The organism is Candidatus Synchoanobacter obligatus (genome assembly GCF_024259865.1).
Lineage (GTDB): Bacteria > Pseudomonadota > Gammaproteobacteria > Comchoanobacterales > Comchoanobacteraceae > Synchoanobacter > Synchoanobacter obligatus.
On the sequence record NZ_JAKUDN010000002.1, the window covers coordinates 25,001 to 82,671 of the forward strand.

General features: G+C 40.8%; 56 protein-coding genes, 1 tRNA gene and 1 other RNA gene (2 of these 58 running past the window's edge). 22 read left to right on the top strand and 36 right to left on the bottom strand.

Going from position 1 to position 57,671, the window contains the following annotated elements; all coding sequences use genetic code 11:
- The 3 genes from MKS91_RS01860 to MKS91_RS01870 all read right to left on the bottom strand — a co-directional run.
- Positions 1-1,053: the 5' portion of a CPBP family glutamic-type intramembrane protease gene (locus MKS91_RS01860; protein WP_258569144.1), read on the bottom strand. Its footprint begins 102 nt before the window's first position; only the first 1,053 of its 1,155 coding nucleotides appear in the window; its start codon is at positions 1,051-1,053; its stop codon lies beyond the left edge, outside the window.
- Between the two features lie 219 nt (positions 1,054-1,272).
- Positions 1,273-1,452 carry a hypothetical protein gene (locus tag MKS91_RS01865; RefSeq protein ID WP_258569791.1) on the bottom strand — a complete coding sequence of 60 codons (180 nt, stop codon included), beginning with the start codon at positions 1,450-1,452 and terminating at the stop codon, positions 1,273-1,275.
- Between the two features lie 290 nt (positions 1,453-1,742).
- The gene (locus tag MKS91_RS01870) at positions 1,743-2,201 is read right to left on the bottom strand and encodes a hypothetical protein (RefSeq protein WP_258569145.1); all 459 of its coding nucleotides are present in this window, start codon (positions 2,199-2,201) and stop codon (positions 1,743-1,745) included.
- A 122-nt stretch (positions 2,202-2,323) separates the two neighbouring features.
- Here MKS91_RS01870 and MKS91_RS01875 point away from each other — a divergent pair, with 122 nt between their 5' ends.
- A complete protein-coding gene (locus MKS91_RS01875) occupies positions 2,324-2,875 on the top strand; it encodes a hypothetical protein (protein ID WP_258569146.1) in 552 nt (183 codons plus the stop codon).
- A 36-nt stretch (positions 2,876-2,911) separates the two neighbouring features.
- On the opposite strand, the gene MKS91_RS01880 is transcribed toward MKS91_RS01875, so the two are convergent.
- From MKS91_RS01880 to coxB, 6 genes are all read right to left on the bottom strand, one after another.
- On the bottom strand, positions 2,912-5,113 hold the full coding sequence (locus tag MKS91_RS01880) for a TgpA N-terminal domain-containing protein (protein ID WP_258569147.1): 2,202 nt from the start codon (positions 5,111-5,113) through the stop codon (positions 2,912-2,914).
- A 105-nt stretch (positions 5,114-5,218) separates the two neighbouring features.
- Entirely contained in the window at positions 5,219-6,823 is a 1,605-nt protein-coding gene (locus MKS91_RS01885; protein ID WP_258569148.1) for a hypothetical protein, read from the bottom strand.
- Between the two features lie 10 nt (positions 6,824-6,833).
- Complete coding sequence (locus tag MKS91_RS01890) at positions 6,834-7,703, bottom strand: cytochrome c oxidase subunit 3 (RefSeq protein ID WP_258569149.1); 870 nt, start codon at positions 7,701-7,703, stop codon at positions 6,834-6,836.
- Positions 7,700-8,482 (bottom strand): hypothetical protein, encoded by a 783-nt coding sequence (locus tag MKS91_RS01895; protein ID WP_258569150.1) that lies wholly within the window; start codon positions 8,480-8,482, stop codon positions 7,700-7,702. Before MKS91_RS01895 ends, MKS91_RS01890 begins: the two co-directional genes overlap by 4 nt.
- The gene (ctaD, locus tag MKS91_RS01900) at positions 8,401-9,963 is read right to left on the bottom strand and encodes a cytochrome c oxidase subunit I (protein WP_258569151.1); all 1,563 of its coding nucleotides are present in this window, start codon (positions 9,961-9,963) and stop codon (positions 8,401-8,403) included. The genes MKS91_RS01895 and ctaD overlap by 82 nt, the downstream gene beginning before the upstream one ends.
- Positions 9,963-11,138 (bottom strand): cytochrome c oxidase subunit II, encoded by a 1,176-nt coding sequence (gene coxB, locus MKS91_RS01905; RefSeq protein ID WP_258569152.1) that lies wholly within the window; start codon positions 11,136-11,138, stop codon positions 9,963-9,965. Before coxB ends, ctaD begins: the two co-directional genes overlap by 1 nt.
- A gap of 95 nt (positions 11,139-11,233) precedes the next feature.
- On the opposite strand from coxB, the gene MKS91_RS01910 reads away from it, so the two are divergent.
- Complete coding sequence (locus MKS91_RS01910; RefSeq protein ID WP_258569153.1) at positions 11,234-11,746, top strand: dihydrofolate reductase; 513 nt, start codon at positions 11,234-11,236, stop codon at positions 11,744-11,746.
- Here the strand turns inward: MKS91_RS01910 and MKS91_RS01915 are convergent.
- Positions 11,679-15,278, bottom strand: coding sequence for a hypothetical protein (locus tag MKS91_RS01915; RefSeq protein WP_258569154.1), 3,600 nt, complete (start codon positions 15,276-15,278; stop codon positions 11,679-11,681). The two genes, MKS91_RS01910 and MKS91_RS01915, sit on opposite strands and share 68 nt — an antisense overlap.
- Positions 15,279-15,494: 216 nt before the next feature.
- Between MKS91_RS01915 and topA the strand changes: the two genes are divergently transcribed.
- Together topA and MKS91_RS01925 are read left to right on the top strand one after the other, a co-directional pair.
- Entirely contained in the window at positions 15,495-17,732 is a 2,238-nt protein-coding gene (gene topA / locus MKS91_RS01920) for a type I DNA topoisomerase (protein WP_258569155.1), read from the top strand.
- Positions 17,725-18,243, top strand: coding sequence for an L-threonylcarbamoyladenylate synthase (locus tag MKS91_RS01925; RefSeq protein ID WP_258569156.1), 519 nt, complete (start codon positions 17,725-17,727; stop codon positions 18,241-18,243). Before topA ends, MKS91_RS01925 begins: the two co-directional genes overlap by 8 nt.
- On the opposite strand, the gene ftsZ is transcribed toward MKS91_RS01925, so the two are convergent.
- The 4 genes from ftsZ to MKS91_RS01945 are packed head-to-tail and all read right to left on the bottom strand — an operon-like array spanning position 18,230 to position 21,993.
- Positions 18,230-19,468, bottom strand: a complete 1,239-nt coding sequence (ftsZ, locus tag MKS91_RS01930; protein WP_258569779.1) for a cell division protein FtsZ — start codon at positions 19,466-19,468, stop codon at positions 18,230-18,232. The genes MKS91_RS01925 and ftsZ overlap by 14 nt on opposite strands.
- Before the next feature lie 3 nt (positions 19,469-19,471).
- Positions 19,472-20,623 (bottom strand): cell division protein FtsA, encoded by a 1,152-nt coding sequence (ftsA, locus tag MKS91_RS01935; protein WP_258569780.1) that lies wholly within the window; start codon positions 20,621-20,623, stop codon positions 19,472-19,474.
- A gap of 59 nt (positions 20,624-20,682) precedes the next feature.
- On the bottom strand, positions 20,683-21,357 hold the full coding sequence (locus tag MKS91_RS01940; RefSeq protein ID WP_258569157.1) for a tetratricopeptide repeat protein: 675 nt from the start codon (positions 21,355-21,357) through the stop codon (positions 20,683-20,685).
- Between the two features lie 48 nt (positions 21,358-21,405).
- Positions 21,406-21,993 (bottom strand): cell division protein FtsQ/DivIB, encoded by a 588-nt coding sequence (locus MKS91_RS01945; RefSeq protein ID WP_258569158.1) that lies wholly within the window; start codon positions 21,991-21,993, stop codon positions 21,406-21,408.
- A gap of 171 nt (positions 21,994-22,164) precedes the next feature.
- On the opposite strand from MKS91_RS01945, the gene MKS91_RS01950 reads away from it, so the two are divergent.
- Both MKS91_RS01950 and MKS91_RS01955 read left to right on the top strand, forming a co-directional pair.
- Positions 22,165-24,279, top strand: a complete 2,115-nt coding sequence (locus MKS91_RS01950; protein WP_258569159.1) for a UvrD-helicase domain-containing protein — start codon at positions 22,165-22,167, stop codon at positions 24,277-24,279.
- A 210-nt stretch (positions 24,280-24,489) separates the two neighbouring features.
- Positions 24,490-25,905, top strand: coding sequence for a hypothetical protein (locus MKS91_RS01955; RefSeq protein ID WP_258569160.1), 1,416 nt, complete (start codon positions 24,490-24,492; stop codon positions 25,903-25,905).
- A gap of 54 nt (positions 25,906-25,959) precedes the next feature.
- On the opposite strand, the gene MKS91_RS01960 is transcribed toward MKS91_RS01955, so the two are convergent.
- Entirely contained in the window at positions 25,960-26,436 is a 477-nt protein-coding gene (locus MKS91_RS01960; protein WP_258569161.1) for a disulfide bond formation protein B, read from the bottom strand.
- 80 nt (positions 26,437-26,516) lie between these two features.
- On the opposite strand from MKS91_RS01960, the gene MKS91_RS01965 reads away from it, so the two are divergent.
- The 5 genes from MKS91_RS01965 (at position 26,517) to MKS91_RS01985 (ending at position 31,696) form a co-directional block, all read left to right on the top strand.
- Positions 26,517-27,062, top strand: a complete 546-nt coding sequence (locus MKS91_RS01965) for a nucleotide exchange factor GrpE (RefSeq protein ID WP_258569162.1) — start codon at positions 26,517-26,519, stop codon at positions 27,060-27,062.
- A gap of 58 nt (positions 27,063-27,120) precedes the next feature.
- A complete protein-coding gene (gene dnaK, locus MKS91_RS01970; protein ID WP_258569163.1) occupies positions 27,121-29,040 on the top strand; it encodes a molecular chaperone DnaK in 1,920 nt (639 codons plus the stop codon).
- 48 nt (positions 29,041-29,088) lie between these two features.
- Positions 29,089-30,216 (top strand): molecular chaperone DnaJ, encoded by a 1,128-nt coding sequence (gene dnaJ, locus MKS91_RS01975; RefSeq protein WP_258569164.1) that lies wholly within the window; start codon positions 29,089-29,091, stop codon positions 30,214-30,216.
- A 147-nt stretch (positions 30,217-30,363) separates the two neighbouring features.
- Entirely contained in the window at positions 30,364-31,080 is a 717-nt protein-coding gene (locus MKS91_RS01980; protein ID WP_258569165.1) for a hypothetical protein, read from the top strand.
- Positions 31,081-31,102: 22 nt separating this feature from the next.
- Positions 31,103-31,696: a hypothetical protein gene (locus MKS91_RS01985; protein ID WP_258569166.1), complete on the top strand. Its 594-nt coding sequence runs from the start codon at positions 31,103-31,105 to the stop codon at positions 31,694-31,696.
- On the opposite strand, the gene MKS91_RS01990 is transcribed toward MKS91_RS01985, so the two are convergent.
- On the bottom strand, positions 31,679-32,860 hold the full coding sequence (locus MKS91_RS01990) for a PAS domain-containing sensor histidine kinase (protein ID WP_258569167.1): 1,182 nt from the start codon (positions 32,858-32,860) through the stop codon (positions 31,679-31,681). The genes MKS91_RS01985 and MKS91_RS01990 overlap by 18 nt on opposite strands.
- 181 nt (positions 32,861-33,041) lie before the next feature.
- Here MKS91_RS01990 and MKS91_RS01995 point away from each other — a divergent pair, with 181 nt between their 5' ends.
- Both MKS91_RS01995 and MKS91_RS02000 read left to right on the top strand, forming a co-directional pair.
- On the top strand, positions 33,042-35,168 hold the full coding sequence (locus tag MKS91_RS01995; protein ID WP_258569168.1) for a hypothetical protein: 2,127 nt from the start codon (positions 33,042-33,044) through the stop codon (positions 35,166-35,168).
- A 74-nt stretch (positions 35,169-35,242) separates the two neighbouring features.
- A complete protein-coding gene (locus MKS91_RS02000) occupies positions 35,243-36,823 on the top strand; it encodes a hypothetical protein (RefSeq protein WP_258569169.1) in 1,581 nt (526 codons plus the stop codon).
- On the opposite strand, the gene MKS91_RS02005 is transcribed toward MKS91_RS02000, so the two are convergent.
- Positions 36,820-37,071: a hypothetical protein gene (locus tag MKS91_RS02005; RefSeq protein ID WP_258569170.1), complete on the bottom strand. Its 252-nt coding sequence runs from the start codon at positions 37,069-37,071 to the stop codon at positions 36,820-36,822. The two genes, MKS91_RS02000 and MKS91_RS02005, sit on opposite strands and share 4 nt — an antisense overlap.
- 83 nt (positions 37,072-37,154) lie before the next feature.
- Between MKS91_RS02005 and secA the strand changes: the two genes are divergently transcribed.
- Genes secA through MKS91_RS02020 form a run of 3 tightly spaced genes read left to right on the top strand, consistent with a single transcriptional unit; the run spans position 37,155 to position 40,309 of the window.
- The gene (gene secA, locus MKS91_RS02010) at positions 37,155-39,638 is read left to right on the top strand and encodes a preprotein translocase subunit SecA (protein WP_258569171.1); all 2,484 of its coding nucleotides are present in this window, start codon (positions 37,155-37,157) and stop codon (positions 39,636-39,638) included.
- Entirely contained in the window at positions 39,631-39,894 is a 264-nt protein-coding gene (locus tag MKS91_RS02015) for a DUF4389 domain-containing protein (RefSeq protein WP_258569172.1), read from the top strand. The genes secA and MKS91_RS02015 overlap by 8 nt, the downstream gene beginning before the upstream one ends.
- Entirely contained in the window at positions 39,884-40,309 is a 426-nt protein-coding gene (locus MKS91_RS02020) for an NUDIX domain-containing protein (RefSeq protein WP_258569173.1), read from the top strand. Before MKS91_RS02015 ends, MKS91_RS02020 begins: the two co-directional genes overlap by 11 nt.
- Here the strand turns inward: MKS91_RS02020 and zapD are convergent.
- The 11 genes from zapD to MKS91_RS02075 form a co-directional block, all read right to left on the bottom strand.
- Complete coding sequence (zapD, locus tag MKS91_RS02025) at positions 40,268-41,017, bottom strand: cell division protein ZapD (protein WP_258569174.1); 750 nt, start codon at positions 41,015-41,017, stop codon at positions 40,268-40,270. The genes MKS91_RS02020 and zapD overlap by 42 nt on opposite strands.
- 79 nt (positions 41,018-41,096) lie before the next feature.
- Complete coding sequence (locus MKS91_RS02030; protein ID WP_258569175.1) at positions 41,097-41,648, bottom strand: hypothetical protein; 552 nt, start codon at positions 41,646-41,648, stop codon at positions 41,097-41,099.
- Between the two features lie 81 nt (positions 41,649-41,729).
- Positions 41,730-43,097 (bottom strand): MATE family efflux transporter, encoded by a 1,368-nt coding sequence (locus tag MKS91_RS02035; protein WP_258569176.1) that lies wholly within the window; start codon positions 43,095-43,097, stop codon positions 41,730-41,732.
- A gap of 61 nt (positions 43,098-43,158) precedes the next feature.
- On the bottom strand, positions 43,159-43,740 hold the full coding sequence (locus tag MKS91_RS02040) for a hypothetical protein (RefSeq protein WP_258569177.1): 582 nt from the start codon (positions 43,738-43,740) through the stop codon (positions 43,159-43,161).
- 141 nt (positions 43,741-43,881) lie between these two features.
- Positions 43,882-44,748 carry a 2OG-Fe(II) oxygenase family protein gene (locus MKS91_RS02045; protein ID WP_258569178.1) on the bottom strand — a complete coding sequence of 289 codons (867 nt, stop codon included), beginning with the start codon at positions 44,746-44,748 and terminating at the stop codon, positions 43,882-43,884.
- A 62-nt stretch (positions 44,749-44,810) separates the two neighbouring features.
- Positions 44,811-45,602, bottom strand: a complete 792-nt coding sequence (gene rsmA / locus MKS91_RS02050) for a 16S rRNA (adenine(1518)-N(6)/adenine(1519)-N(6))-dimethyltransferase RsmA (RefSeq protein WP_258569179.1) — start codon at positions 45,600-45,602, stop codon at positions 44,811-44,813.
- 6 nt (positions 45,603-45,608) lie between these two features.
- Positions 45,609-46,469, bottom strand: a complete 861-nt coding sequence (locus tag MKS91_RS02055; RefSeq protein ID WP_258569180.1) for a peptidylprolyl isomerase — start codon at positions 46,467-46,469, stop codon at positions 45,609-45,611.
- Positions 46,470-46,570: 101 nt separating this feature from the next.
- Positions 46,571-47,503 carry a hypothetical protein gene (locus MKS91_RS02060; protein WP_258569181.1) on the bottom strand — a complete coding sequence of 311 codons (933 nt, stop codon included), beginning with the start codon at positions 47,501-47,503 and terminating at the stop codon, positions 46,571-46,573.
- Entirely contained in the window at positions 47,503-48,066 is a 564-nt protein-coding gene (locus tag MKS91_RS02065; RefSeq protein ID WP_258569182.1) for a pyridoxamine 5'-phosphate oxidase family protein, read from the bottom strand. Before MKS91_RS02065 ends, MKS91_RS02060 begins: the two co-directional genes overlap by 1 nt.
- Positions 48,041-48,307, bottom strand: coding sequence for an RnfH family protein (locus MKS91_RS02070; protein ID WP_258569183.1), 267 nt, complete (start codon positions 48,305-48,307; stop codon positions 48,041-48,043). Before MKS91_RS02070 ends, MKS91_RS02065 begins: the two co-directional genes overlap by 26 nt.
- A complete protein-coding gene (locus MKS91_RS02075; protein ID WP_258569184.1) occupies positions 48,288-48,719 on the bottom strand; it encodes a type II toxin-antitoxin system RatA family toxin in 432 nt (143 codons plus the stop codon). The genes MKS91_RS02070 and MKS91_RS02075 overlap by 20 nt, the downstream gene beginning before the upstream one ends.
- A 69-nt stretch (positions 48,720-48,788) precedes the next feature.
- On the opposite strand from MKS91_RS02075, the gene smpB reads away from it, so the two are divergent.
- Both smpB and MKS91_RS02085 read left to right on the top strand, forming a co-directional pair.
- On the top strand, positions 48,789-49,256 hold the full coding sequence (gene smpB, locus MKS91_RS02080; protein WP_258569185.1) for an SsrA-binding protein SmpB: 468 nt from the start codon (positions 48,789-48,791) through the stop codon (positions 49,254-49,256).
- A complete protein-coding gene (locus tag MKS91_RS02085; protein WP_258569186.1) occupies positions 49,253-50,323 on the top strand; it encodes an AI-2E family transporter in 1,071 nt (356 codons plus the stop codon). Before smpB ends, MKS91_RS02085 begins: the two co-directional genes overlap by 4 nt.
- Here MKS91_RS02085 and MKS91_RS02090 read toward each other — a convergent pair.
- The 5 genes from MKS91_RS02090 to MKS91_RS02110 form a co-directional block, all read right to left on the bottom strand.
- Positions 50,320-50,655, bottom strand: a complete 336-nt coding sequence (locus MKS91_RS02090) for a histidine triad nucleotide-binding protein (RefSeq protein WP_258569187.1) — start codon at positions 50,653-50,655, stop codon at positions 50,320-50,322. The two genes, MKS91_RS02085 and MKS91_RS02090, sit on opposite strands and share 4 nt — an antisense overlap.
- Entirely contained in the window at positions 50,655-50,843 is a 189-nt protein-coding gene (locus MKS91_RS02095) for a Trm112 family protein (protein ID WP_258569188.1), read from the bottom strand. Before MKS91_RS02095 ends, MKS91_RS02090 begins: the two co-directional genes overlap by 1 nt.
- Positions 50,844-51,208: a transfer-messenger RNA gene (gene ssrA, locus MKS91_RS02100) on the bottom strand.
- Between the two features lie 41 nt (positions 51,209-51,249).
- A complete protein-coding gene (locus tag MKS91_RS02105) occupies positions 51,250-52,560 on the bottom strand; it encodes a hypothetical protein (protein WP_258569189.1) in 1,311 nt (436 codons plus the stop codon).
- The gene (locus MKS91_RS02110) at positions 52,535-55,531 is read right to left on the bottom strand and encodes an FAD-dependent oxidoreductase (RefSeq protein ID WP_258569190.1); all 2,997 of its coding nucleotides are present in this window, start codon (positions 55,529-55,531) and stop codon (positions 52,535-52,537) included. Before MKS91_RS02110 ends, MKS91_RS02105 begins: the two co-directional genes overlap by 26 nt.
- A gap of 54 nt (positions 55,532-55,585) precedes the next feature.
- Between MKS91_RS02110 and MKS91_RS05365 the strand changes: the two genes are divergently transcribed.
- Entirely contained in the window at positions 55,586-55,759 is a 174-nt protein-coding gene (locus tag MKS91_RS05365; protein WP_425248421.1) for a CBU_0585 family protein, read from the top strand.
- On the opposite strand, the gene grxD is transcribed toward MKS91_RS05365, so the two are convergent.
- Entirely contained in the window at positions 55,756-56,064 is a 309-nt protein-coding gene (grxD, locus tag MKS91_RS02115) for a Grx4 family monothiol glutaredoxin (protein ID WP_258569191.1), read from the bottom strand. The genes MKS91_RS05365 and grxD overlap by 4 nt on opposite strands.
- Positions 56,061-56,282: a BolA/IbaG family iron-sulfur metabolism protein gene (locus tag MKS91_RS02120; protein ID WP_258569192.1), complete on the bottom strand. Its 222-nt coding sequence runs from the start codon at positions 56,280-56,282 to the stop codon at positions 56,061-56,063. Before MKS91_RS02120 ends, grxD begins: the two co-directional genes overlap by 4 nt.
- Before the next feature lie 407 nt (positions 56,283-56,689).
- On the opposite strand from MKS91_RS02120, the gene MKS91_RS02125 reads away from it, so the two are divergent.
- A complete protein-coding gene (locus MKS91_RS02125) occupies positions 56,690-56,869 on the top strand; it encodes a hypothetical protein (RefSeq protein ID WP_258569193.1) in 180 nt (59 codons plus the stop codon).
- Positions 56,870-56,927: 58 nt separating this feature from the next.
- Positions 56,928-57,251 carry a ferredoxin FdxA gene (fdxA, locus tag MKS91_RS02130; RefSeq protein WP_258569194.1) on the top strand — a complete coding sequence of 108 codons (324 nt, stop codon included), beginning with the start codon at positions 56,928-56,930 and terminating at the stop codon, positions 57,249-57,251.
- On the opposite strand, the gene MKS91_RS02135 is transcribed toward fdxA, so the two are convergent.
- Positions 57,252-57,325: transfer RNA gene (locus MKS91_RS02135), tRNA-Arg, on the bottom strand. It abuts the gene before it with no gap.
- Positions 57,326-57,445: 120 nt separating this feature from the next.
- Here MKS91_RS02135 and ung point away from each other — a divergent pair.
- Positions 57,446-57,671: the start of a uracil-DNA glycosylase gene (ung, locus tag MKS91_RS02140; protein ID WP_258569195.1), read on the top strand. Its footprint extends 413 nt past the window's final position; only the first 226 of its 639 coding nucleotides appear in the window; the start codon lies at positions 57,446-57,448; its stop codon lies off the right edge, out of view.

The following is a 57,671-nucleotide window of genomic DNA, read 5'->3' on the forward strand; positions in this document are numbered from 1 at the left end:
ACAAAATCCTGTAATGGATACTAGGGGAATGGCCAAGCCATCAACGGCAAACACAAGAACAGGGGATGCTGTAAAGACAAGATGGTTCCATATATGATGAGCGCAATATGATGATGCTATGCTCCCCATAGTAAGAGCTAAGAGTGACCACAGAGTTCCCTGAAGCGTAAGTAGAAGGTAAGTGAGGACCTGAGTACTCTGCTGACGCGCTACAAAGTGCACCAATCCAAATAACCAACCATTTAATACACTTACTGGCAAAATGTCAAAAAATCCCCGGGGTGATTCCAAATTAGAGGTGAGTAATTTTTCTTTTTGAAGCCAGTGTATTCCAACAGCTCTAAATATGACTTCCTCACATAGCGGTGGTATAACAAGGAGCATGGGGATAGCCATAATGAAAGCAAAAGATGTGTATATGATAGCGGGTAAAAAAAGGCCCTGAAAGGTTAGTACTACCGTGCAGAGTGTGCATAGAGCAACGAGACCTAGCGGGGAGACACTGGTTAGCTGATTTACAAATTGTTTAGTGAGGTCAACCCAAGTTTCGTAAGAAAATAGTTTCTGGCTATCACTAGGATTGATGTACCAGAGGCTTGCAAGATTTGCTGTACTAATCTTTGTGGCCAGTATGAAAGTGAAGAGTAAACTAGTAAACATTACTTGAATGAAAAATAGTGGAGGCAAGAAATAGTATAGTAGGTTTTTAGTTACATCGTATAAGGCGACCAAAAAAACCATTTGAAATATTTCCAATAGCACTGATAGAATAGGATATGTATCTACCATAAAAAGTTTGTGCTGGAACGCTTGAATGAGAGCAATTGCTGAAATACACTCAAGGCCAAGCAGAGATCCCGCTGTTATTAACAAGACTTTAGCGAGTTGCCTAAGCCTTGTTAGTATAGGAAGGGCTTCTAAAGGTTTTGTAGCATGTTGCAGATATGCATGTTGAGAGCATAGTGTAAGGACTGCAGATATGGAGAGTATTTGTATTAAAAAATTAGCAGGTATTGCAAGCCCTGTTACCGCAGTAGCTGCTATATAAGCCATTAAAAGCCAAGAAAATCCTTCTCTAAATGCATTACTAAAATGAGTCGAGAGGATATGTTTTTCACGCATTTTTTTACCTATCATTTATCGTAGTACAAAATACACATTTAGGCATGGCATGTCAAGAATTTTAAAATAAAACAGTCACCTAGAGTGTAGATCTGAGCCCTCTCTTTGAAAAAATCTGTGCTGTTTTACACTGATGGTAATGAAGAGATCTCAGCTAGCAGCATTTCTAATTTCAGCATCGCTTGCCACCACCAAAAAGTTATTAAGGATATCGTTTAAATCCATACCAAGAAAACCGTCATGGCCTCCAAATCCATCAAATGGTTGTGGCTTGTAGCATTGGTATCGCCAAAAAGGATGCGGGGGACTTACCGCAATGCAATTATTCAAAAACTTCCTCCTTTACCCTCAGCAGCAGATATCCATAGGACAAAGAGATCACACTAGCGAACTTACAGGAGGTGGTGCAGCAGCACGAAACAGCTGCCCACACATCTCTATAACATTAGTAAAAAGCTTTAGCTATACCAATTATGACCCCTCTCAAAAAAGGATAAGATTACACACTTATCACAGAATCTAGCAATTGTAGTTCAGATAAATTCACGCACTAAAAAATGCCATAGAACCCATCACATTAAATCCTTCTGAGAATTGAGAGCCCTATCCTCTAAATTTGCTTATCTTCCTGATGATGGCTGGCTCTGTGATTCAGTAATTTGTTCATACAGCTCTTTTTGAGACAGGAAACCAGCTGTCAACTCAAACGCTTCTGATGAAAGCTCAAGACTAGAACGACGCTTGCTTTCATAAAATTTTGCCGTTTGATTTAAAAAGCCCACTCTCAATTGATCGGATGTTAGCTTCTTAAATATAGTCTCTGCAAATTTACGTTTAGAGGTGATGTGAGGCATAATGGCTTCAGGATACTTACCCTTATATTCCTTTAGCACATTAAATACAGACTTTAAGTTGTCCTTACTCGATTTTTTCATAGCCTTACGACAGCTTTTAGCAACACGCTCCTCATGCTTATATTTTTTAGATTTTTTATGCTGCTCTTGTTGTATCTTTTGGCACAAAAGCGCTCCGTCATCTACTACAATAATATTGGATATAAAGTTTTCTTCTTGTTTCATTATTATTACTTTTTTTAATTTATACTAAAATACAAGACCTTATAAAGAAGTCAACTTAAAATACAATTTATTGACATTGGCGCTATTTTCTTATAAAAAGTATTATCATATGAGAAATAAAAATGCCTATTATAAAACAACCTTACCAACAAGCAATCGCCACAAAACTCCTGACAGAAAAATGGCTAAAAGTCACACCTAAGCCAAAAAGCCAGTATAAGCCTCTCTCCAAAGCACTAAAAAAGTCATATACAAAAGTATTACAAGGCAAGCTTAGAGCCTCGGGTATTAAAGATCTAATCATGGAGCTTCAAAGCAAAGGGGTTTCTACAGACTCTGTACTGGCTTTATTGAGCACACACCTTAAACCCAAACAACAAAAATATGTTGAACGTTTTTTTTCAATCATAAAACACACAAAATACAAGCAGTATATGATTACAAACGCCACCTTTAAACAATCTATTTGCAAAAGATTCAAACCCAAGCCTATAGTAGCTCCGACAAGGCCTTCTGAAAAAGCCCCCCAAAGAAGCTCTTCACGGAAACGCCAATTAAGAACACCATACAATATTTCTGATCGAAACCTTCCCGTTCCCGGCTATGATGCCTTTGGTATCGAGAACCAGGCCTTTCTTTTAGAAAAGTTTTCTCGAAGCCGTAAAAAACCATAGCGACAATCACACCCGTGATCTAAGAGGTCAAACACCCTAAATGTGGCAACCACACCCAGATAGATAGGAAGGGGCTGGTAAATCCGGCTTTTCTTCTTGTTTTTTCCTTACAGCAGAGCAACAATGATGACTGGATGTTGACTCAAAAGAAAACTGTTTAAGCCCATTAGAAACGGCTGTTGAAATACTCGACACAACCTTTGGGTATGCACAAAATGCTTCGACTTCTAGTACCATCACGCCAAATCCGGAGACCATTAAAGCACAACTTGCCCACATAGCAGGCATCGCTCCATACATCATAAAGTATCCACTCGGGAACAAAACAGCCGCCACTGTGACCAAAAGCGCTTGAACCAACAATATTCTTGAGAAACTTTGGGCACTATGTGTAGTATGCACAAATTCATTCATACCCTCGGCATCAAATTGCGCCCAATTTTTAAACCATCCCGTTAATACATTCTGTAATTCTGGACTGGGATCTACCCCGATTCCTAAAACATTCGGTTGCGCCATAATCTTCTTATCATTATTCCCATCGCCAAAATAGACTATTGATTTACTATTAAACTGTTTTTCTCTAAAAACCTTAAGCTTTCTACAGCATTTGGTATATGACTGATCTGCTAACACCAAAACAGAATCAAAGCCTATCTTCTTTAAATCTGCTCGGAATGAGCCTTCAAATTTTGCAGCTGAGCCTGAAATAAACCCTACAACATGATTCATCATACGCTTAAGGTATGATTCTGCCACACCATTCATTTGGTAAGGCGCATCTGGACCATCCTCAGCCTTTCTAAAATATAGCGTCCTACTTCGATCAAATAAGTACTCAAATGCACCAAAATTTGGCCATGCAAAACTGGATAAGATTTTACTGCTGAAATTAAATGATACATCCTGCTTTTTCGTCAAATAGTGACGACTTAAACGGTATTGGAAATATGGCAAGATTAAAAAGATACAAGGGCAAGCCGCCAAAAGCGTATGCACTGCCAGAGCACAGGCTACCGTGACATTTGACGCATAGAATCCAACCCCTACTGCAAGAACAATGGTTGCTACAATTGCCGATGGCACCAAATACATCGCAACACGATCAAGTTCATTGCGCTCTTTCTTTGCAACGTTTGTTTTTTCTTTGGCTATAAACCAACCACCTTTATGAATCGTTACATTTTTTGGGAGTACGTTTGAGGGAAAGCAAGAAAGGCCTAAAGACACCTCATGACCTTGGTACTCTTCAGTTAACTTCAATCGCTGAGCTCCTATTTCTCGTTTTCTATCTGCCTCATCGAGCTTATCAAGACCTATTCCTAAAGCTGATGAACTCAATATTTCAACATCATTTTCCAACTTAATCTCTGATTGTCCATCATGGACAAAGAAGTAGTGCCGTTTTTGCAAACGGTCCAAACCAAAATCTTTAAAAAAGACAACCGTTGCAGCCAAGACTGCATCATGCAAACAAACAATGTGCCCAAGCCCCATCATGCTTGAAGCTATAGCCAGAGTCATGGTTAGAACAATCACAAAAGTTAGCGAAAAATTACAATCAATACTGGGGTTACTGACTTTGAATAAGCCATATACTGAAGGGACACTTGCTGCGATGAAAAACACAGGTGAGACCATATAAGACAGCACCAATACTCCGGCCTGCCACGCTGTAATGGATAAAAACTCATGTACTGAGTCCTTAACATCCCCACCTCTCAAAAGATAATGAAAACTTAAAGAAAACACGGGTAATGCAGCTGCTGCTAATAACATACCAGACAATGGTGCTACAGCCATGATCACTGCAGACAACATCCCTGCTAATGCAATATTTGCCTCACGACTCAGTTGGAAAAAATGTGGCTGAACCATCACAATGAGTACCGTCATATTCAAGTACCATACCATTGATGCTGGAACAATCGCCATAAACTCAAGACCTGCGCCAATGACAAAAAGTGCCAACATGGCCAGCACCAAAGCATCACGCCATTCAACCGAAAAAGATTTCGTAATCGGTTTTATATCCCCTGCTGGATAATCGTGACCGTCATCAATCGCAATAGCGACTTCTTCATAATGGCCCGTAACATGAGAAAAGCCAGAAGCCTTATCTTCATGAATTTTCTGATGATTGCCTGACTTAGCATGAGCTGCACAGCATGGTGCAAAATCATGACTATGGCCATGATTGGATTTTTTTGGTCGTACCCCATGAATAAGCTTTTTCATTATCAAACCCCTAACTTAAAATATTGTCATCGTTTAACAACATCATACCTAAATACTGATGTATTGCAAGAATTTTATATTTAAAACAAATAACTTACAATCTTGCTACTTTACTGAATGTCCTCGGCCTTGGTCCTGGCTATAATTAATATCAGAGCGGTTGTAACACGCAGCATTATCCTTAATTCTATCTGCCACAACTTTACAATGGTTCGTTGTTGATAAAAAAAAGGGAAACATTGCACAAAGAATCAGAGGTGAGTTCCATACCCATAACAGCGCCATAGCACAAAACCACATCACAGAACGTAGGCGATAATACCATAGCATACACACCAAATCTTTATTACACGCTTTTATCAACATATCGCGAACTACCCTGCCTGTGTCATGAAACGGCACATAATGCTGACTATTAACCTGCTTTAAGTAGTATGATTGATTGCCAAGAATTTTCCCTAATGCTGCGTATGCTCTGGTAGATTTAGATTTCAACATACGCTCAACAGAGTTTTTTACTGTATCTAGGTCACTGGTACACCATGTATGAAAGTACCCCACTAAAGCATTCTCCGTTTGTGCCGCCCAATCAGGAGAACGCCCTAAGAACAAAGCTCTAATTTTGACAAACCTAGGCCTTTGTTGATCACTACCATACGCCTCTTCAATGCATTTCTGTTGAGGTAACGATAGATGCCCTACGACATCACCTTCAAAAAATTCAGTCTTACGATTCTTTAAGCACGCCTCAACCACATAGCGAAAAGATAGTGGTTCTAACTGTGGTGTTGCTGCGAACGCTAGAAAGTTCATATTATTAGCATACAGCATCGTCAAGTACCAGTGGCTCAATAACCTTGACTGACTCTCAACATTGCCTGCCAACAGTTCATTTTTATCCGGTATATTACTGAACCCCCATGGAAAATCATTCCAACTCGGAATCAAGCCTGGCTGATATGGCTCACCAATTTTTTCATAATATTCCGTTAAAAAATCTTCATAAGATTTTGTAGTATCAGGCCTTTTTTCATGATCGAAACAATCTAATAGAGCCAATACTCTATCTTTACCCATATCGCTATAATCACGTAAAATAGACTGCCAATTTCCCTCACGAATCAATCTATTGAGATTACCATAGTCAGTGGACAGCTTAGAGCTGCTCTTGCTATGTGTGCAAAAATAGCTCACAAAATCACTACTACTCAAGGGCGCCTCTAAAGCAAGAGATAAATGTTGTAGTATTGGATGATCAACAGCAATTTCTTGGCTATCATTCATTCTACCCACAAGCTCCATATATTCTGCATATGACCTATTAACAAAAAATGGCAACAATGAATTCGTCTCCTGGTATTTATAGGATGATAAGCATTGATGTGCCTCTCGAAAAATTGCATAGATATCATCAAGACGGCAATCTGTCAAAAACAACCAACACAATTGATCTGTTAATTCATCATTTTTAAACAGATCTCTTGAAACCTTACCCTCTCTAACCTCAATAATTTTATCTAACGATATGACTACACCCAGCTTCAGTTTTGCGATCATTGCATATTCAAGCTTGACCCCTCCCTGATCACATAAAGCAAGAATTTGTCCATAAAATTCATCATTTTTTTCGCCCGTGTCATTTAAGAGTGCATAAGCCAAATCACGAATCGGATCTTGAGTTACCCCGTCAACTATACCATCATTTATCATCAATACCCTCCTATACCCAATAGACAAAAACAAACAAAGCCAACCATACCACATCAACAAAATGCCAATACCAAGCAGCCGCTTCAAATGCAAAATGTGATTGATCAGATAAATGTCCCAATGATAGTCGATGATAAATAACCCCCAGAATCACCGATCCGATCAAAACGTGCAAACCATGAAAACCTGTCATCATGAAAAATATGTTGCCATAAATCCCTGAGCTCAGTGTCAAACCACCTGCATAAGCATGATGGTACTCTAAAACTTGAAGTCCTAAAAATACAACCCCTAAGGCAATGGTTAAAAGCAAATACCTTTTTGCTTTTTGGATATGATTATGAATAAGCGCAAAATGCGATAACGTTATGGTAACGCCACTTAGTAACAAGATAGCCGTATTGATCACAGGGATACCAGCTGCTTTCATTACCATTCCTGGGGCCTTAACAAGATCAGGGGCTGGTGTTGACTCAAGTGGCCAAGTCGCTTTGAAATTTGGCCAAAGCATGGTATGGGTCATGATCTTGCTCTCTACCAAACCCGATAACTGCGGCAACACCCAGGTCCTAATGTAAAACAATACCCCAAAAAATGCTGCAAAAAACATCACTTCCGTAAAAATAAACCAAATCATTGACCACCGCATGGACCGATCTAAAACGGCATCACCAGCAAGTACCGTCCTATTTTCTTCAATCACCACTGCAAACCACTGAATGATGGTCCAGAGCAATAAGCCAAAACCTATAGCGGTAAAACCATACCCAATCGCGGCACCATGTAACCAATTCCCTAAGCCAATCATGAGAAGCAATAAAGCCACCGACCCCAGAACAGGTAGATAACTCGGCGGTGTGACATGTGTCTCTTGACTCATGAACGAACTCCTATCTGTTCTGCATGGTGCATTTTCTCCCATGCATCAGTCTTACCCAACTCTCCTACCCCGTTGATATCCTGAAACAACAACAAGATTGCCGTTTGCCACAAGTCATCGGGTACATCAGCATTGAACTTTACCTCAATGGGAAACTGTGTTCGTTCCCAGGCTGGCAAATGAATAACATCTGGGGTCACCAACCCAAAATAAGGCTTGATTGTCCGAGGATTTGTTGAAATCGATAGCTTGATATCTAATGCTTTATTCGCATGATTTTCGAGTGTGACATAAACCAACCGACTCTCACCTGACCCAAGCTCTAGCTGACTTTCTGAAACAGTGATGGCAATGGGCAACCCACGATATTTTTCAAACATGATATCAATATCTACCGGGTGTGAAGACGCCGATTCTGGCAACGCCACGTTTCCATGGCATAATATATGATATAATGGCACCATCGCATAAGAGAATGCAAACATCGCTACCCCAAAAAACCCCAGTATCAACCCATGCCGCCGAGTTCTATCCAATACTTTAATGGTGTCTTTGATCCAACCATAAGTGACATATGCTAAAAATACACCACAGGCAATAAACGCGTAAATTGCAGGGTTAGCGCCTCTAACCCACAATAACATCGATAAGACCAATCCTATCGTAGCTGCCAATGCTTGAAGATGCAATACCATACTCAATCCCACTCGTGGACACTTTTTGTCACCACAGGCTGCACTAAAAATGAATGGTGTGGCGCTGGTGAGTCTATCGTCCATTCCAACCCTTTGGCACATTCCCACACCTGCGCTGTTGCTTTCTCTCCCTGCTTAAAAAACACCACCTTAATCACTGCGTAAACAAATATTAGCTGCGCAATCCCAAATAGAAAACCACCAATACTCACAATTTGATTAAAGTCTGCAAACTGTAAGGCATAATCAGGAATCCGCCTCGGCATCCCGGCAAGACCTAGAAAATGCATGGGCAAAAACGTTAAGTTTGCCGCAATCGTGCTTAACCAAAAATGCCAGGCACCCAAGGTTTCAGAGTACATTCGACCCGTCCATTTAGGCAACCAATAATACACCCCTGCCACAATTGAATAATAGACCCCTGTAACGATCGCATAGTGAAAATGACCTACCACAAAATAGGTATCTTGATACTGGTAATCAGCAGGAACAATGCCTAACATTAAGCCACCAAAGCCTCCCAACGTAAATAAGAACAAAAATCCAATCGCAAACAGCATGGGCGTTTCAAACGTTAGCGCCCCTTTATACATTGTTGCCGTCCAGTTAAACACTTTGATTGCGGTTGGTACGGCGACCAAAAGTGTTGTAAACATGAAAAATATCTTCACTTCAACACTCACACCAGTCACAAACATATGGTGGATCCAAACAATAAATGACAAAAATGCAATGCAAGCGATTGCATATACCATAAAATTTGCACCAAATAACGGTTTTCGACTAAAGGTTGGGATAATCTCAGAAATAATACCAAAAGCCGGCATCACCAAAACATACACCTCTGGATGGCCAAAGAACCAGAATAAATGCTGGAACATCAATGGATCCCCGCCTCCTGCTGCTGAAAAAAAGCTTGTTCCAAAATGCCTGTCTGTTAGCAACATCGTCACCGTACCGGCTAAAATGGGCATGATGGCTAACAGTAAAAATGCCGTAATCAACCAGCTCCAAACAAATATCGGCATTCTATGATACGTCATGCCTGGAGCTCTCAAATTAATAATCGTCGCAATAATATTTAACGCCGCCAAAATCGATGATAGCCCGAGAACATGAATAGACAATATCATAAAATCCGTACTGGGTGGCCCATAGGTCGTTGATAACGGGGCATACATTGTCCAGCCAAAATTTGGTGCACCGCCTTCCATAAAAAACGTACTACCCATTAAACCAAACCCCACTGGTAACAGCCAAAAGCTCCAATTATTCAATCTGGGAAATGCCATATCAGCCGCACCAATCATCAAAGGAATTTGCCAATTCGCAAACCCTGCTAACGCTGGCATAATGGCACCAAAAATCATAATCAAGCCATGCATGGTAACCATTTGGTTGTATAAGTTAGGTTCTAACAAAATCCTTCCAGGCTGAGATAGCTCCACTCTAATCAGTAAAGCCATTGCCCCTGCTGCTAAAAACATCAATAGTGAAAACCATAAATACATCGATCCAATGTCCTTATGATTCGTTGTAGACAGCCAGTAACCCAATTTTCGCATTATGTTCCCTCTTTCAGTCCCAGTTTCACCCGCATCTCAGCCACCATCTCTGGCGTCACAATACTACCTGCATATTGGCCATATTTTTCTTGATCGCCATTTCCCCATGCATTTCTTTCATAAGTAATAACTGCGGCAATTTCTTCATCGGTTAACTGATCAGCATAAGACTGCATCGCCTTTCCTTGCACCCCCAATAATAAGATCTTAATATGCTCTTCTGGCGGCCCTGTCACAATGGCTGTTCCAACAAAAGATGGAAAGACAGGCGGCATGCCCTTACCATCATCCTTATGACATGCGGTACAGTTGGCTTTATAAACCCCTAAACCTTTCTCCATTACCTGACTTTTATCCTCAAAATCAATAGGCTCACTTTCAGGCATCGCCAACATGATATTTTCTGAATCCAAATCATAAGTTGGCTCCTTGCCTTTGTTGTCAAGCCACGCTTGATAGTCTTCTTGTGACTTTGCCTCTAAGACAATGGGCATATATCCGTGCATCATACCACAAAGCTCCGTACATTGTCCTCGATATATTCCTGGCTTTTCAATGACTGCCCATGCCTCTGACACATACCCAGGCATCGCGTCTACTTTGATTCCTAGCTCTGGCACCCACCATGAATGAATGACATCTTGCGACGTGAACAAAAACCGAATTTTTTTATGAATGGGAACGACAATGGGCTTATCGACTTCAAGCAAATAATGCGTTCCTTTCTCTTCCGTACCCGTTATTTGCCCGTAAGATGTTGCCAAATTACTATAAAAAGAAATATCCTCATCCAGATAATCATATTTCCATTTCCACTGAATCCCAGTGACCTTAACACTGACATCTGCTTTAGAGGTATCCACCATATCTAACAATACGCGTGCTGCTGGATAGACCATTCCCATCAATATAATCAATGGTACAATTGTCCAAGCAATCTCCACTGCGATATTTCCATGAAATGTCGCTGCCTTGACCCCTCTAGATTTACGATGTTTTAAAATGGTATACGTAATGACACCAAAGGTTAAAACACCAACAACCAAACATATATAGAATATTAACATATGTAATTGATAAATATCATGGCTAATCGGCGTGACGCCTTCTGGCATATTGACCAATGGCACTGCTACTGCTGAATAACACAGTATGAGTCCTACTAAATTCCACATCCTTTTTAACACGCACATTCCTTAATTATGCAACCAGGCACATTTGCTATGTTACTAAAACTTCGTTAAAATGTCCAAAAGATTAGCGACTCATTATGAACCTCTCAATCATTGCTGCTTTTGATCATAATCAACTGATTGGAAACAACAATAAATTACCCTGGTCAATCCCTGAAGACTTGGCTTATTTTAAAAAACACACCCTGAACGGCACCATTGTCATGGGAAGAAAAACATTTGATAGCATTGGAAGGGCTCTCCCAAAAAGGAAGAATATCATTATATCATCACACCATAAGACCTACCCAAACACAAGCTGCATCCACCATCCCAGCATGCTCTTTGAACTAGAAACGACCACTCCTATTTTTATCATTGGTGGCCGCTCTATCTACCAGTTTTTTTTACCGTATACCCAAACGATGATCATCACCCATATTGACCATGCTTTCAAAGGCGATTGCCATTTCCCAACCATTGACTGGCAACAATGGTCCTGCCAATCAGAAACCATTGTCCCAGCTCGTGAAGACAAACCTTTTACACACAGATATTGCATTTATCAACGACAAGATAGTGATCTGCCTTCGGGCCATGATCCTGAGTAATATCCCGCAATCCCATTTTGGTACATAACCCGCCAAACGCAATCTCATCACCCTGCTTGATCACCAAGCTAACGTCAAAGTCCATGACCTGAAGATCATTTGTATGTATCAACCCACTATATGTTGCCCATATAAAACCAACCTCTGGGTATTGATCCAAAAATCTTTTTACCTCAACAACCAATCCTTGTTTGGTCGCTGGCAGCAACGCACCATATAAATGCACCCCACAAGCGTTTGCAATCCAATGCACTTTAGATCTATAAAAATGCCTCTTCACACTTGACCAAATCTCTTTGGTGAATTGCCACTCTTTGTTGGATCGCAATAACCGCATGTCTAAATCATCATGTGCTTCAGCAACGGTTGCAAACAACTCACGGCAAAAACGATCTTCTTCATTGTAAGGATTGTGAACAAAACTGACTCTATTAAAATGATACTTCATCCACCCTTTAATATTTGCAAACCGACTACGACTAAAGCGATGTCCTGCTCTATATGCTTTAAGTAAACCACGCCATACATCTTGATACACAGCCCAGAGTGAAATGGCGCCTGTCTCAATCAAGTACGCAAACATTCTATGCATTTTATGATGTTGATAGACATACTTTTCAGCAAAAACCGAGACAATACCTTTCATCAGGTTCTCTGGAATACCCCACTCAAACATTGATTCAATATCTTGGTCTTTCCAAGTATAATTGACTAAGAACTGATGCCAAATAGTTGACATATCCATGAGTGCACTAGACGCCTTAATCCCTTTATAACGCGATGGTGACGATGTGTATGCCATGGCAACTTCCTGCAAGCTAGCACCTCGAGCAACCAACCCCTTTAACGCCGCTTGAAAATCTTCTCGTGGACTTGCATTTAGCAACAAAAAGGCCTTTTCTCCCTTGATCTGAAGCTGATAATGGTTCGTTAAACATTTTGAAAAGATAGCCTCGAGTTCCTTGACTGGAACTTGGCTGCTACATAACCAACGGTTGCCCGAGGGGCCACTTGCCATCTGAACATAAACACTCCCTGGCTGGTGCGTTTGTTCAGGCGCACCAATCATCAGCTGCTGGTGCTTATTCTGAGCGATACGTACGCCTGATTGCTCAACAAAATATTGATCTGGTAAAAACAAGTAGCCACTGGGTTGTTCAGCAATTGGCCCAACATACGAAAACATCTCGTTATCAATATGAACCTGATATGGTATCACAAAATCTTTATATGTCAGCTCAACAAACCATTGTTGATATAAATCCAGTTGTAGCATGTACTTCTTCTCTTGACGATGCCCTTTTTCTTCGTGCGAGCTTTTCTTATAGCGCGACTTATTACGTTTTTTCTTCTTTGTTTCTTTAGGGAGAAGAACAGGGTTCTTTGAAAAACCCAGAGTCGCACACTCACCATCCATAGGTGGTAAAAAAAACAATGCCCCAAAACCTTTTGATGACATGGCAAAATCATCCCACACACTCGATATGCTGGTATATGGCACATCATCACCTAAATCAAGAGGCCCCCTCCCCCTTGACTGGTCCAGCTTAGACAGCATCTTATCACTTAGCTTAATACTTTGATTTTCAAGAACACATAGTAATTTAGAAAAGTGATGAATGATTGTCACCATCTCTAGTAGCCGTGATTCACTCTCTACTCCAATAGATAGGCGCATGATCCTACCAACACCTGACAAATTGGATAAGGAAAAGCCAAAACTCATTCTTTGACAAACACCCAGCTTTTGGGTTAAAAATTCTATGATTTTACTTGCCCCTACATCACTTGAGCTAACGATTTTCAATGATATATATGGCATCTGTCCATCCGTGTTTGGTATCAACACCAAACCCTTTTCACCCAGAACATGTTGAAGCTGATTATAGACATACCGTGTATTCTCTTGCACTATTTGGGTATATTGGCTGATTTCTTCTGATGTTTCTTGAAGCAAGAAACAAATATAATACTCAATACGCTGCAGCCCTTCGCTGGCGTTATAGCTAGGTAACGGATCACAACCAAAATGAATGTATATCCCCCCTGGTGTAATATCCGAACCTAGCTGCAACAGTTTTGCACAACTCTGAAACATATGTATGTCTAAGGCGCCCTCATCGACTAAGCCCTTTAATTCTCTCAGTGTTTCTTGTAGAAAAGGATCACGATAATCATCCATGGTGATATCTAATGCCAAGATTAATCGATCTAGTCCTGATTCTATTCGCCCTTTTGTAATTCTCTTCACAATCGCCACAATATCTTGAGGAAATTGGTCCTCTACTGCTGCATTATTGGGATGCAATTCAGCAAAAAGCATATCAGGATAGGTTTCAAGATCCTGGAGATTTTGTTGCATATCAACCCTAACACCAAAATGTTTCGCGCATGACATCAGTAGATGCTGGCTCTCAAAATATTGCTGATTGGTCACCGCAATTGTCTTCACCTGACGTCCCATCACATAGCGCACAATGAGCTGTGTTATCACTGACATAGAGTATGGATATAGCTCAGCAGATGTAGGCTCTAGACCCAGATTCTTGGTCACCAACGCTTTTAACGACAAACGTCGAGTATCACGTTTACATAGTGATGGATGACAAAATACATAAACCAACTCACTTAACGACTCATGAGCAAAAACCCAGTGATGCAATGTTTTGTCTTTGCTTTGTAAATAAGGAACGACTTCATGATCAACCAAATATTGAAAAACAGGCTTAATTTGCTCATCCAACATCGCTACCGTTTTATTATATAACTTCTTCATGGCTCGACACAATAACTGAGCGCTTTTATCAGACGCCTCTGACTCAAATAAATGCTCCATCAAAGGCCCTGAAGCTATCTTCGAACTAAAAAATCGCCTCTCTACATCCCTGTCTATGGCGTATGAGTTTAAGGCTCTGGCTTGCTGAATTAATTCCAAATTCATCTCTGCCCGCGTGGCCACCAATCCCGCATTATTAACCAAAGACTCTGGCTCCCCATTATTACAAAGCTTAACCTTACCCTTATTTCCAATCTTTCCTCGCCAAGTAAATACAATCTCAGAAGACGCTTTATACAGCAGCATGACCTCGCCAGACCTCCCAAGAATCATGCTAGGGATCTCATGGCAGTTATCCAATGTTATCTCAATTTCAAGTATCTGGTTCTTACCAAGAACATTAGCACTCTTTGTTGGTGTTCTATCCAAATATTGGTACAGCATCGCAACACCTCGTTCTGTTGTTAGTCGAGCACTGGATTTGCGACCACATAACTGCTGAATACTATTGATGATATCTTTAGGCAATAAGTCTTTTGCTAAAGCCCAATAAATTCTACCGTCAGTGCGCCAATAAGAGGCGCGTATGGGCTGATATGATATAGGAAGGGGTCTTTGTGCCTGACGACTTAACGTATCATTTATAACTGGCGCATTACGATGACCATACTGGTATACATACACGTATAATGCAGAGCATAACGCCAGCTGTTTCTCCTGGCTCGTCACCCCCTTTAAAAACACTTTCAAAAACATCTACCCTCTCAAAAAACATTTAAAGTAACATAACTGCTTCAAACTGTCTTTAAAACAAATCGTATATTTAAAAAAATAATATTTGGTCTCTAATCATGAGAAAAATATCCTTAATATGCAGGTTTGAAGGTGAAAAACATCCCCTATTATCAATATTCTATTCCTTATTTGAAAAATACGTGCTATAACATACCCATATCAACGCTGGATTTGACTGTGAGCAAGCAACAAACACTGGTGATCGTAGAGTCTCCAACAAAAGCAAAAACCGTAGGCCGAATGGTTGGGTCATCCTATACTGTTCTAGCCTCATTTGGGCATGTTTTCGAACTAATCCCTAAAAATGGTGCTGTTGAACCTGACAATCATTTTCACATGAACTATCAGCCCGTTGAAAAAAACTTAAAACATTTAACAAAGATTGTTTCCTCAGCAAAAAAATCTACCACCTTAATTTTAGCAACTGACCCCGACCGCGAAGGTGAAGCAATTGCTTGGCATATTTGTGAATACCTTAAAGAGAAAAAGGCTTATGACCATCTGACCGTTAAACGCTCAACATTCCACCAAATCACCAAGAAAGCAATTATTCATGCCATAGAGAATCCGAAAGATCTCAACATGCATCTTGTTAATGCACAACATGCTCGACGTGCAATGGACTACCTCCTGGGATTTAATATTTCCCCCTTAATGTGGCGAACCATTAAGCCGGGAACCTCTGCAGGAAGAGTACAAAGCCCCGCATTGAATCTCATTGTATCCAGAGAAAATGCCCGTAACCAATTTGAGACACAAGAGTATTGGTCAATCACAACAGAATCTAGCATTCAAAAGCATCCTGTGACACTCACTTTATACGCCCAAAACCAGGATAAATTGGATAAGTTTGCCATTACAAACGACAAAGAAGCACAGAAAATTGTCTCAGAGATACAAAAACACAAATCAGCCGCTGTTTCTGACATCAAATCTCAAACACGCTCACGTAACCCTAAGGCACCCTTTACCACGTCAACCCTACAGCAAGAAGGTTCAAATAAACTTGGATTTCCCACAGCAAAAACCATGAAAATTGCTCAAGAGCTTTATGAAGGAATTGATATTGATGGACAGCAAGTCGGTCTGATCACTTATATGAGAACAGACTCTGTCCACATTGCCACAGAAGCCATTCCTGAAATTAGAGACTGTATTGTCAACACCTATGGGTCTGACCATATTCCTGACAGCCCAAGAGTCTTTAAAACCAAAACAAAAAATGCTCAAGAAGCACACGAAGCAATCCGCCCAACGCATTTTGATTTTCCACCCAATAAAATTAAAGAAGCATTAAGTAGCGATCAACTCAAACTGTATCAGCTTATCTGGTCAAAAACACTGGCGTCACAAATGATACCAGCACAAATTGACAGCACCAGTGTCTTTGTTGATATCGACCAGTTCCAATTAAAAGCAACCGGCTCTGTAATAAAAGTCGCAGGGTTCTTAAAAGCCTATGATGACGACCAAAAACAAGAAAGCAAATTGCCTCAAATTCATGCAGGTGATTCTGTTGCACTACTTGAAACCAACCCACACCAACACTTTACTGAACCACCACCACGTTATACGGAAGCCAGTTTGGTCAAAGAACTCGAAGAACTTGGCATTGGGCGACCATCAACCTATGCCTCAATCATCAGCACGCTGAAAAAACGCCAGTACGTTGAGATTGAAGGACGTAAATTCATTCCTACCGACATTGGTGATGTGGTTAATAAATTTTTGACGCTCTACTTTACCATGTATATTGATCATCAGTTTACTGCCAAGATGGAAGATTCCTTAGATGATATCTCCAGAGGTGAGCAGGGCAAAGAAGCTTTATTAACCACGTTTTGGACAGGACTCAGTGAACAAGTGCAAACCATCAGCTCTGATGTCAAACGAAGTGATGTCACCCATGAAGAGCTTGATGAGAAATGCCCAGAGTGCGATGCCACATTACTATTGAAACTCGGAAAGCATGGAAAGTTCATTGGCTGTAGCCAATATCCTGAATGCAACTATACGAGACCATTAAATGAATCGGCAGAAAAGGTTGAAGAGAAAATTGATAAACCATGCCCTGAGTGCTCTAGTGATTTGATCAAAAAACATAGTGCAGCAGGTTCATTCATTGGCTGCAGTAACTATCCCAAATGTAAACATACAGAACCTTTGCCTGAAAACATTACCGATGTTGATTGTCCAAAATGTGCCAAAACCAAACTGATTAAGCGCAAATCGCGACGTGGGAAAGTATTCTTTGGCTGCCCTGCGTATCCAAAGTGCAAATACGCAACTTGGAATACGCCAATCAAAAAAGCCTGCCCAGCATGTAAGTGGCCTATTATGACTGAAAAAGTTTTGAAAAAGGGCACTGTCATCGAATGCCCTGAGTGTAAACATAAAATTGATTCTGATGCTTAACATTGATCAAGCTGTTCAGCACTTAAATACTGGCGGCATATTAATCTACCCAACAGAAACTGTTTATGGCATAGGCTGCTTACCCTCAAAAACACAAGCCCTTAATCAGCTATTAGAGATAAAAAAACGCCAGCGCCAGTTTATTTTAATTGCTGATGACTGGCAACGCTTCAATCACTGGGTCGATGAATCTATGCCACTAAGCCATCTCAATACTCCCAAGCCAACAACCTTTATTGTTAAAGCAGCAACACATGTCCCAGATACACTAAAAAACCTTCAGCAAGAAATCGCCATTCGGAAAATCAAAGAACATGCGATATCTAGGCTCCTGAAGCAACTTGAAGAACCGCTTATTTCAACCAGCGCCAATCTCCCTGGAGAGGCCACGCCGACTACCACTGAAGGGCTTATGAAAGTTTTCTCATACCCCATCCTAAATGGCAAGCCTGGAGGACAATCTCCCTCAAGGATCATCCATTTTCAATCAGGTCAAATTATTCGACCTTAATATCTTCCTGACGTTTCAGGAAATCTGGAATGTTTAAGTATGCAGGAGAATCCTCTCGAGGACTCTGGACATTTTTTACTGGCTCCGTCACAGGCATAGCATTGTCTTCGTTCTCATGCGCATCAATAACAGACGCTTCTGTTGGCACATGTACATTAGGTTCAGGCGTGACAACAGGGGGCGCCTCCTTAACATAAGCTGGCCTAGCATTCATCCGTTGATACTCTGCCCTATTTGGCAAATCAACATCCTGTTTTTGACGATCCAACCCCGTAACGACAACAGTGACTCTCAAGGCCTCTGCCATTCCCTCGTCAATCACTGTCCCAACAACAACATTCGCTTTTTCTGAAGTCACCTGACTAATCAATGATCCGACTTCCTCAAACTCACCAATAGACATACTCGAGCTTGCGGTAATATTCACCAAAACGCCTTTAGCACCATACACATCTAAATCTTCCAGCAAGGGTGAAGCAATTGCTGCTTGAGCTGCTTGTTTTGCACGCTCAGATCCTTCTGCTACCCCGGTCCCCATCATGGCCATTCCCATTTCAGACATCACGGTTCTCACATCAGCAAAATCAACATTGATCAGCCCTGAATGTGTAATCAAATTAGAGATCCCCTGTACTGCGCCCAGTAGGACTGAGTTTGCTGTTTTGAAGGCACTCATCAACGTGACTTCTTTGCCAAGAACAGAGATTAATTTGTTGTTGGGGATTGTAATTAAAGAATCAACATATTGCGTCAGCTCGCTGATTCCTTGCTCAGCAATTTGCATCCTTTTGGCACCTTCAAAAACAAATGGCTTTGTTACAACCGCGACAGTCAATATCCCCATTTCAGTCGCAATTCTTGCAATTTCAGGTGCCGCACCAGTACCAGTTCCACCCCCCATCCCAGCAGTGATAAACAACATATCAGCCCCAGAAATTGTTGCTTGAATCAGCTCTTCAGTTTCACATGCTGCTTGTTTCCCTACTTCTGGATCTGCGCCTGCACCAAGGCCTTTGGTAAGCTTTTCACCCAACTGGATTAACTCAATGCCTTCATGCTGATCTTTAAATTTCTTTAGTGCCTGAACGTCTGTATTGGCTGCAATAAAACTGACACCGTTGATTCCTTCCTGGAGCATAGACTCAAGCGCATTACCTCCTCCGCCGCCAACACCACAGAGCATGATGTTTGCCCCTTTCAAATCCGCTTGAACTGACACTATTATCTCCTAAAAATAGACCTCTAACCAGCGTTGTATCATTTTAAACGCATGACGACAAGGATTATTCCGACTATGTATCGGACTCCCTGCTTGTTGCTGGATATAGTATACCAATCCCGCTGCACTCAACCAGTCTTGGTGCATTGATGAATCAGAAGCTCCAACCAAACTTCCCTGACGAGACTGTTTCCCTAAAAAAGACTCTATAATGTCACTCACTCCAGGATACCTCATCGCGCCACCACACAATACATAACCTCGATTTACTTTTTGCTTTAATCCTTCTCGAACCAAACAGCGGTCCACTAACTTAATAATTTGAGCATACCGAGCATCAATAACCTCTCGAATTTTATCAGACGAGACCCCCATATAAGCCTCTTCTTCATCCGCAAGCCCCATGAGTTTTTTAATTTTCTCAGCGGTATCATTATTTACCTGTAGTAAGTGAGCGATATCATGAGAAACAGCCGCACCACCAATAGGAATTGATGCAGAAAACACCACAACGCCGCCATACAAAACAACACAATCAGTCGTCCCTTCTCCCATATCAAGTACCACGACTCCTTGTTGCTTCTCATCCTGAGTCAACACAGCTGCAGCCAATCCTATCGGTGGAAAAATCAACCCTGAACAAGTTAACCCTACCCGCTCTAAACATCTAGACATATTTTGTGCCGCACCTTGATCAGCTAACACAAGATTAAAAGATCCTTCCAACCGAACCCCGAACATACCCTTAGGATCAATAATCCCTGCCTGATTATCCACTTTATAGGACTGCGGTAACATATGTACAACAACCTGATTGTCTAATGCCAATGCTTGTGCTGTAACCGACAATTCATCCAAATCATACGGCGTAACCTCCTGATGACGAATCTTAACCACACCATGAGAATTGACTGAGGAAATGCTATCTCCAGACACGGTACAGTATACACGGTTAAATCGAATATCGATTTTTTTCTTTACCTTACTAATTAAATGCTGAATCGTTTCTGCAGCCTTCTCTAAATCGACAATAACCCCATGGTTCACACCCAATGACGGCATGGACTCATATGCAAGAACTCTTGCACGAGGATCATCTTCTGCCACCAAAATTCGGGCAGAACTGGTACCAAAATCAATCACAACAATTGGGGATTTCATCACAGACATCTATCCTTGATCTCCTTTTTGACTACTCTCTCAAAATATAGATTGAATGTCTATACTCTTTTTTTCTCTAATAATCCGAATGGATCGTGACATGAAGATGGTTTATCTTCCAAGCCTCTATGATCCACCGGCAGACTCGACAAAAAATCCTTTGCCATTTTAAACTCCTTTGCTGCAGATTTATTCACCAACTCCAAAGCGTATGAAGGATTTTTCTGCACGCCTGTGCCATGCCAATACAGCAGCCCCATCTGAAAATAAACATATGGGTGCTCTAAACGAAGTGCTTTATCAAACCAAAGATTTGCTGCCGTCATACTCTCCTGAATACCAACCTTCCCCTGTGCATAAATTAAAGCAATATTGACCATGGCACCACCATGACCTAAATTTGCTGCCAATAAATAATGCCTCAAAGCCACATCCACATCCTTTGCAACCCCACGTCCTAATTCGTATAAAACAGCCAACTTAAACTGTATTTCACCATAAATATACTTGGTAGATAATCCTTTTAAAAGAGGAAATAATTCTGCATCATCCCCTTTATTCCACTTAGCTCTCACATTCAGAATGTGTGGCATATCACACACAAACTGTTGCCATTTTGACCGAAATATTGGATCCGTGATCTTTTGAAGACAAACATGAGCCACATCAATATTTTGGGGCGTAGTTTTACTACAAAAATAATACTCAAAACGCATCTTCAACTCATCTTGCATCGTCACTCCCATCCACAATCATTTGATTCATGTGTGAGCAACAGCTTATCATGTATCTTGGCAAGTTGCATACTCTTGGTGAAAAAAGAAGCACTTCACAGGCTTTTTATCTTTAAAGCCCTTAAATGCTTTATCCCATTCTGCAACGTAAGAAAAGCTGGGAAATAACAATTGGTCACCTGACGTTGTTACCACTTTAACAATACCCGATCTCGACTGACTCATTGTTCTTATTTCTACAACCTGACTCAACTTTTTCAACAATAGCACTGCCTCAAATAAAGAATCCTTAGTAACCGTCAATAATGGCAGCGCATCAGGAAATGCTCCTTTTACACTAAAAACATCTAAATTATCAGAAACATAGGCCCCAGAAGACAGTTTTGCAGCTGGCACTTTAGAGGATACTTCCAAGAACAGCACGTTAGGGAAACGCCATTGCAACCGATAAGCATCCACCCAATCCCATTCCTTCACTGCATTTTCCCAATCTCCTACTGAAGAAAAATCAGTCGTCAACTGCTTATGGTCCGCCCCATACCATACGTATTTCACTGGCAATGACTTGTAAAAGAAACTCACTGCCAATAACAGGCATAAAACAACAAAACTTTGAGCTAATTTCTGACTTCGCACCAACCTCTCCAACCCTATGACTTAATGATAACGATTTTCATCCCATGAATCATCTATTATATATATCTGTCTAGAATACTTTAACGATATCCGCCCAAGGTGTACAAATCTCTTTATGGACATCATATAAACCAAACCTTATAGTATGGCTATATTGAAACGAGTATAACCTTGGACATTACACATATTATTGACACGCTCAATCCAGAACAACGAATGGCCGCAACCTCACTTGACCATAACTTACTAGTGCTCGCAGGTGCTGGTTCAGGAAAAACAAAAACCATTGTGCACAGAACGGCCTATCTTATTATCACTGGCCAAGCTCATTGGCACCAAATTTTAACTGTTACATTCACCAATAAGGCTGCAAACGAATTAAAATCTAGAGTCTCAAGACTCCTACCCAACCAACAGCACGCAGGTACCTGGACAGGGACCTTTCATAGCATCTGCCATAAGCTATTACGAATTCATGCAGAAGAGATCGGATTGCCTAAAAACTTTCAAGTCATTGATACCGATGACCAACTGAGAATTGTTAAAAAAATTCATAAAGAAATGCATCTAGACGAACAGCAATGGCCTGCTAAAAAATCACTCAACTTCATTAACCAAATGAAAGAACAAGGTCACCGATCTTTCCAGTGCCAAGACCAAAGCAGCGCTTTTTACCGAACCTGTGGGGAAGTCTACGCATCATATGAAGAACACTGCTCAAAAAACCACCTCGTTGACTTTGCTGAGCTCATTCTTAAGACAACAGAGATGCTAAGAGACAATGAAGACATTAGATGGCAATACCAAACACAATTTAAACACATCCTCATTGATGAGTTCCAGGATACCAATAAGCTACAATATACACTGATTAGCCTCTTAAAACATGAACAACAGCGAATTGTTGCAGTCGGTGATGATGACCAATCAATTTATAGCTGGCGAGGCGCTATTGTTGATCATATGTTCTCCTTTGAGAAAGACTTCTCTCCCGTAACCACCATCCGATTAGAGCAAAATTACCGGTCAACTCAAAACATTCTTAATGCTGCCAACCATATCATTCAGCATAATGAAAAACGTCTAGAGAAAAAACTTTGGACTGACTCTTCGAGCAAAGAAAAAATTAAGCTCTATGCTGCCTATAATGAAACCGATGAAGCACAGTTTGTTTGTGATCAAATCCATGAGCTAATCCGCCGTGGCCATACTTTTGAAGATTGTGCCATTCTTTATCGTTCTAATGCCCAATCACGTGTTTTTGAAGAAAAACTCAGTCAAGCAACTATCCCCTATCGGGTTTATGGAGGATTAAGGTTTTTTGAGCGTGCAGAAATTAAAGACATCATTGCATACCTTCGCCTTATGGCCAATCAACAAGATAACTATGCCTTTGAACGCAGCATTAACCAGCCTCCAAGAGGTATCGGCCGAGTCACACTTGATAAAATAAAGCACCAAGCACAACTTAGCGCTGCTTCTTTCTTAGATGCATCTCAACAGTGCAATATTTCAGGAAAAGCAGCACCTGCATTACAGTTATTTTATCAGCTGATCACTGACAGCATCCACCAGTTTGGTCAATTATCTTTGTTAATTGAGCATGTCATCAAAGAAACCAAAATGATTGCGTACTTACAAGCACAGAAAAACCATCAAACGGACGCAAAAGTTGAAAACTTAAAAGAACTTGTATCTGCTGCCAAACACTATGACCAGTATGATAGCATTCAAGAAGCGCTTAACGAATTCTTATCCCATGCCGTCTTGGATCAAAACCCCAAAAATGAGCATGCTGCATCTCAAGTCCAACTCATGACCCTTCACTCAGCCAAAGGGCTTGAATTTCCCAATGTTTTCTTAACAGGACTGGAAGACGATTTATTTCCTCACAAAATGACTCATGCAGACCATAAGCAAATTGAAGAAGAACGCCGTCTATGCTATGTTGGCATTACCAGAGCAAAGCAAGAGCTTTATATCTCCTACGCTGAAACAAGGCGATTATATGGTCAAGAAATGTATCAGCGGCCTTCTCGATTCATTCGCGAACTACCGCAAGAAGAACTTGAATATCTCCGTGGAAATAACGCATACACCCCTAAACCTAAAGTAAAAGCCAGTTATACCTTCCAATTAGGACAAACAGTATCTCATGCCAAATTTGGTGAAGGTGTTGTATTAAACTATGAAGAAGATGGCGACAATAGTCGTGTACAAGTACGCTTCTTAAATCATGGCGTCAAATGGTTACTTTGTGCTTATGCTAAGCTAAACCCTGTTTAATCTCTAAATACGCCCTCTCACTCAAAGTGTAAAAACGATGGCAACAATGCCCATCTGCCTATACATTTCTTAACGCCATCATATCAAATAGATGCTTTGCGCTCATATTAAGCGAAATCCTGCTTCATTCTCCACACCTTATCAAAACACGTGAGCATAACCAAAGGACGAAAACGACGTAAGATGTTGACTTTTGTAAAAAAATAGCGCATGATTGATTTAATAATAATAAAATGGAAGCTTAACATGCTGAATATGTCAAAAGAGAAAAAAGTAATACCGCCAGTTGCCAGTTCTGCAGGCCTAACAAGAGAAGACAGGTGTGCTCGTTTTTCGAATCAAAGAGGTATATCAGCTAATGCACTAGAAATAAGAGAACATGGATTCTCCTTCCTAGAAGATGCAGATTCATCACTGAGTATTTTAGAGAACATTGAAGCCTTGGTGACTTCAAAACCGCTGGAAAAAAAATCTGCAAAATTAAAATCAGAATTAACTGCAATTAAAGGCGCAGGAACAAAAGCATTACAAGATGATAGACTACGTGCCGCTGTAAAAATTTTTAGCAAAGACGGTGTAGCAAAATCTTTAACAGATATTCGTGCGGCAGGCGACAAGTTCTACACAACAACGGCTGCAAAACCTAACTGGTTATTTGCAATTTCTTGCCTGACCCTGCACGAATCCGATATCGAAGCCAAAGGAACAAAAACTATCAATGGTGTGGTTAGTGTCAGTGATGTTGCTCATACTATTTCTACATACAAAACTTTCACAAGCCTATATAAACATGGTAGCACCAATGCTCTTTTAGGGATTGATTATCCAGGAAATAGTGAATATAGCATGATACTGTGCCAAACAGCTGATGAAATAGCAAAACACAAGGCAGATTGTACAGAAAAATGTACTTGTTCTCATGCCACCATCTTCTCTAGAGCCAATCATGATGTAATCGATAGAACAGATATCCATTACACCCTCGATCTAGAACTGGTAGATTCGACCCAATGTACAGCCGACGCGGCAGCGAACTTCAAAGGCTCCGATACCTACAAAAACCACGTAGCCATTACAAAAAGTAGGGGTAAAACTCTTGGGCTAAAAGCTTCCTTAGTAGAAAAAGGGTATATCCCAGCAACCAGCAAATGCAGAGAACAGGGAGCGATTGTTATTGCAAGAGATTTCCTGAAGTCGCAAACCGCCCTTGACAAAACACAAGAGGAAGTACTTAATGCTCTTGATACTGCATGTAAATCGATGCAGAAGCAGACATATAAGCTACACTACTTCTTTCAGGTCTTCAGTAATTCTACAATCAATTTTTCCGGTCTTTCGGCAAGGAAAGGTTCACAAACAACCTGTGTATCCGCAGATGAACTGGAACACGGCACAAGCATTGGATTATTAAGCTCTGATACCGTTAAAACGCATCTTAACCCCGCTACTGAGAAGATACAACACATTGTCGATTACCTATCACAATATAAATCAAAATATGATGCACCAACAACCAAAATCCAACGATGGTATAAAGAGCAACGTATACTAAACAAGTGGAAAGCAGTCGTAGATACTGCAACAATACAGTCTAAAGCATCTAGAGATTGTGTACTGGTACGATAATGTTATTAGATGCAGACGGATGTTTCCCGTCTGCTTTCTTAGGATACTTACTAACTACTGTATTTTAAACCTATCTTTAAAGAGGAATGGCAATGCCAGTAGGCTGTAGTAAGTCAATAGAAATGGCACCAAAAAATAAGTCACAGCAGAAACCTCCTGTGAACATTCACGTCCAATGTTAGTAAGCCAATCCATAAAGGACATCATAAAAGCAGAACCTTGAAGATCCATCATGAGCTCGAAGGGCAAACATGATGTTACAGCTTGAGGAAATAACAACACAAATACATGCCTAAAGCCGATCATCGTACCGAGAAGAAGAATCCACGGGATGAGTTTTATACCCTGTTTGGGAAACAGTGTTACTATGGCTAGTAGCAATAGGACGCCGCGCTGTAGTAGGCACAACAAACAAGGAGATTCACCTGAAACATAATCATACCCTACTCCAAAAACCAGTAATATGAGTGCCGTGTATAATACAAAACGTAAGTACGTTTCTTTATTGATAAAAACTGTGGATAATTTCACGCTCCCCCCTTGAGAACTAAAGCGATGGTACTATACTAATAGAGTATATTTATTTTAGCAACCCAATACCGGAGCTTACAATGAGCGAAAAAGAACACATTGACACCAAGAACACTGTTTCTGCAGAAGACTTAAAACCTGCCAGTGCACCCACTGAGGCACTTGAAGATAAAATTACCGAGCTTGAAGAAGAAATTTTGCAACTAAAAGATAAAAATACACGACTGATTGCAGAACAGCATAACTTAGGCGCACGGTTAAAAAGAGACTTTGATACCAAAAAACAGTACGCCATTGCCAATTTTGCGAAAGAGGTTCTTGACGTTGGTGATATCTTAAAGACGGGTCTAGCCAACTGTTCAGATAAAGACAGTGAGCATTTTAAAGGCATGGAAATGACTTTAGACAAGTTCTATCATATTTTAAAGCAACATGGGATCACCGCCATTGATTCATTACATAAGGCTTTTGATCATAGCCAACACGAAGCGTTAACCAGCCAGGAAACTGATGAACACGAACCCGGTATTATTACCCAAGTTGTTCAAGAAGGCTATCAGTTCCACGAGCGTGTACTAAGACCTGCAAAAGTAATTGTTTCAAAAAAAGTTTCTCAAGACTCTTGAGGTTTTAAAAAGCATCCATACATTAACATTGATACTAAATTAAACGAGGAGATAAATCATGGCAAATAAAGAAGTGGTAATCGGAATTGACTTAGGGACAACGTTCTCTTGTGTCTCAATTTTACAAGGTGGTGGCCCTGTTGTTATTGAAAATAACGTAGGAGACCGTACAACAGCATCCTATGTCGCTGTTGAAGCAGATGGAAAACAATTGGTTGGTGAGCAAGCAAAGCGTCAAGCCTCTTTGAATGCAAAAAGCACTTATTATGCAACAAAGCGTTATATGGGACATAAGATGAGTGACGAAGTTGTGAAAAACAGCCAAGTTCATTACGAGCTCAAAGCAGCACCAAATGGCGATGTCCGAGCACTGGTCAAGGTAGATGGCAAAGAAGAGCTTTGGGCTCCTGAGAAATTTGCAGCCATTATTCTTGGTAAGATGAAAAAAGTTGCAGAAGAGTATCTTGGACATGAAGTAAAATCTGCTGTTATTACCGTGCCTGCATACTTTAATGAAATGCAACGACAAGCGACTAAAGACGCGGGTAAAATTTCAGGGCTTGATGTGAAAAGAATCATCAACGAGCCAACCGCTGCTGCTTTAGCTTATGGTCTTGATAAACAAACAGGCGACAAGAAAATTGCTGTTTACGACTTGGGTGGTGGTACCTTTGATGTCTCACTGATGGAAATGTCGCAATTTGATGGCGATCGTCAATTTGCTGTTCTTTCAACCAGTGGTGATACCTTCTTGGGTGGTGAAGACTTTGACCAAAAGATCATCGATATGGTTTTACAAGCTTTCAAAAAAGACAGTGGAATTGATCTGTCTAATGATGCTGAAGCATCACAGCGTGTTAAAGAAGCTGCTGAAAAGTGTAAAATAGCACTGTCATCTGATGTAGAATATACTGTCAACCTTCCTTACATTACTATGGATAAGACCGGGCCTAAGCACTTGAATGTACGCATTAGTCGGGCCATGCTTGAAAGCGCTACAGCAGAACTTATTGAGCGAACATTAAAACCTTGCCAAGAAGCTCTGGATGACGCGGGTCTATCACTCAATGAGATCGATGACATTATTCTTGTTGGTGGCCAAACGCGTATGCCAAAAGTACAAGAAGCTGTTGAGAAATTCTTTGGTAAAGCACCACGTAAGAATGTCAACCCAGATGAAGCTGTTGCAATCGGTGCTGCTATTCAAGGCGGTGTATTATCAGGCGATGTGAAAGACATTCTTCTATTAGATGTGACACCACTGACACTTGGAATTGAGACGATGGGTGGCGTGATGACACCGCTTGTAGAGAAGAATACAACCATTCCTACTCAAGCAAGCCAATCATTCTCAACCGCTGCTGACAATCAAACAGAAGTGACCATTACCGTACTTCAAGGAGAAAGAAAGGTTGCGACCCAAAACAAGCAATTAGGGCAATTTAACCTAACCAGCATCCCACCGGCTCCAAGAGGTATGCCTAAAATTGAGGTGACTTTCGACATCGATGCCAATGGTATTTTGCATGTGACTGCAAAAGACCAAGCAACGGGCAAAGATCAATCGATCTCAATCCAGTCTGCTGGAGGACTCAGTGACAGTGAAATTGAACAAATGATCAAAGATGCTGAAGCCAATGCGCAAGCAGATCAGGAATTCCAAGATACTGTTCAGGCTGTTAATCAAGCTGAGCAATTGATCCACGGAACTGAAAAGGCGCTAAAGGATCTTGGTGATAAAGTTGATGCTGGCAAAAAATCCCAGGTTGAAGAAGCGATTACTGAGCTCAAATCTGCGATTGAGTCTAAGGATAAAGCCAATATTGAATCTAAGACTGAGGCGTTATCCACGCTGTCTGGTGAAATTGCCCAGCAAGCATACCAGCAAGCCCAACCTGAGGAAGGTGCGCAAGAAGGTGCCGCATCAGATGGGGAGACTGTTGATGCTGAATTCGACGAAGTCGATGACAACAAATAGTACGAAGGGGGCTTTTGCCCCCTTTTTCCATAATGTGGGATACAACCGATGAAAAAAGATTTTTACGAGCTCCTTGGGGTTGATCAAAATGCAGATGATAAGACCATCAAGTCTGCATATAAAAAACTGGCGCTTAAATACCATCCTGACCGGCTTGCTGGCAAAGGCCAAGATGAGATCGGTAACGCAACAAAAAAGTTTAAAGCAATCAACGAAGCTTATTCCGTATTATCCAACAAGCAAAAACGGCAAGCTTATGATAGTTTCGGAGATCCAAATGCCTCAGGCCATAACCCATTTGAGGGCTTTGGTGGTCAGGACGGCTTTCCTGGTATGGATTTAAATGACATTCTGAATAATTTCTTTGGTGGTGGCGGTGGCGGCCATGCACAGCCTAATTTCCAAGGTAGCGACCTAGGCTATACGCTCTCTCTTTCATTAGAAGAAGCTGCTTCTGGTATCGAAAAAGAAATTGCCGTTCATAAAAAAGACAAATGTCAATCTTGTCAGGGCTCAGGGAGTTCTGCAGGAAGTAAAACATCAACCTGCGCCACCTGCCGCGGACAAGGAAAGGTTACCATGCAACAAGGATTTATGGCCATACAACAACTGTGCCCAAGCTGCCACGGAGAAGGCGTAACCATTAGCAATCCATGTCAAAAATGCAAAGGGAAAGGGTGTTATAGCCAAAACTGCAAAATTAAAGTTCGCATCCCTGCCGGCGTAGATACTGGCGATAGAATGCGTGTTTCTGGTAAAGGTGATGCAGGTGTTAGAAATGCACCCAGCGGTGACTTGTATATTAGTATTAACGTTAAAGCTCACCGGTTTTTTGAGCGGGATGGTTCCGATCTTCACTGCAAGGTTCCTATTTCATTTTATCATGCATGCGTGGGTGGTGACCTTGATGTTGCAACACTAAGCAGCACCGTTAAACTTAAAATCCCTCCTGAAACACAATCGGGTACAGCTCTTAGGTTACGTGGCAAAGGGATTAAAAATGTCAAAACAAACCGTACAGGAGATATTATATGCCACATCAATACGGAAACCCCTGTGAAACTAACCGCCGAACAAAAAGATCTTCTTAAGAGCTTTGAGCACAGCATCCAGGAAAACACCCAGCAGCCACAGCTTAAAAGCTTTTTTGAGCGGATCAAAACTATTTTAAATTAACCTCTGTGCCAGCTATGCTGGCACTCAGCCTCTCCCCCCCTATATGCAACGCATAGAATAGCATTTCCCCAAGACCCAATATTAAATAAAAACAAAATTTACATTGACATTATGAAATTTTGAATTTATTTTTACTCAAAAGGAAACATGGATGCGACAATGGAAAAAATGCAGAAAATATGGATATTTTTATTAGTAGGCGTTAGTAGTTATATTCAAGCCAACAACGATAGGGTCTGGGCTGGTGCTGGTTATTCATCAGGATCCGTAATGATGCCTATTTCTATAAGCTTTGAGACACTTCATATACCTTTAAATGGACACCTACCTTTTGTTAAACCCATATCAGAGCCCTATCTTGAACTGGGATACGAATATAACTTTTTTCCCTCTCTAAGTGCTGGTATCACCACCCAATTTAGCCATAGCAACAAACCATCATTCGCAATATATCCTGCCGTATCGCACCATTATAATGGTCCAAAATTTACTGCGTATGGGAAATACCGTTTAAACCAAGTTGCTTACGGATTGGGTATCGCCCTCCACCACCAAACCTTCATTATTGATTTGAACCCTTCGGGACTACCCGGCGGTCAGAACATGCCTGCTCAATCATTAAATGGGCTTGAAAATTCCTCTATAGCCCATTTAGACGGCATCATTCCATCATTTGTCTTAATGACTGACATTTTCGTAACCCCATCAGTAAAAGCGAACATTCATCTTGTTGCTCAACCTGTGTCTTTTGGCGAGGCTCACTACATGAGCAGAAGTGATTCTGCCCTAAAGCCCGTTACCGAAGATTGCTGGGCTTATGGCGTTCAAATTGGACTACAACATAAAATTGATTTAGCGAAATAAATGAAATATTTGGAGAACTCACATGTACAAAAAACTTTATGTAACGCTCATCGCCTCTTTATCCTTTGCTCATAGCAACCAAACACAAATTGCGCTACGATCTGGCATCAGCTTGAATGAAGTACAAATTAAGGCTGCCGACATGGGTAATTCGATAGCAACACATTATCCCTATGTTCAAGGCATGCTAATATTAGATATTTCGAAAGAACTTTCCAGTAACTTTTCTATTTTGGCCAGCACCAGCTATGCAGCTTCTAACGTAACAAAGCCTGTTATCGATAATAGCATATCCGGCTTATACCATGTTAGTGAAAACAGTGCTATTGGAATCAGCACACACATTACTCATAATATTAATGAGTTACATCAATATGGAGACACCGCTGGAAATTATCACTACATGAGCTTTGGCACCTTAATCCAAAACAACATCACTGAGAACTTTTCTTCTCATGTTGAAGTCACTTATGATGTGACCCCTGAATCTTACCGCGCTTTCGCCCCTACTAATGAGAACAATGCCATACTGTCAGGAGCTCTCAAAAACATCGTGGAAAACCATTTAAGACTTAATATTTCCTTTGGCTACAACTTATCAAGCTTGATGGACTGAAAAAGGAATCATGACGATAAATCGGCTACCTGAGTCAACAACACTTTGCACAGAAATTTGGCCGGATAGATCATCCAGGAACTCTCTAACAATACTCAAGCCCAATCCTGCTCCATCTGATGTGTTTTCACCACGTTTCAAACGCATCATTGGAGAGAATATTAAGCGCTGAAATTTTTCTTCAATGCCGATACCTGTATCAATTACCTGGATCTCTAATACACTACCTTGCGTTGTGTGAATACATCCGGCTTCAATTGTTACAGAGCCTTGGCTTGTATACTTCAAAGCATTACTCACCAAGTTTGCCAAAACCCGATGAAACCTAACTTGATCTGTTTTAACCTTTTCCGGCAAACTGTCCTTAATCGCAACCTGAATCTCTAATTTTTTTGCTCTAGCAATGGCCTCAACACTGTCTAATACCATCTTAATTTCTTGTCTAATATCCACATCATTTATATTCAAAGGCAACACTGATTGATCTGACATGCTCACATCTGTTAGCTGCTCAATATGGTTCATTAGGTTCATCCCAGAAGATTTAATGGTTTCTAAAAAGAACGCTTGATCGGTAGTGTCTTGGCTGTGCAGCATCAAGTCTGCTGCACCAATGATGTTGCTGATTGGCGTTTTTAAATCATGACGGAAGTTTTGAATAAAGGTTCGTTTTGTCCGGTCGGCCAAACGCATTTCACGCATCATTGCCAACATTTCATTTTCCATAAGCTTTCTTTCTGTTATGTCAACCGAAACACCCAATAAATAAGACTTATTATCACCTAGACTAACAATGCCTTTTTTATACGACAAATAAGTCCTAACCTCATCATCTACCTGAACAGCTTCTTCAAAAACCATAGTTCCTTGTCCTCGGATCGCAATTTCATCATTACGTCTGAGCATTTCTGCTACTGGTTTAGGGGCAATGGTTTCCATGAAATCATATAAATTCGAGCCAACAAACTCTTTAACATCACCTTGTGCTATCGATAAGAACAGGCGCTTAAGAGATTGGTTGACAAAAATGATATTTCCCTCTTCGTCTAAAGCCCAAATTTGCTGAGGGTAATGATCCAAAGCCAGTTCATAAAAGGCCACTTTATCCTGTAATAATTTTGACTCTTTTTGTAGCGCCTGCACTAACTGAGAATGTGAACCCACGTCATTACCTCCTTCTGTCAAACTTCTGCTAACTTTATCACGAAGTGTCTATTTCATCAACCATTTAACATTATCCTGAGAACGATCAAAAGTGATATCTAAAATATTTTATTGAGAAAACTGGGGGTATCTGGTACAATCTTAGTCCGGTTGGGGAAGAGTATGTCAAGGAGCGAACAAAATGGCTGATGAGAATTTGTCAAAATCTGGATCATGGGATAAGACCGTTTTTGTGCTAACATTGGAGGAATCTTCTAAAAAAGATACGCCACTACGTGATATCCTTTATCAACTGAAGCACTTTTTCACCGTCAGCTTGGTAGAGATTGGGTCAAATATAGTAAAAAAAACCAGTATTCGACAACTGTACAATCGTGTCATCACAGACATACAACACACATATAATGCCGCAAAAGCAGGCGGGATGAACAAGGGCCTAGAAAACGCTTTCCGTATCAGTCTTTTTAAGTTTTTTACATTCTCACTCATTATTATTATTATTGATGCGGCACTACGTGCAGTTAAGAACTACATTTATACTGGCTCAGAATTTGATAACAAAATGACGCTAACAGAGCCCAATTATACGCAAAAGCTTTTAGACCAGCCAAAAGAGACACTAACTGCATATAATTGGCACATTGATAATTCACGGGCAAAAATCGCTAAGAACTTCTATATACTCACTCAAAAAATGGCACTTATTGGTGTTGATCTATACATTTACGCCACACTATTACCACCTGCTCTCTTTTTCTTCATCATAGGAACGGTTCTATCGACAGGGCTTGTCACCAAGTTTTTGTCAACGAAAGAAGCCTACGCCAATGGTGTGCAAAAAACTGTTAGAAACTACCTCCCTAATCTTAATGAAAACAACATCAAAAACGAAAAACTTTTAGAGATAGTAGCGACCTTAGAAAAACAATTAATATTTTCGGAGGCTGAAGCAGCACAGATGCGTCAAGCCATAACCTCTCAAGTGGAAAAAGTTAACAATACAATGCTGAAGAATAATCTTGATAGAATACGACGTCAAATGTATGTATTAGAAAAGCTTTGTAATATTTTACTGACTGTTTTCAACAAAATTGTCCAACTGGTTTTTCGTAGTTATATCCTATTTAGCTGTGCCACTAAAATTATGAGCGGCACCCTGATCAGTAGCAACAATATTGCTGACATGGTTTGGTTGGCAACAACGGATAAAGCCGCCATGGACTCTCTGTCTGATTTTCTTGATTATATCCGTCAACTAAAACCTTTTGAGGATATGAAAACCAATACCAACCGCGCTATCGCCAGCCTCAACGACGAACACCTTAGAAACGGTTACAACAACCTGGATATACAAAGCCGTATTCACAGCACCTTCAATGCACGAATTGCCCTCTTTGGTATCATTTTCTTAGGCAGCTACGGGTTATATACCATCAAACCTCTCGTGGCTACTGCACTAAACTTCTTACAACCATTGCATCTATTAACGCTCCTCGCTCTTGCAGCATGCGCAAGAAGTTATTATAAAAGTATTACCTTACAGAAGACTGCAACTGGTTATACGCTACACCATATTATTGCCGGCAGCCTAGTCCTGGCTATCGTTCCAGCAATCATACACCTTAGCACCCTCACAGCACTCAACCACCTTTCACTAATCGGAGGTATCGCTGCATGCAGCTATGCATTATTTGAAACGGCATTCAATAGCATCGCAAAATTTTATCTTTTATTTAGTATCATTGTCTCTCAACAAATCGCCACTATTCTAGATGGCATACTGTACCCTATTGAAAGCATCGCAAGTGCATATCGCCTAGCCATTGCCGATAAAAACCTGTTACTTAAAAGGCCTTTTCAATCTTTATTATACCGTATAGGCTTATACACGTTGCCGATGATAGCCATATTATTCTCAGCAGCCTCGTTATCCACAACGCTCATAACATTCAGTGTTTTTCTAGCTATCTTCACAAAAGGTTCTCACCATAACACCCCCCTTAATGATGCTATATTGGCAACATCGGTTTGCATGGTCGGAGCACTCATACCTCAATATGCTATCGTATTCGATGCCCTCGTAAAAGCCATTATACCCACGGCTTCTGTAACAACAGGCTCCCTGTCAGCGCTATTATTATTTGATCAATACTTATATTACCCGGCAACAAAAGCTGCTAATACTTGCTACACATCATCATTAAAGCTTGCTCAAGGATTCGCTAACCATACAACCAACATGGCTGACACCAATATTAAAAGCATAAAAAGCCTTATGCCAAACACCTTTACGTGGCCAATGCTCTGACCTTAACTCACATATGACTTGCACAACGCCTTAAACACTGTACAATAACCTCGTCAATGAAGGAGTAACAAATAATGGCAATTTTGGGCAGCATTAACGATTTTTTCATTTTATGGACACAACCCCCACATGAAAACAATACAGTCACTTATTCTCAAAGAGTTAACAAACTAAGATGGTTCTACCGACTCAATGCTTTTGAAGTTCTTTTAAATGCCTTTAAAGGAACCATGCTTAGATATTGGATGGTCATCATTCAAAAAGCAACGCAATCTATTTTCCAACTCCAGCAGGCGGGTGAATCTATTGCCATACCAATGATGGCTTTTATGACCTATTACCCTATTTATATTTTCGCAACTCTTGGACTTTGCCTGGTAACGTTTTTGGCACGGCAAACCAGGACAAAAGCATTTTATGAAGCGCACAATTTAACGTCTCTTATTAGTTATTGGGCAAATAATGTGCCAGACGAGCCTAATCTTAAAGAGTGGAAAGCATCTGTAACCGATGATAGTAATGGAGAAAATCTCATCAACATTCCTAAAGGATACTTCAATATTACTCAAAATCTACTGTTAGGACCATTAGAGCTCAGCATGTATTTGGTGCTGCTTGGCCCTGAAATATTGTTGTCATTAGCATTACTTTCTATTGTCTCAGGATATATCAAAGTACAAATCTCTGAAAAGATGTCTGCGGCTAGAGAAGGCATCAATACGGCCCTAGCAGGGTTAAATGACATTGAAAAATCACCCGCTCAAAGTAGTGATCCATTAAAAATTCAAGCCACAACTGATAAAGTCAAGGAGTACATAGGTTCGTTATACAAACAAAAAAGTTGGAATATTTATAATGACATTACCAGTAACCTTTCATCCGATGTATTCCAAATTATTTTAATTGGATTATCAACCTATTTTGTTGCTCTCGGGCGATTTGATTTGGCCATGGTGATGGTGCAGTCTAATACGGCACTTCTTGCCAGTGTCCGTATTAGAAAATACCTTGAGCTTATTGATAATTACAATAAGTTTAAGGACCAGGTAAACATCAAGAAAGTGGCATATGACAAATATACAACTTGCGAGTCTGTAGATCAGCTGGTAGCTTCGCTACCTGAGTATAACATGCATTGGCTACAACGCTGCCTAATGTACATGGCCTTTACGATCACAGTCTCGGGTGCATATTTGGGTATCAACCCGATAGCCTTTATACTCCCATACCTAACCACAAGTCTGCCTCATTTAACGCTCTATCAAATGGTGACCACAGCACTCACAACCTGGGGCCTTATTAGTATTTACAGCACTCACATCAAAACTGACGAGGTTGGGTCAGGCGCATTAAACACTGCTTTGGGGACGTTGCTATTTGCTTCTGCAGCTGGTTATGCGGTGACATTATGGCCAATGGTGCTAGCGTGTGTACCGATCGTCATGAACGCAATCCCCTTCTATTCGCTTGCCTCGGTGTGTTATTTAGGAGCAACATACATATTTGACCGAATCGCACTCAAACCACTTCTGTTTACCTTTGATCAAATTGGTATCTGGGCTTCTCAAGATATCGTTGAAATGGCTAAAATGCCTTGTACGGTATCCACAACGATTTATGAGTCGCTTCCTTCTTGGGGGAAAGTCAGCGCTTAATATTTATTGAGCACCACCTTGACTGGCTGATGATAATTTCGGAGTGCATCACGAATACCATAAAGCGCGTACGCACTTTTTAACTTCACCACATGATTGCCTTTGTAATAACCAATCGCCACAACTTCTTTTTGTTGTACTGCCGACAGTAGGGATAAAATCTCATGCTTACTGCCACCTTGAGACAAGCGCTCTTTTAATTTATTGAGTATGGGCAAGCCATTCATCATGTCTTTTATATGGTCCATCTAAACACCGGTTCACTGAGGCTAAGTATTGAAAAAAACTGCCAAACATGGTATGGTAAGAGCAAAATTTAGGTGACTCTCACATGCCCAGCTTTGGAAAAATATTAGCAAAAATATTCGGTACGCGCAATGATCGAATGCTTTCTTCATTACAGCCAACTGTTGCTGCAGTTGAATCTTATGAAGAAAAAATGAAAGCATTGAGTGATGAAGACCTCAAAGCATATACCCAACAGTTCAAATTACAATTGTCAGAAGGCAAAAACTTAGATGACATACTGCCTGAGGCTTTTGCGGTTGTCCGTGAGGCATCTGTTAGAGTTTTGGGAATGAAGCATTTCAAGGTGCAAGTGATTGGTGGCATTGCATTACATAAAGGTTGGATTTCAGAAGCGAAAACTGGAGAAGGGAAAACACTCATGGCAACCTTGCCATGTTATCTCAATGCCCTCACAGGAAAAGGCGTTCATGTTATCGTACCCAATGCGTATCTTGCTCAGCGTGATGCTGAAGAAATGGGTAAAATACACCAATTTCTGGGTTTAAGCGTTGCTGCTGTTACTGCCGACGACAGCTTTGAAGACAAAAAGACAGCGTATCAATCTGATATCGTCTATACCACCAACCATGCGATGGGCTTCGACTACTTAAGAGACAATATGCGCTCAAGTAATGAAAACAAACTAATCCCTGGCTTAAACTTTTGTATTGTCGATGAAGTTGACTCTATTCTTATTGATGATGCAAGAACTCCCTTAATCATTACAGGTCCATCTGACACCAGTTCAGAACTTTACGCTCATATCTATAAGCTGATTGACACCCTTTCTGTCAATACGGAACAAAGCCCTGGTGATGTTGAAGTTAATTTAAAAGACAAGCAAGTATTTTTGTCCGAACGTGGACAGGATGTGGTCCAAGAATCACTGACACATGACGGTCACATTTCAGAAGGATCCTCCCTTTTTGACCTTGAAAACACGACAATTTCACATTATATTAGTGCTTGTTTAAAAGGTAAATACCTTTTCCAGCTTGATGTGGAATATGTGATTGATGACGATCAAATAGTCATCATTGATGAAAGTACTGGCCGAAAAGCGACAGGAAGACGCTGGGGCAATGGCATCCACCAAGCAGTTGAAGCCAAAGAAGGCGTAGAGATCCGACCAGAAACGCAAACCTTAGCGTCTATTACATATCAAAACTTATTTAGGCAATATGCCAAGCTCTCAGGCATGACAGGTACTGCAGATACTGAAGCTACCGAGTTAAAAGACATTTATGGTCTTGATGTCTTGGTCATTCCACCGAATAAACCCCTAGCTAGAGTTGACTTATCTGATGTCGTTTACCTGACTCATAGTGAAAAAACTCATGCTATTGTAGAAGAAGTCAAGTCACGCCATGAAAACAAACAACCCATTCTCATCGGTACTGCTAGCATCGAATACTCTGAGCAACTATCTACGCACTTAAAGAAAGAAGGCATTCCCCACCAAGTATTGAATGCAAAATACCATGAAAAAGAAGCTCAAATTATTCTAGAAGCCGGAAGACTGGGTGCAGTGACTATCGCAACCAATATGGCAGGAAGAGGAACTGATATTGTTCTGGGGGGATGTCGTCTCACCAATAAAGAGTGGGAAGAAGAGCACGCAGCTGTCCTTAAAGCAGGCGGTTTACACGTTCTTGGCACAGAACGCCATGAGTCTCGAAGAATTGACAATCAGCTTCGTGGTCGCTCCGGTCGTCAAGGTGATGTTGGATCATCACAATTTTATCTATCATTTGATGATCGTTTAATCAAACGATTTGCATCTGAGAGCATCGTTAAGATGCTTAAAAAACTAGGCGAAGAGGATGAGCCAATTTCTGCACCCATTCTAACACGATCCATTGAAAATGCGCAAAAAAATGTTGAAAGCAAATACTATGATGCTCGGCGTGAAGTACTCAAACTTGACGATGTCGCGAATCACCAACGTCAAATTATCTATGACCAGCGGAACGAACTATTGGCTACAGAGTCAATCTCAGAAATCATTGAAGGCATGACTGCTTTTGCAGCACAAGCCCTATGCACACAGTTTCTAGGTGAAGAAGATGCGGCAACACAACGCAACCTCAAAGGGTTAACTCAAACACTAAACGATCAATATCACATTGAGGCTTCTTTTAGCAGCTCAGATTCTATTGCCATCACCCAAGAAAAGGTTAAAAAATCAATCCTAGATGCCTTGGCTAACAAATCAATACTTTATGGGGAAGAACGCTTTAAAGAGCTTGAGAAAAAAGCACTGCTATTTGTCTTAGACCAGTGCTGGAAGGAACATCTATCTGCTATGGATCATTTAAAGCAAGGTATTAATTTCCGTAGCTACGCACAAAAGAACCCAACGCATGAATATAAAAAAGATTCATTTGCACTCTTTGAGGCCATGCTTAGAAAAATTAAGACCCATACGTTGCAAAAGTTATGCCAGCTTCAAGTACCGAAGCCGGCCCCAGCGTATCGTGCCGGCGCCTACGCTATTCATATAAACCCTAGGAACGAACATGCCTAAGAACACTTCTAGCATTTTAATCCGAGTGTTTTTTTCATTACTGCTCATCTTCTTAGCCCCCATGCTTGGGGTGATTATTTTAATTGCCATCATTCAAACAACACTGACTCACTTATCACACCAACCAAACATGCACTTGCTTGATATCAGCAAATACATCATTAGCTATATTTGCCAAATTGTTGAATATCTCACCATGGTTAGCCATACACCGCCTTATCCATTCTCACCATGGAATAACCGATATGACCACTAAAATCACCCCTGTTGCTATTGGGCTCATTTTAAAAGAAGACAAGGTGTTGCTCGGTAAAAGAAACTCTGGCCACTTTTCGGGGTTCTGGGAATACCCTGGTGGCAAAATAGAGCCTTTTGAGACCTCATATGAGGCCTTATTAAGAGAGATGCATGAGGAACTTAGTATTCATATCACAGATGCCTCAGATATTCTACATATTAGAGACCAGCACCCTCTGAGCATTATTCACTTACAAGTTTGGTTAGTCCATGCCTTTCAAGGACAAATATTGGCCAATGAGCAACAAGATTTGCAGTGGGCCAACATTTCAGACCTAAGCATTATCAACATCATTCCTACGAATATTCCCATCACGCATTACTTAAGGCAGCTAAGAGCACACGGCCAACTGGATACGGTGCTCTCTAGCTAATTGCTCATGCTTATAAGCGCCTTCGCTCCATCGACCTTCGTACAATGTTAATACAAGCCACCGCCTAGCCACTGACAATACGGGGTAGATAATATGCGATGGCTGTGACACCCTCACAAGTGAGATATTCAACACCCCTGAATCACCTTCCTGCCTATATACACCAGACTGTACTGTCACATCCTGGTATACTCCTGTTGCTCGAATAGACCATAATATAATCTCAACAGACTGCCATGCTGCCGTTAAAAAATGCATCCAATAATGAATTTGAAGTTTAATCTCCTCTTCACTCTGAGCACACCAAGTCTCACAAGCTGGCGAATCATATAGGCACTCCTGCCGATAATAAAACTGTCGTAAAAAAGGGTCTACCAATAAAGGTGCTGCCAAAATTCTCGAAGCATGCGTCAACTTTTTAACCACATCATCACGTTTGAGCAGCGCTTGTTTAACATGACTATCATCTGATTTATCAAACTTGAGATTCTGGATTCTTTCCTCAAAATATGACAGCTCTTGTAATAATTTTATTTTAGTATCACTTCGAGCCAATAACTCCATTAACCTTAACACATAGGTTAATAACAACAATGCTTTATCAGCATTAATCCCTTGATCCAAACCTCTTTGCAAAAAAAGCCAATGCTTCTCAATAGTTAAACATAGGCTAACTGACTCATTAAATGACTTTTCCTGAATATGCATACCAATCCTTTGAAATAAACGTTACCTTCCGAAAATAGGATACTAAAAGATGACACTCAAACGAAGTACTATTTTTAAGTTAATAGACCTGACTTGCCAAAAGATACGTTTGTAATATTTGTTTAGCCACCCAATGAACATGATCTTCAGATATCGTATTATGAAAAATATCAGTAGCCTGTGACCGATAGTACTCCTGTTCTTCACCACTATTTAGTAATGCCTTCTTGGATGTGTCTGATATTTCGAGCGTATCAATATACCCTATATGAACCCCGTCACTGCAATCTACGGCAATAACACAATCAAAGCATATGTCTTTTATAACCTGGCAAACATCAAAAAAACTTGGGAACTCAACAATAACGCCACTATCCAACGACTGCTCTTTGACTCTATTAACCAACGCTTGGTTACAATATTGCGAATGAAACATTGGAATTGGCTCAATGATATGATGGTAATTGCCATCCAAACAACTTTGCCACACCTGATGATTCTGACTTAATACCGTATGCTCTCTAATACACGAGACCAACGACAAACGCTTTAGTCCAAGTAACACAAAATGCTTTGCTAAAAAACTTTTTCCCACATGGTATTTACCAATGATTGCTATTTTAATTCCCATACATAGCCTCAATACAATATCTACCCTAGTGTGGACAACCGTATCTTAGAATTCAATACCGTTGTTACTATTTTGTCTTAATTAATCTTGGAACATACTAGCGCGCCAGAAGTACTTTTGGGTAAGTAACGCTGTCAGCAGTGCCGCAAGACTAAATGACAATGCCAAGCCATACCAAAGCTCTAGTAAAGATAAAGCGTTCTGACTCACAAACCACAAGATTGGTAAAGGGAAAATAAGTGTTCTACTGGATTGGACAAAAAAGGCAAGCAATGGCTTTTGAATAGATTGAAACGCTACCGTACAAACACCTATCATATACTCAAGCACCGTGATATAAATAGCCAGTAGCATATATTGTAATGCGATAACTTTAATAGCTTCCATATTTGACTCAGGCAACAAAAACTCTGCCAGTACATATGCAAGAACCATGGTTATACCAACTACAACACTTCCCCACTGCAAACATAGTTTTAGCATATATTTGACTTTATCAAACTGCTTGAGAGCCAAATCATGCGTCAGGACAACCATGAGCGCCACAAAAACTCCCAGTATTGGAACAACAACCACCATCACGATTCGATATCCTAGTGAAAAACCAGAAATGGCCTCCAAACCGAAGTTGGCCACAACCTGCATCAAGACTAAAAAATAAGCGGGAACTAAAAGCTGTATTCCTGATGCTGGTAATGCATGCCTTAAGAACGAACTCATTATTGGTAAACGTACTTTAAATACTTGTGCTGATATGTCCTGCCACTGAACAACCTTAAAAATGACATATATTAATCCCATACATGAGACGATAATCTTTGATATGGCAATACCTACCAACCCAAGATTCAACCCAATGGGTAGCGTGACCTTAAATGGCCAGGAAAACATCACATATCCTGTGTTTAAAGCCATACATGGATGTGTAATCATTGTGGTGACTAACATCAGGGCCAGAGCATTTCGAATAATATTCGGCTTACCTAAAATCTGACAAACGGCGCAAAAAACCAACAAAAAGAACGTTGGCAAAAGTGCTCCCAAGACCCATAGTAAATACGGTTCAAGAATCGAATAATATGCCAGGATCTCATCACTAACCCAAACTTGGTGCAACCCAATGATGACCAAAGTACATAAACATAACGACACGACCAAAGCAACCATACATGCCTGAACAATCAATCGATTTAACCCTATAGCACCTTCCTTCTGATAAGTGGCAGAACCAACAATAGTCACGCCTTGATTAAAGCCAAAGCCTATAGCTATCATTAAATAAATAAGAGGATAGCAATAACCTAAAACCGCAAAGTCTTCTTCTGAAATAAGGCCTGCAATGATCACATCGGCAAAATCAATCAGCATTAGCATCATAAAACCCAATGCAATCGGTATCACAAGAGATAAAAGCCGCTTTCCTGGAGGTAAAGAAAAAACATCTGACACGGCGCTAACTTCCTTTTGAGTTATTCCAGTCTAACATACATATGTTAGCAATTGTACACTGTTATTTTCTAAGCATGAAACGAGAGAGCTCACTTCTTGTGATTAACCCCTCAGCAAATAATGCTGATTGCGCATACGGCCGAGACGTAAGCGCCACCCACGCTCTTTTTTCTAAAATATATTTTAAAACTTTCTCTTTATAGGTTGTATTTTTTCCTAAAGTTCTAGAAAATTTATAAACAATGAAATCGATAACACGATGAACTTCCTGAGCAAACATTCCCCCGATAGCCACCTTGTCACACAAAACAACCAAATCGCTAAAGCTTCCTTTCAAAACTGAGGCCTTTAAATCACTTAACTCATCAACCTTTGGGACAAACGTTGATGACGCCTCTAAAGTCGTTATGCACAATTTACGAAAATCATCTAAATGCTCCAAATCCATTTTATTTCTATATTCCAATAAATTTAAAAAATGAATCACTATCTCCTTGTCTTTTTTTTGAAACGTGGGCATCACTAAATCATCCGATACTGCTTCTAATTGCAGCACGCAATCTCTAACGAGATCACTCCCTTTTTCAAGTAATGTTATTAAAAATTCCCATGACTGGGTCGGGGTCAACTGTTTTTTTTTCACTAAACCCTCCAGTTTTAGCTATATCTTGCAAAGAATGTATGACAGTACCATGAAGATCCTTTTAGAAAAAGAACGGTTGAAGAACTTTTATTTCGAGATACTAAAATCATGCAAGCCCCCTGCTAGCAAACGCTCATTAGCCTAGGAAACCGTCATCTTGTTTGTTACCAAGCCATTTTCATTATAACGTTCTTCACGGTACGACTGTGCCGTGTGACGGGAGGATAGCCTCACCTCTGAACGTGGGTGGACAAAGAAAGGCATTGACATTCGTCCTTCCCTCGCCGCAGCACCCACTGGATTGACCACGCGGTGCGTTGTGGATTTAATAAAACCATTGGTACATTCAGCCAGCATATCACCAGCATTAATAATGATAGAGCCTGGGTCTGACCCAACATCTAACCAAGCACACTCTGCACTCAGCACCTGGAGTCCTTCAGCTGTTGCTGCAGGCAGTAATGTAATTAAGTTAATATCTTCATGTGCCGCTGCTCGCAATGCGCCTTCAGGCTCGTCACCTGTCAACGGTGGATAATGGATCAAACGCAATTTGGAATTATTAGAGCCAGTGATCATCCCTGTTAAGGGTTCTGATAGGCCATTCAGAATATCTGCTGGCAATCCATTTTCAATCCATTGTAATAACTGTTGTGCAATTGGGTTTAATTGCTGTACAAACTTTGAGGTTATACCTCTCAAGCCATCGGGACATCTACCAGCCTCAAGATAATGAAAAAATTCTTTTAGATCTTTCTTGTCATAACCTTTAGCCACTTCAGACACCGCCGTTGAAGCAAAACCATCCATTGTTGTTGGATTAAAGGGATAGTGAAACTTCTGATTGGAATGAAAAAATGCTTTCCAATGGGTGTAAACCTCATCAATCAATACCTGTTCCACTGGTACTGATTTTAAAATAGCAAAGCCTGTATGTGTTAACGATTGAACCAAATCTTTTCCTGCTGAAGGACTTTGATAATCAACGACTAGAATCTTCCCTGACATACAATTGTTTCCGGTATAACTTCCTTATTATAATCTGCCTAAAGAAACAGTACAATATCTGTTTATTCACTATCGGCTAAGAAAAACCCTTTCTTCTGCAATAATGCCAACATTTTCAATATACTGTCAATATCAATCTCTGCTGGACGAATACTTGACTCCAAACCCAAATCCTGCCAATCTTTTTCCTCAAGATAAGGCTTAAAGCGCTGCCTAAGCATTTTTCTTTGCTGAGCAAACAAGAACTTCACAAACTCTGATAAACTTTTATGAGAGACCCACTGTCGCTGTTTAGGCTTCAACCGAACAACCTGAGACATTACCTTTGGCGGTGGCGAAAAGGCTTCTGGGGGAACCACCTGCAAACCTTCAACCTCAAAATAATACTGCAACATCACCGATATTCTACCATAGCCACGGCTACCTACGGGGGCAACAATCCTATCAACAACCTCCTTCTGCAGCAAAAATACCATACTAACAATATTTTCACGCCACTCAATCAGTTTAAACAATAAAGGCGTTGAAATCTCATATGGCAAATTGCCAACGACGCTTAAAGGTGCCTGGATATCCAGCTCTGAGAAGTCACACATCATAACATCTTGCAGTATATAAGAAAAATTTGAATGTTTCTTGACTAACTTATCTAATGTGGGCACCAAGCGCTGATCAATCTCAACAGCATGGATTTGCATATCGGTCTCTAATAAATATCGCGTCAATGCCCCTTGTCCTGGCCCAATTTCAATGCAGCGCTTAGGACGTTCATCAAGTATGGCATGACATATAGCAGTTAATACCTGCTCACTATTCAGAAAATGTTGCCCAAATTTTTTTCTTGTTCTAAACATGCCAGACTATTTATAAATAACCACAGAATGTGCTTCAAGCTGCTCAAACCACTTTTCTAACTCAATTTGATATTTTTGATGTACAATAGGCCCTTGAATGCTTTGCTCAGCTGGCATCTCAGGGTCTGTTTGACCTTCAAACCAAATCAAGTGAATACCATACTCTGATTGAATAGGACCCACCAAGTTCCCAGGAGCCACATCTTCAATCGCCTTTAAGAAAATCTCAGGAAGCTCTCCTGCCTTGCGCCAAGGAATGTCATGAACTTGCCCCACCTCGGGATCCTTGCCTGTTTCTGCCCACTGATGCTTGAGTGCCAATACTGACTGCTCATCAACCGCTTCATCAAAACCCACAGTCCAAGACTTCAATTTATATATCGTATTATCTAACATATATTGGGACTTGGCATGTGCAATTTCATCCTCGCTCACTGAAATGTTTGGCATGACCACAATACTGGCTATCTTCTGTTGAAGCGCAGTCACCAATACATATGACTTAAGCCAGTCAGCATCAACGCCCAACTCTGCTGCAACCTCTGGCCACTCATCAAGCGATTTATTTTTTTGAGCCACCATATGCTTTATACTGCTTAACTCTTCTTCGGCTGTTAATTCAATATTATTTCTCCGAGCAAAATCCTTTAAAAGCACATTCAGTGCCATTAAACGAGAAACATGTTTCTGAAATGCTGGATCAGCAGTATACGCGGAATCTCCAAATACAATCGCATAATTATCAACAGCGTCTTTTAACTCTGTTTCAGTGATAATATCACCATTCGCTACGATGGCTATTTTGTCTGATAATGCTATTGAAAAACAACTAAAAATACTTAAAAACATCATCAACAACTTCTTCATAGGTCCCTCACTTTATTTAGATATTACAACAGCTTAAAATAAATCTATTCGAAATAATTGTAGCAAATACAACCTTCCAATACAAGCCCAAAGGATACATATTAAATCCCGCCACTTAATAAGGCTTGCCTGTCATCCTCAACGCCATTAATGCAAAAATCCGTTTCCATCACAATACCCGCAGGCGCATTCATTTCTGCCTCCTGCACTAACGCCTCCACAATGGTTGGCATCAAAACAGGACGGCTACTCGCCACCGCTTCTTCTGGTAATTGAGCAACGACCGGCACTTCATCATGAAAGGATCTATAATTTCTTGGTTGAATCGGTTTCATCTCACGATAATCACACTGATGCAAATGCAATTCTGTATATAATTTGTTTGAGACATCGATAAGATCAACACGATTTATTCTGTCGAGATGCGCCTGCTTTAAAGCATGGATCTTTTGTTCATCGTCAGAAGGTGAATGACAGCAACAACATAACCAATCCACGAATCTTCCGCCTGACACAGAGTCCAGAATTCTTTGATAATAGTACTCTACCAGCCCTTTAATTGCTGAAATATAGTGTCGATGAGCCAACTCAAAGTTAGCTTGATTTTTCTTAAAATTTTTACGACCTCTGGCATCATCAGGCTCTTTTAAAAAAAATGAGTACATCACCAATCGAGCCTCTTGCTTCTGTAGCATATTGAAATGACCAACAACAGTATCGACCAAACCCTTTGCGTGCCTCATCACCTCACCCCAGGTAGGATATAAGCTAAGCCTCAATACATACTCAAACGCGCCAATATAGCGTATTGCAGCCGGCAAAAATTTCAACCCAAGAGATTGGAAAAATACCTGACGCCAATCAGAAAGCTCCTGCCCTGCCAACCAACCTTTAGAATCATCATAAAACTTCAAAACATCCTCAGGCCCTGTTTCAGCATCCATTTCTTTTCCGAGCAACTGCAAGATGTTAACACGACAACCTTCAATGACTGCATCTCTACTATCCAAATATCGCTCATGAATAGCCTGCATTATGCCTGAACCTCTTTCACCAACCAGCCTCCTTGATTGATGTATTGAAAGCGCTGATGCCCTTTATATTGAAGCCTTAAAAGATCTATCATATCTATCTGCACATAACACACCACAAATGCATCCAAACCAACCAAAGGATCCGCCTTCAAATTCTCTCTTAGCCGCTCCTGGGATAAAGGCTCACCATCCCTATCTATACCAGGTGCTGGATATTGGTAGCACAATTTACTGGAGTCTTTCATCGTGTGCCAAATTCTTTTTGCTTCTTCATCACCATGGTGCATCACAACAGTACCTTTTATTCGTATCTGCTCTTTTTCCAACCTATCGTAACCCAATAAAGATACTCGAGGATTCTTTATTATTGCCGCAATTTTTGGCGAGCCATGATGGGCATGAAAACGTACAGTAGCACTCTCAATACCCTGGAGAACAACTGAGCAGCATTCAACCTGCTGTGATTGATATGCCAAACTCAATACATGATAGGCATGAGAACGGCTATTCGCTGCCTCAAGCAATATACTCCAAATGTCATTTATTGTTTGATCTTCTTTCAAGCAAGCGCCTCCTCTTCTCTTTAGGGTCAACGAGTAGCGGTGGATACAGCGCTATTCTATCACCTTCATTCAGGAGATAGTCGCCAGCAACCAACTTGCCATTAACCCCCACATAAGATTCAATAAACTCAAGCTCTAATATCCTTAGAGCCTCAGCAACTGTTACCAGACCTACCTGTAAACCACAAATACACCCTGTATGACCATCATACCACGCCACTTCAACGTACTGACAACTCATCAGCCCTCCGACAAAATATATTTACCATATCACCCGCAACAAAATCAAATATTTTACCAAAAGTGTAGGCCACAAACATATCATTAAAAGCATACTCAATATCTAGTGAAACCAAAGATCCTTCTTCACTTTCCTGAAATAACCACTGACCATATAAATGAGAAAAATCCCCTTTCTTTAAAACAATGTCAATACGATGGTTTGGCCAGAGGGTGTTAACTGTGATCAAATCCCTTGAAATAAATCCTTGAGAAAACGTTAGGCGGCACAGCTTCTTCTCACTGCCTTCCTGCAATACCTCGCTCTTTGTGCAAAAAGGAATAAATAATCTGTAGGCTTCTGTATCATTCACTGCCTCATATAGCAATTCCACAGTGTGTTTAGAATAAACCTGCTTTGATAACTTTTTCATAAATCCTTTGTTCTTGCCATTAAACACCTAATTAGTGTAACATACGTCATTTAAGTTAGCTAAGTCAACATGAAAAAATCCATAAAAACCTTTGCCACAAATCGAAAAGCCTCCTTTCTTTACGCTCTTGAAACCCGCTATGAAGCAGGACTGGTGCTGCAAGGTTGGGAAGTTGTCGCCATCCGACAAGGACAGATCAATCTGGCCAATAGCTACATCAGCATTAAAAATAGTGAAGCGTACCTAATCAGCGCACATATAACACCCTTAAAAACGTGCACCAGTGAAACAGCATCACCAGAGCGGCCCAGAAAGCTTTTGCTTAACCGTAGAGAACTTAGTAAACTAACTGGAGCTACTGCTCAAAAAGGAATGTCCATCGTGCCACTGCGTTTGTATCTAAAATCAGGCAAATTAAAACTGGAAATCGCACTTGCCAAAGGTAAGAAAAATTATGACAAAAAACAAAGCCTAAAGGAGAAAGACATTCAAAGGGAGCAGCTTAGATCATTGAAAGACTTTAGGAGAAATGAATGAAAACTCAAAACAAGTTATTCACCATACTTTGGTTTAGCTTAGCTTGTATTGCCACCCTCGGCACCGTTCTCTATGCCTTAAAAGGCCACCTAATTCCTGTCATTGGTGCAACAGTATTCATTTATTTGACCCAACCCATCCAGAACTTACTCAAAAACTCCGGCTTATCTAACCGTAGTTCTGCACTCATTATTTCATTAACACTGTTTGCAATCATCTGTTTTGTGTTACTACAAGGACTACCTATCTTAGCATCTGACCTGACTTGGATTATCAAACAGCTGCCTTCTAGCATTGAAACTACCTATAATCATATTAATACACTATTAGAGCCTTATGACATTCAAATAAGCGGCAGTGACCTTCCCTCAATTGTAAAGCAAACGCTTTCCAACAAAGACATTAATGCACTACAAAGCATACCCTCCATTGTTAGCTCAACAATACGTCGATTTATTGATGTGGTGCTATTCTTCACAAGCTTTCTATTCTTACCACTATTTTTCTTCTTCGCACTTCAGCATGGTGACTACATCATTGATGCACTTCTATCCGTCGTCCCACCAATAATTCGTAAAGATACCGCAGAGTTTCTAACTATTGTACACCAAACAATGTCTGCTTGGATCGCCGGCTATGGGAGCATCATAATTTTCTTATGTATTCTCTACTCTATAGGATTCCTAGTTCTAAGCATTCCTTATGCCATTACTTTAGGCATTATCACCGGCTTGCTCTATATTATTCCCGCAGTAGGGCCGCTGATTGCTCTTGTCCTCACAAGCACAATCACCATTGCAACTTATGGATTAAATGCTTGGCATATTGTACAAGTCATCCTACTATTCTCAACGCTACAAATCATCGAGGGCTTTATACTGTCTCCATTCTTTATTGGCAACAAACTGGGATTAAACCTTCCCCTGCTACTGTTTTCTATTCTCGTTGGTGGTGGGCTATTCGGAGGCGCAGGTATTGTTCTCTCTGTACCCATTGCTTCAATCATTAAGAAAGTCATTCTACTAATGAAACAAAAGCAATCTTCTGACTGGATCTATGACAATTAACCAGGAGGCCAGCTAAAACCTCTTCCTCCAAGCAAATGTACATGTAAGTGATAGACACTCTGGCAAGCATCAGGGCCATTGTTAATCACAACACGATAACCAGTCTCCAAGCTTAATTGTTTTGCGACCTTATTCGCAACCAGCATCAGGCGCCCTAGCAACGCCTCATCTTCCAAATCAGCATCCTCTAACATTTTAAGTGGCTTCCTTGGCACAACCAATACATGAATTGGTGCCTGGGGGTTTTGATCATAAAAAGCCACACAAGATTCATCCTCGTGCAAAAACTCTACTGGTATCTCACCATCAATGATTTTTTGGAAAACAGACATTACTTCTCCTCTATCAAGCACTCTCTTGCTTGGTCATACCTAAGGACCGGCACACCATCTCGAATTGGATAAGCCATCTGTGATAACTGGCAGTATAGCTCACCTGATGGCTCTAAAAACTGTAAGGCTCCCCCAGTCAAGGGACACACCAAATGCCGAAGCATTTCTTTATTAAACTCTATCATCATTTGGAGGCGGCGGGAGTCGAACCCGCGTCCGCCCATACTCCACTTCAAGCTCTACATGTTTAGAACTACTGTTTCTTTAACCCAAGTAACATCAGTAGCCACACACTACTTGAGCGATCTCTAAGTGTTAAGTTACCAAGATGAGAAACCCTGACAACCGGTCCTACCTAAATATGACTCCTAAATAAAAAGGGATAGGCACCCTTTTAATAGAAGGTAATTAAGCAGCTAGTGCTGCTTGCTTACTAAATGCTTTTGATTTGTTTGCATTTATTTTAAGTTACTGAATTTTTTTACGAGAATATCAGTATGACTCGACATGCACAATCAGCTTCGCTATAAACGTCGAAACCAAATTCGCCCCCTAACAGGATTACCTTATAGTACCACGAAAATACTAATGATGTCAAAATCGTAAACTGTCTATAACACTGCCGCCTGGCATCAGCTGCTCTTCTACCCCAGTTTTAGGTTTTTTGGGATAGCAGCACAAATATTTCATTTTGATTTTCAAAAACAACAATTCATAACGGCCAACATTAGCCTCTTTCACCGCCGGCAATGCATTATGCAACGCCAACCTTAAAAACTTTTTTTCATAAAACTCTAAAGGTTCCTGCATAATTGAGCACACAAGATTATTGGCTTCCAAGGCCAGAACCTCCTTGAGCTCATCTTGCTGGGCCACTTTTTGCAACCAAGAGATATGGTGCGACTCAAACTTCCGTCGGTACTTCCATAACACATATCTCAATAAATCCCTCATGCACAGTTTTAAACTTTTAAAATCATAATAACGTGCCGGGCGCCACAAAACACCATACTTTAAAACCAAATCTCGACGGAAGTTTTCTCCTGACTGACCCGTTCCTATTGCTGTGAGCATATCAAAACTCCTCATACCCCCACCCTCATCAGGCAGTCGATCATTATCCTCAACGATCAAATAACGAAATTTCTCAACCTCTTTTCCCTGACTTACCAGTGGCATTAACCCTTCCAGAATGGCTGAATGATTTGCACCATTACGCAACTGAGATGATACGTCAATAGTTCTATTGTAACGCGGACTCCTGGCAAGCTTCACAAGACGCTTCATGAACATAAGATACGCCTTATATAATAACCACTCAGTGGCCAATGCCCGCTCATATGACTGCTCCATATCTCTGTATAACACAACCATTTTATGGAACCATAGCCAATCAAACAAACATTTAATGCCATCATTTTGGTACTTCAAACTTCTTTGAGCAATCCTAACCCACTCACTGGGCAAGACACACCAATCATGCTTCATACACATCTCTTTAATGAGCCGCACTGCTGGCTCATTAGATACCGTTACCGCATAAAGCAACGCAGGTCCTATGCCGGCAGGCCTATAGCTTCCACTACATGCCTTGTCTCCTCTACCCTCTCTAGGAATTCTACGATGTAATTTGGCTCGATGGTCTGGCATATGTAACAACCGACACTCAGAACATTGAAACAGCTTTTCATGATAAGATCTTAACAATGACGCTACCTTAGATTCCTTTGTTTCCCAAGGTGCAGGGGACTGCAACAACCCACCCCACTCCTGCAGAAACCAATCAGAGAATTGTATCTCAAGGTCATCAGCTTCCTCAGACTCAAATTGATCATATTCCTCCGCTATCTCACCTGCCCTTATTGCATCAGATCCACCACTAAACAACCGTGTCAATCCCATCATAATACTGCTCTCCTTGTTGGTGTTTATGCTTTGTCCAATTACGGTATAGTGCCGCTCTATCCGCCTGAATCACCTGCTTGGATATAAGGTGCCCCACATCAATCAACTCGATAGGCTGGTTTTGCCAAGAGCATGCATAGACAGCTTTCAATGCCGTGCCATCATCAGCAACCTGCCATTGGATACACTGACCACATATTCCCTTCAAACCACACATCATCGGCCCATCAACAACCGCACTCACAGATTTTGCTGCTAAGTTTAGTGTTTGATAATATTGTAGCATTGCCCCTTGCACACAAAAATAGATATCTTGAGATGAGTTAACATCTTCTAATAGTGCCTCTGTTACTTTAATGACTGAAAAACGATCTCCTAATTTTTGATCAATCTCAGTATCAGCATATAGGACCACACGCTTTCCTTGAGCGGTCAAAGCATAAGCTATTGCACATGCCCAAATCATACCCATTTTATCCGCCACAACCAACACGTTGTCTGAACATTTTTTGGCCACAAGACGCGTACCAATAGGGCCTTGAATGCCCATAACCCTCCCCGTCAATAGCGCTTGAGCATGGTCTACCAAAACCCACGCCTCCGTTGGTGTCACCACCACAGCATTCACAATGGATTGGGTTTGATCTGGCGTATAAACCACCAATTTGAGATAACTGCCAATAGGAAGATTGCGCTCGCTGGAAATATTGATGATCATGATATCACCGCTCTGTTTGATACCCATCGCACGAATACCAATCGTATCATGAATTTTTTGCACACAGAGCTCATGACCCGAGACCAAAGAGGCCACCATAGACTGTGTGTCTTTTGCAGACGCAAGAGCACCAACAACACTTCCTTGATACTCTGGATGCAAATCTCCTAAAATCGTCACATAATTGGGAAAGACCTCTGACTCAGCCGTTGCATGTCCAGACCTTTTGTAATAGCCACCTTCAGTCTGTAAATCTGATCTATGCTCATAAAAATATGACACATTCGGTTTTGACCCTGTTGCAAACAGTACCGTTGCTGCGGGCAAAGCAGACTCTTTGTCCTCAATGCGACACAGCAAATTTGAAACATACCCACTTTTATCTGTTATTGCTCGTTCTACATGGCAATGCTCGATATAGTGAACGCCTTGCTCAAGTGCTTTTGTTAATTCAATATGGTTTGTACGATAAGCTGGGCTCTCTTGCATACTGCGACGGTACAACACGCTAACACCACCACAAGCATCAATAAATTCTTTTATTTTTTCTGGCTGACCCAATCTCCGGTACTCACGAACCTTGCGGCCATGCTCTAACCAAACCAACACTTTTTCCGCTCTATATTCATCCATACCATGGCAAAGTAGGTCGTTATTGACCTGGTCGAACCAAAAAGCCACTTGCTCAACCCAGCGGATATAATACACCAATGCTTCTGTAGCCGCATCAATGGCCGTCAGCCCACCTCCAACCACCCTGATGGGCAAGCTCATTCCCCACTGTAACGTTTGATGCATCACGCCGGTGGTTTGAAGATGCATTAAAAACTCATTGGCAAACATCATCCCTGGATGTTTTTGGACAGGGTGTGCTTGCGGCAGACCCGCACCAGTTGCCAACACAACCTGTGAGAACCCAAGTTCCTGTAATCGGGTTAAGGTTAATGCACCACCAAAACGCGTATTCCCCTGCATGGAAAACCTGGGAAACCGGTATAACAAAACCCATAATAATGCTAACAAACGCTTGTCCCATCGCGCCGTGACACCATAGTCCATCACGCCACCCAGCCCAAGAGGGACGCCCTCCATAAATGCTTTTGCCCAAGGATAAAAATCTTTTATAGGAGATGATATGTCTCCTTTTTCTGCCCTAATGGGCAAACCATCAAATGCAAAAACTTGTGCCCCTTTTCTAAGAAGGTAATAACTCATGGCAGCGCCTGCAGGGCCCATACCAATAACAGCAGCATTACCACCAAACTTATGCGTTAGCATATAATCTTTTTGCTGTAATGGGTTCCACCTTGCAAGCAATAAATATATTTCAGCACCGTATGGTAAAGATAACACCATAGAAAGGGTATTGGACTCAACACTGGGCGTATCCACAGGATCAAACTTTTGATAAATACACGCAGCCATACAGTCATTACAGATTCTATCTCCCGTTAAAATACATAAAGGGTTGTCTATCATGGTCATCGCCAAACTTGCAATGATCGATTTCTTTTTTCGCAATACATGCATCTGGGAGATCTTCTGCCCCAAAGGGCAACCTGTCAATGCTTTCCCCAAAGGATTGATTTTGTACGTTTGGGTACGTCGATCTATCAAACCTTTTGAGCAGCTGTCATTGTCCTTAAAATGGCAATCAATACAATAGTTGACTTGGCGCTCTATTTTCCCTGCGTCTAATGTCGCGCCAGTAAACGTGTAATCCGTTCGAAGCACTGGCGATTTTACTGTGACCAAATGCTCAAACACCATCTTTTTTGGAATATTAAAAATTTGCCAGTGTATAAATGGCTCTGATTGCGTTATCCAGACATACTGACACCATTCAGATAACGCCGCTTTTGAAAACTTCTTTAACAGCCCATTGATGCACACTACTTCATCATTGAGTGTTTTTGCATAGTCATGCACTGAATTGGCAATAATATTTTCAGGCGCTGTTCTCAGTTTACGAATCGCAGGCTTTGATATTTCCTGATAAAAATATTCACAAACATCATAATAGTGCAGCTTTTGCTGTAACTGATCGTATGCTTCATGAACACCAAATTGCGCTACAAGAAAATCATTTAAGGCTTCAGACAATGCTAATATCTTGTCATCACCAAGGGAGGTACCAGCACGAAACTGCAATAGCAATGCCGCTAAAGGGCTCTCTAAGCTCGTCAAGAAACACTGGTCAACCTCTTGGGTATGTTTTAACTCTGTTAATTGTGCACGAGTCAACTTCATCATTTACAAGACCCTAGATACTGATATACTAGAATCAGTCAAGCAGGATTCCTGACCATGTTTCATTTTTTTAAACGCAATCTTCGTCATTACTATGTTAGCCCTCTAGATCTTGCTTTAAGTTCGCTCAGAAAAAAACGCCCACAAACACCCTCACAAAAGTATGAATCGGAAAAGCACCTAAAAGTTATGCAATTGAGAGACAAACCAGCCAAAAACACCAATTATTAAGCTTGAACAATTAATGCTTCAGCCAACTCACCAGCCTCATCCATCTCACGCATGATATCCACACCACCCATGAATTCACCTTGAACGTATAACTGAGGAAATGTTGGCCAATCACTAAAATCTTTAAGCCCTTGACGCAACTCAGGGTTTAAGAGAATATTTTCCCCATGAAATGCCACCTGATGTTTTCTAAGTAACGCAACAGCATGAGCAGAAAATCCACATTGAGGCGTATCAGCACTGCCTTTCATAAACAACACGACCTGATGTGATTCAATCATCGCCTTTATTGTTTCATTAATCATATCTCTTCTCCACTACTGACTTTTAACGTAACTGCATGCAATGATCCTGAATCGATCCAAGGCTCTAGCAACTTTTTAACATAACGCTGACGCTGCAATCTTGACATACCACTAAAAAATGGCGATGTCACAGCAATAGAGACACGGGAACCCCCTCCATCAAATAATATCTCACTATCGGGAATTTCTCGTTTTAACAATTCAATAATTTCATTCATAGCACTTCTCTTTCTAACACATACTACAACCTCGCTATCCTAGCGTCAATAGCTGACATGCTTTAGCCATAGCTACACCTCTTCAGCTACTTACCTTTTTATACCTACGGCATCTGTGCGTCTTTTGCGTCATTTTCCACAGCCCTTAAAGATGGCCGCTCTGGCATTAAAACCTTGGCATGTTCCGGAAGACTTCCTTTGATCGTCTTCTTGGTATTTCGTGGGCCACGGTGCACTGGCTGCCTTTGCATAAGACTTAAAATAAATATCTAAAATATATTTAGTATGGCTGTGATAAAAATCTATTTTTTCATTGTATCAACACTGCTAGCGACTCACTCAAAATAATCTGTCATCTCTTAAAAACGTGCTAAAAAGTGCATACGAATAACAACTGGGATAACAATATGAGTAATAATAACAATAACAACATGCCATCAAGCGCGCCACCGCTGAGCAAGGAGGCCTTGATAAGAAAAGAGATTGAGGAACAGCAAAAACTAATACCTGAACCAAACCTAACCAGTGATCGTGATTCGCATGATGACTCAGAGCAAGAAATTTCAACACCTTCTTCTAAGCGCTAAACTTGTAGATTCAGAGAGACAATGATATCCTTTCTGCAATCATAAAGGACGATCATGCATGACTTTTGTTGTGACTGAAAAATGTATTAAATGTAAATTGACTGACTGCGTTGAAGCCTGTCCTGTAGATTGCTTTCATGAAGGTCCGAATATGCTCGTTATCAACCCAGATGAGTGTATTGATTGCAACTTATGCGTATCACAATGCCCCATTGATGCCATCTTTGAAGAAGACAATCTACCAAACGACCAGAGACATATGATTGAGCACAATGCCAAATACGCTCAACACTGGCCTATTCTAGATTACCAAAAAGAACCTCTTGATGACTCTGACTCATGGATAGATGCACCCAATAAAATGCAATACTTTGAAGAATAACGCGCCTGGAGGGATTCGAACCCCCGGCCACCTGGTTCGAAGCCAGGTGCTCTATCCAGCTGAGCTACAGGCGCCATGATTAGAATCTACAATATTCACCTCTCAATGTCTATGGTTATTCGAAAAAACAATAAATAATGACATACTGCATCCATTCAGATATGCTTACCTACGGGATTATAGAGATAGATCACATGACTTGGGACCAAATTTTATCTGAAGAACAGAAAAAGCCATATTATAAAAAACTACAATACGATTTAGACCAAGATAGACAAAACAAGATTATTTACCCCCCTGAGGATCTGATATTTAATGCACTCAATCAAACTCCACTCAAGGACGTCAAGGTTGTGATTCTAGGTCAAGACCCATATCACAACCCTAATGAGGCTTGTGGCTTATCATTTTCAGTCCCCG

Coding starts and splice junctions, on each gene's coding strand:
- MKS91_RS05365 (WP_425248421.1), top strand. CDS start 55,586: ATGTTTCATTTTTTTAAACGCAATCTTCGTCATTACTATGTTAGCCCT.
- MKS91_RS01885 (WP_258569148.1), bottom strand. CDS start 6,823: ATGATAAATGATGGTATAGTTGACGGGGTAACTCAAGATCCGATTCGT.
- MKS91_RS02015 (WP_258569172.1), top strand. CDS start 39,631: ATGCCTAAGAACACTTCTAGCATTTTAATCCGAGTGTTTTTTTCATTA.
- rsmA (WP_258569179.1), bottom strand. CDS start 45,602: ATGTTTAGAACAAGAAAAAAATTTGGGCAACATTTTCTGAATAGTGAG.
- dnaK (WP_258569163.1), top strand. CDS start 27,121: ATGGCAAATAAAGAAGTGGTAATCGGAATTGACTTAGGGACAACGTTC.
- dnaJ (WP_258569164.1), top strand. CDS start 29,089: ATGAAAAAAGATTTTTACGAGCTCCTTGGGGTTGATCAAAATGCAGAT.
- smpB (WP_258569185.1), top strand. CDS start 48,789: ATGAAAAAATCCATAAAAACCTTTGCCACAAATCGAAAAGCCTCCTTT.
- MKS91_RS01915 (WP_258569154.1), bottom strand. CDS start 15,278: ATGTTTTTGAAAGTGTTTTTAAAGGGGGTGACGAGCCAGGAGAAACAG.
- MKS91_RS02085 (WP_258569186.1), top strand. CDS start 49,253: ATGAAAACTCAAAACAAGTTATTCACCATACTTTGGTTTAGCTTAGCT.
- MKS91_RS01910 (WP_258569153.1), top strand. CDS start 11,234: ATGAACCTCTCAATCATTGCTGCTTTTGATCATAATCAACTGATTGGA.
- MKS91_RS02030 (WP_258569175.1), bottom strand. CDS start 41,648: ATGGGAATTAAAATAGCAATCATTGGTAAATACCATGTGGGAAAAAGT.
- grxD (WP_258569191.1), bottom strand. CDS start 56,064: ATGATTAATGAAACAATAAAGGCGATGATTGAATCACATCAGGTCGTG.
- MKS91_RS02095 (WP_258569188.1), bottom strand. CDS start 50,843: ATGATGATAGAGTTTAATAAAGAAATGCTTCGGCATTTGGTGTGTCCC.
- MKS91_RS02070 (WP_258569183.1), bottom strand. CDS start 48,307: ATGAGTTGTCAGTACGTTGAAGTGGCGTGGTATGATGGTCATACAGGG.
- MKS91_RS02055 (WP_258569180.1), bottom strand. CDS start 46,469: ATGAAGAAGTTGTTGATGATGTTTTTAAGTATTTTTAGTTGTTTTTCA.
- MKS91_RS01985 (WP_258569166.1), top strand. CDS start 31,103: ATGTACAAAAAACTTTATGTAACGCTCATCGCCTCTTTATCCTTTGCT.
- MKS91_RS02125 (WP_258569193.1), top strand. CDS start 56,690: ATGAGTAATAATAACAATAACAACATGCCATCAAGCGCGCCACCGCTG.
- MKS91_RS02060 (WP_258569181.1), bottom strand. CDS start 47,503: ATGCAGGCTATTCATGAGCGATATTTGGATAGTAGAGATGCAGTCATT.
- ctaD (WP_258569151.1), bottom strand. CDS start 9,963: ATGCGAAAATTGGGTTACTGGCTGTCTACAACGAATCATAAGGACATT.
- MKS91_RS01880 (WP_258569147.1), bottom strand. CDS start 5,113: ATGAAAAAGCTTATTCATGGGGTACGACCAAAAAAATCCAATCATGGC.
- MKS91_RS01965 (WP_258569162.1), top strand. CDS start 26,517: ATGAGCGAAAAAGAACACATTGACACCAAGAACACTGTTTCTGCAGAA.
- MKS91_RS02090 (WP_258569187.1), bottom strand. CDS start 50,655: ATGTCTGTTTTCCAAAAAATCATTGATGGTGAGATACCAGTAGAGTTT.
- MKS91_RS01875 (WP_258569146.1), top strand. CDS start 2,324: ATGCCTATTATAAAACAACCTTACCAACAAGCAATCGCCACAAAACTC.
- MKS91_RS02020 (WP_258569173.1), top strand. CDS start 39,884: ATGACCACTAAAATCACCCCTGTTGCTATTGGGCTCATTTTAAAAGAA.
- MKS91_RS01955 (WP_258569160.1), top strand. CDS start 24,490: ATGATTGATTTAATAATAATAAAATGGAAGCTTAACATGCTGAATATG.
- MKS91_RS01895 (WP_258569150.1), bottom strand. CDS start 8,482: ATGGACGATAGACTCACCAGCGCCACACCATTCATTTTTAGTGCAGCC.
- MKS91_RS02075 (WP_258569184.1), bottom strand. CDS start 48,719: ATGAAAAAGTTATCAAAGCAGGTTTATTCTAAACACACTGTGGAATTG.
- MKS91_RS01925 (WP_258569156.1), top strand. CDS start 17,725: ATGCTTAACATTGATCAAGCTGTTCAGCACTTAAATACTGGCGGCATA.
- MKS91_RS02120 (WP_258569192.1), bottom strand. CDS start 56,282: ATGAATGAAATTATTGAATTGTTAAAACGAGAAATTCCCGATAGTGAG.
- MKS91_RS02005 (WP_258569170.1), bottom strand. CDS start 37,071: ATGGACCATATAAAAGACATGATGAATGGCTTGCCCATACTCAATAAA.
- ftsA (WP_258569780.1), bottom strand. CDS start 20,623: ATGAAATCCCCAATTGTTGTGATTGATTTTGGTACCAGTTCTGCCCGA.
- MKS91_RS01995 (WP_258569168.1), top strand. CDS start 33,042: ATGGCTGATGAGAATTTGTCAAAATCTGGATCATGGGATAAGACCGTT.
- zapD (WP_258569174.1), bottom strand. CDS start 41,017: ATGCATATTCAGGAAAAGTCATTTAATGAGTCAGTTAGCCTATGTTTA.
- MKS91_RS01870 (WP_258569145.1), bottom strand. CDS start 2,201: ATGAAACAAGAAGAAAACTTTATATCCAATATTATTGTAGTAGATGAC.
- MKS91_RS02045 (WP_258569178.1), bottom strand. CDS start 44,748: ATGTCAGGGAAGATTCTAGTCGTTGATTATCAAAGTCCTTCAGCAGGA.
- coxB (WP_258569152.1), bottom strand. CDS start 11,138: ATGTGGAATTTAGTAGGACTCATACTGTGTTATTCAGCAGTAGCAGTG.
- secA (WP_258569171.1), top strand. CDS start 37,155: ATGCCCAGCTTTGGAAAAATATTAGCAAAAATATTCGGTACGCGCAAT.
- MKS91_RS01890 (WP_258569149.1), bottom strand. CDS start 7,703: ATGAGTCAAGAGACACATGTCACACCGCCGAGTTATCTACCTGTTCTG.
- MKS91_RS01940 (WP_258569157.1), bottom strand. CDS start 21,357: ATGCAAGATGAGTTGAAGATGCGTTTTGAGTATTATTTTTGTAGTAAA.
- MKS91_RS02110 (WP_258569190.1), bottom strand. CDS start 55,531: ATGATGAAGTTGACTCGTGCACAATTAACAGAGTTAAAACATACCCAA.
- MKS91_RS02000 (WP_258569169.1), top strand. CDS start 35,243: ATGGCAATTTTGGGCAGCATTAACGATTTTTTCATTTTATGGACACAA.
- MKS91_RS01980 (WP_258569165.1), top strand. CDS start 30,364: ATGGATGCGACAATGGAAAAAATGCAGAAAATATGGATATTTTTATTA.
- fdxA (WP_258569194.1), top strand. CDS start 56,928: ATGACTTTTGTTGTGACTGAAAAATGTATTAAATGTAAATTGACTGAC.
- MKS91_RS02105 (WP_258569189.1), bottom strand. CDS start 52,560: ATGATGGGATTGACACGGTTGTTTAGTGGTGGATCTGATGCAATAAGG.